The organism is Luteimonas vadosa (genome assembly GCF_039543545.1).
Lineage (GTDB): Bacteria > Pseudomonadota > Gammaproteobacteria > Xanthomonadales > Xanthomonadaceae > Luteimonas > Luteimonas vadosa.
Genome location: NZ_BAABJY010000001.1, coordinates 397,237 through 454,102 on the forward strand (window position 1 = coordinate 397,237; position 56,866 = coordinate 454,102).

Below are 56,866 nucleotides of genomic sequence, written 5' to 3' on the forward strand. Positions count from 1 at the left end.
CCGCCAGGTGCCGTGCGACTTCCAGGCCGTCGATGCCCGGCATCGCGATGTCCAGCAGCACCAGGTCGGGATCGTGTTCGGCGCAGGCGTGCAGCGCCTCGCGGCCGTCGCCGGCCTCGGCCACCAGTTCGACGCCGTCCTGCTCCGCAAGCAGCGCGCGCAGGCGCTCGCGTGCAAGCGGTTCGTCGTCGGCGATCACGATTCGCATGCCGGACTGCCCTCCCTCAAGGTCCCCGAAGCGCGGGCTCAATCCAGTGGCAGGCTGAGCTCGCAGTCATAGTAGCTTCCGTCCTGCCGGCAGGCCATGCGCGCCCGCGGGCCGTAGGCGTATTGCAGGCGATGGCCGATGCTGCGCTGCGCGTGGCCGCTGCCCTGCGACGCGCCATCGCCGATCGTGGTACGTGGCGGCGCCGGATTGCGGATGCGGATCGACAGGCGTTGCGGGCTGGCGGCCAGCGAAACCTCGATCAGCCCGCCTTCGGGCAGCCGCGAAATGCCGTGCAGCACCGCGTTCTCCAGCAGCGGCTGCAACACCAGCCGCGGCATCGCCAACGCCCAGGGCAGGGGCTCCTGCTTGTCCCACGCCACCTGCAGGCGTTCGCCGAGGCGCAATTGCTCGATCGCCAGGTATTGCTCGGCCAGCGAGACCTCGTCGGCGAGCGTCGAGGGCGCCGTGCCCGCGCCCAGCGCCGCGCGGAACAGGTCCGACAGGTCCAGCACCGCGCGCTCGGCGACCAGCGGGTCGCGCCGCACCAGGCTGGCGATCATGTTCATGCTGTTGAACAGGAAGTGCGGGCGGATGCGCGCCTGCAGCGCGTCGGCTTCGGCGCGCGCATGCGCCGACACCTGCGCCTGCCAGCGATCCACTGCATGGAAGTACCGCAGCGCCAGCGCGAAGATGAGCACGGTGATCGCCGTGGAGCCCCCGAGGAAACGCCAGAACGCCGGCCGGACGTCCGCCGGGAACAGGGTCGCGAGCACGGCATGGGCGATGGCCGACGCCGCGAGCGCCACCAGCGCCGACAGGACCAGGGCCAAGGCCATGCCCGCGGACATGGGCAGTCGCGACAACCGCGGCCGGGCCACGCACAGCAGCACCGAGACCGTCAGGGTCAGCCACAGCGCATACGCGCTGGCGGCCAGGAACTCGTCCACGCTCCAGGAGCGCAGGCCGTCCGGCGCCAGCGCGATGACGACCACCACCAGTTCGGCGAGCGCAAGCATCGTCGCCAGCCGTGGCAGGCGACACAGGTCCGGCAGCCACGTCGCCGGGGCGCCTGCCTGGCTCATGCCAGCCGCCCGCTCATCCGCGCAGCCGTGCCGACATCCAGTCGCCGAGGTCGCTGATTTCCTCGGCACACACGGCGTGCGGCATGGGATAGCGCCGCCAGTCGACGTCGAAACCGAGCTTGCGCAGCAGTGCGGCACTCTGCTCGCCGGCGGCGCAAGGCACCACCGGGTCCTGCGTCCCGTGCGCCATGAACACCGGCTGCGACGACGCGCCGGGCGCCAGCAGCGCTTTCGCGTTGTGCGCGGAGGGCAGGTAGGTGGACAAGGCGACCAGCCCGGCGAATGGCGCGCGGCTGCGCAATCCCGCCGCCAGCGTGATCGCCCCGCCCTGCGAGAATCCGGCCAGCAGCACCCGGTTGCGCGGCACGCCCCGATCGCCTTCCCGCGCCACGAGCGCCTCGACCTGCGCGATCGACTCGTCGACGCCCGCCTCGTCGGCCCGGTTGGCCAGGTCGAAATCGCGGATGTCGTACCAAGCGCGCATGCGCATGCCGTTATTGATGGTCACGGCGCGCATCGGCGCATGCGGGAACACGAAGCGGATCGAAGGCCAGCCAGGCCGCACCAGCTGCGGCACGATCGGCTCGAAATCGCCTCCATCGGCGCCAAGCCCGTGCAGCCAGACCACCGACCATCCCGGATCGGCCCCGGTCTGCAGTTCCAACGTGTCCAGAAGCTTCCCCGTGTCGTTCATGCGTCCCCTGCCGTGGTGGTGGGCCTGCCAGGACTCGAACCTGGAACCAAAGGATTATGAGTCCTCTGCTCTAACCATTGAGCTACAGGCCCGCCGCCGGATTATCGCCGCCGCGGCCGGAAACACGAAGCCCGCCATGTGGCGGGCTTCGTGGACGCTGTGCGGTCGGCTGCTCAGTCGATGTCGAGGAAGCTGCGAAGCTGTTCGGAGCGGCTCGGGTGCCGAAGCTTGCGCAGGGCCTTGGCCTCTATCTGGCGGATGCGCTCGCGGGTCACGTCGAACTGCTTGCCGACCTCTTCGAGGGTGTGGTCGGTGTTCATGTCGATGCCGAAGCGCATGCGCAGCACCTTGGCCTCGCGAGGGGTGAGGCCCGCAAGCACCTCGTGGACGGTTTCCGACAGGTTGATGTTGGTGGTGGTGTCCACCGGGGACTCGACGTTGAGGTCCTCGATGAAATCGCCCAGGTGCGAGTCCTCGTCGTCGCCGATCGGGGTCTCCATCGAGATCGGCTCCTTCGCGATCTTCATCACCTTGCGGATCTTGTCCTCGGGCATCTCCATTTCCTTGGCCAGCTCCTCCGGCGTGGCCTCGCGGCCGAACTGCTGGAGCATCTGGCGGGAAATGCGGTTGAGCTTGTTGATCGTCTCGATCATGTGCACCGGGATGCGGATGGTGCGCGCCTGGTCGGCGATCGATCGGGTAATCGCCTGGCGGATCCACCACGTGGCGTAGGTCGAGAACTTGTAGCCGCGGCGGTACTCGAACTTGTCGACCGCCTTCATCAGGCCGATGTTGCCCTCCTGGATCAGGTCCAGGAACTGCAGGCCGCGGTTGGTGTACTTCTTGGCGATCGAGATCACCAGGCGAAGGTTGGCCTCGACCATTTCCTTCTTGGCCTTGCGCGCCTTGGCTTCGCCATAGGCCATCGCGCGGCTGATTTCCTTGAGGTCGTTCAAGGTCACCATCATCGCCTTCTCGATGGCCAGGGTGGCCTCCTGCTCGGCGATGATCTGGTCCTTGACCTCGCGCAGCCCGGACGACCACTTCTGCTTGCGCTTCAGCACGTCGTCGACCCAGCCGGTGTTGGTCTGGTTGCCTTCCCAGCTGCGGATGAATTCCTTCCGGGGCATCCGCGCCACGCGCGTGGCCAGGTGCAGGATCCGGCGCTCGTGGCCCTTGATCTCGGCGACCACGTCGCGCAACTTCTTGACCAGGGTATCGGTCAGCGGCAGCGGCAGCTTGAAGTCCACGAAGATGGCGGCCATCTCCTCGCGCAGCTTCACCACCGGCTTGGCGGTGGGGCCGTTCTTGGCGACGGATTTCAGGAACTTGGCGTACAGCGCCGACAGCGCCTCGAAGCGGCGCGTGATCTCCGCCGGATCCGGGCCGGCCGGGCCGGTGTCCTCTTCCTCTTCCTCGTCCTCGTCGTCGTCGTCCTTGGCCTTCTTGGCGTTCTTGGCATCCTTGCCATTGGTGTTGGCCGGCGGCGGCGGATCGTCGTCGAGCAGGTCGAGGAAGCCCACGATCAGCTCGGCCTGGCGCTTCTTGCCGGCCTTGTGCAGCTCGTAGTCCGCCAGGATCATCTCGATGGTCCACGGGAAGGTGGCCAGAGACGCCTGCATCTGGTTGAGGCCTTCCTCGATGCGCTTGGCGATGGCGATCTCGCCTTCGCGGGTGAGCAGTTCGACCGTGCCCATCTCGCGCATGTACATGCGCACCGGGTCGGTGGTGCGACCGCCTTCGGCGTCGAGCGCGGTCAGCGTCGCCGCGGCTTCCTCGGCGGCGGTGTCGTCGACGTCGCGGTTGCCGGTGGAGTCGCCGGTGATCAGCAGCGTGTCGGCATCCGGCGCGCTTTCGTGCACCTCGATGCCCATGCCGTTGATCATGCTGATGATGTCCTCGATCTTCTCCGGGTCGACGAGGTCGTCCGGGAGGTGGTCGTTGACTTCGGCGTAGGTCAGGTAGCCCTGTTCCAGCCCCTTGCTGATCAGGAGCTTGATGTCGGACTGCTGGGCGGGGCGTGCGTTCGCCATCAGGGCGCTTACCGTGGACAAGTGAACCCGTAATTATACCAGTCGTGCCGGCGGGAAGGCCCTGAACGGGGGATTCAGGCCGCGCCGGCCCCGCGCCCGCCGGGCGGAAGCGGGGCGAGGGCGGTGCGTTTGGCCGGATTGCCCGGCTGCCATCGATATGGGTCCGGAACGGCGGGTTTCCACCCTCGGCCGGGCTCGCCCGCGACGTCTCGTTCCCGGCACCCGCGCCTGCCTGCCCAGGCGCGGCGCAGGAACCTCTCCAGGGGGGCGTCGACCCTGCCAGGGGGCAACGGGCCGGCGCCGTTCCTGGGAGCGCCACCGCAAGCGGTCACCGCCAACGCACCGGCTCATGCCCTGAGCAGGAAGGTCACCGGGCCGTCGTTGACGAGGGCCACCGCCATGCTGGCGCCAAAGCGACCGGTTTCCACGGGCCCCGCATGCCGTTCCCGGCACCGGGCGACCAAACTTGCAAACACCGGTCCGGCTGTCTCCGGGGCTGCGGCGGTGGAGAACCCGGGCCGCATGCCCGACGACGTGTCGGCGGCCAGGGTGAACTGACTGACCAGCAGCAGGCCGCCGCCGGTGTCGGACAGGGCGCGGTTCATGCGTCCCTGGGCATCGGCGAATACCCGGTATCCGAGCAGCCGGTCGGCCATCCGCGCGACCTGGGCGTCGCCGTCGCCCGGCTCGACGCCGACCAGCGCCAGCAGGCCCCCGTCGATGGCGCCGACACGCTCGCCGTCCACGTCGACATGCGCATGGGTGACGCGCTGGATCAGGGCAAGCATGGCGACGGGACTCCCACGGACGGACGGCACCCGCGGGAAACTAGCAGGTTGCAGGCCCCGTTAGACTCCCTCGATGGCCGATGCCGCCGCCCGCCTGCTGCTCCTGCTCGCCGCGATCGTGGGCCGCCTGCCGTGGCCGTTGCTGCGCGCCCTCGGCGACGGCATCGCCTGGCTGTGGCTGCGGCTGGACGCGCGGGAGAGCCGGGTGGTGCGGCGCAACCTCGAGCTGGCCTACCCGGAGTTGCTGCCGCAGCAGCGCGCTGACCTGCATCGCGCCGTCCTGCGCACGACCGCCCGGCAGACGCTGGAAACCCTGCGTTTCTGGACCCGCCCGCATGCCGACAACCTTGCCCGGATCCGGACGTGCCACGGCACCGAACACCTCGATGCCGCCATCGCCGCCGGGAAGGGCGTCATCGTCGCCGCGCCCCACCACGGCAACTGGGAGCTGCTCAACCAGTGGCTGGCGGCCCGCACGCCGCTGGCCATCCTGTACCGCCCCCCGGAGTCGGCCATCGGCGAGGCCTTCCTGCGCCGCGTGCGCCGCGACGCCGGGGCGCGCGTCACACAGGTACGGGCGGAGGGGCCGGGGATCCGGCAACTGTTCAAGCGACTGCGCGACGGCGGGGTGGTCGGCATCCTCCCGGACCAGCAGCCCAAGGCCGGCGATGGCGCGTTCGCGCCGTTCTTCGGCGTGCCGGCATTGACCATGACCCTGGTCGGCCGCCTGGCGTCGCGCAGCGGCGCGCCGGTCCTGTTCGCCTGGTGCGAGCGCACCGGTCCCGGCCTGGAATTCGCCTTGCACGTCGAACCGGCCCCGGAGGGGATCGGCGATCCCGACCCCGGGGTATCCGTCGCGGCCCTCAATGCCGGCGTCGAACGCATCGCCCGTCGCGACCCGGCGCAGTACCAGTGGACCTACAAACGCTACACAATCCGGCCCTCGCGCCGAGGCGAGGACAACCCCTACCGGGACCTGGAGCATCGACAGTGACGGCACCCGAACCCCGCCCCGCCCCGCACGACACCCCGCCAGCGCGGGCCACGGTGTGGGATGGCACCGGCTGGCAACCCTTGCCCACTCGCGCGCGGACGCTGTTCGTCCTGGGAAACCTGGCCGGCTTCGGCCTCCCGGCCGTGCTGGCGCTGATCCCGATCGGACTGTTCGCGCCGTGGGACGCGCTGAAGCTGCCGCTTTCCGTGGCCAGCCTGCTGGTGCTGCCCACCCTTGGGGTCTGGCTGGCGCTCAAGCAGTACCGTTACACGGGCTGGCGCCTGGACGCGCAGGGCTTTTCATTGCGCCGCGGCCGGATGTGGCGACTGGAGACCCAAGTGCCGATCTCCCGGGTCCAGCACCTGGACCTCAAGCGCGGGCCGCTGGAGCGTTATTTCAGGCTGGCGACGCTGGTCATCCATACCGCGGGGACCCGGCACAGCGCGGTCAACGTCGCGGGACTGGATGTCGACGACGCCGAGCGGCTGCGCGACACCCTGGGCCGGCAGATCGACGACGACGACCACGCCGATGACTGAGCCATCGAGCGGGCCACCCTTGCTGGCCGCGGATCCCGGCCGGGCGGAGCGGCGCCTGCATCCGTGGTCCTGGTTGTTCGTCCTGGTCCAGCAGCTCAAGCAGTTCGTGGTGCCCCTGGTCGCCCTGCTCGTGCTCGGGCGCGGCGACCGCTACATGCTGTATCCGTTGATCGGCGTCGGCGTGCTGGCCCTGATCTCGGTGTGGCAGTACTTCACCTATCGCTACCGCATCGCCGACGACAGCCTGGTCGTGCGCAGCGGCGTGTTCGAGCGCAGCCTGCGGCAGATCCCCTTCGCGCGCATCCACAACGTCGCCTTGCACCAGTCCTTGCTGCACCGCCTGTTCGGCGTCGCCGAGGTCCGGCTCGAATCGGCGGGCGGCCAGAAGCCCGAGGCGCAGATGCGCGTGCTGCAGCTGGCCGATGCGCTGGCGCTGGAACGGCTGATCCGCCATCGCGGCGTGGTCGTGGCCGACGCGCAGGCGGCGCAGGCCAATCCCGAGGACGCGGCCGAAACCCTGCTTTCGCTGCCGACGGCCGAGGTCGTGCGGCTGGGCCTGGTGTCCAACCGGGGCATGGTCGTGGTCGCCGGCGCCTTCGCACTGTCCTGGCAGGTGTTTCCCGACGACGTCGTGGAAGACGGTTTCCGGCGCATCGGCCGGGACGTCTTCGGTTACGCCAGCCAGTACGCCGGCGAGTTGCAGCTGGGCTGGGCGGCGACGGGGGTCGCGGCGCTGGCCGTGGTCCTGCTCGCGGTGGTCGTGCTGCGCGCGTTCTCGGTGGCGATCGCCCTGGTGCAGTTCCACGGGTTCACCCTGCAGGCGCACGGACGCCGGCTGACTGTCGAGCGCGGCCTGCTCACGCGCCTGCGGACCAGCGCGTCGCGACGTCGGATCCAGGCCTGGACGCTGGAGGAGGGCCTGTTGCACCGCTTGCTGCGGCGCCGCGGCCTGCACGTGGACATCGCCGTGTCCGAGCAGCAGAACGAACGCCGCGCCCTGCGCGAACTGGCGCCCATCGCGACGCCCGGCGCCTGCGACGCGCTGGTGCAACGCCTCCTGCCCCGCGGCGCGGCATGGCCGCCACCGGCCTGGCGATCGCTGCACCCGCACGCCTGGCTGCGCCTGTGGCTGCCGGGCCTGTTGCTGTCGGGGCTGGCCACCGCCGGGCTGACATGGCGCTTCGGTGCGTTGGGCTTGTTGGCCCTGGCATGGATCCCGTGGGCCGCCTTCGCCGCGCGGCAGCACGCCCGGCGCGCCGGCTACGCGCGCGACGCGCACCTGGTCGCGGTGCGCGAAGGCTGGTGGTCGCGCCATTGGCGCTTCGCCGAGATCGACAAGTTGCAGGCACTGCAGTTCCGGCAATCGCCGCTGGACCGCCGCATGGGCATGGCGTCGGTCTGGCTGGACACCGCCGGCGCGGGCTCGATGGGCCCGCCGCTGCGCGTCCGGCTGCTGCCGGAAGCACAGGCGCGGGAGTTGTACGACAGCTTGTCGCGGATCGTCGCCGCGCGGCCCTTGCGCTGGTAGGCGGGGGGCGGCGCGGACGGATCAGCCGCCCGGCCCCCAGTAGCCTATCCGGCGCCGCAACCTGAGTTTGCGCCAGAAGTTGATGGGCTTCTTGCACCGGTTGCTCCCCCCGGCTGCAATGAATGCCTCGACGGCGTCGACCACGCGCTCGCTCGACCGGCCGTCGCGGTAAGGGTGGATCGCGTCCGCGTAGCCGCGGATCTCACGCATCAGCTCCGGAGGCCGGGACAACGCGCACGCGATCGCAGGCTCGAATTGCGCCGGGTCGTCGATGTCGATCAGCTGGGGTCCCGGCCGGCGGTTGCGGAAGGTCACCACGGGCTTGCCGGTGAGCAGGAATTCGTTGAGCGCCGACGAGGTGTCGGAGCACATCATGTCCACCCGCCCGAACAGGTCGAGGATGTTGTCGTCGTCGGCGACGCGCAGGTGCGCGTTTTCCAGCGCGCGGAACTTCGCCACCGTGCCGGGATTCATCTTTGGGTGGAATGTGACTATCCACTTCCAGCGCCCGTCCCGCGACAGGCGCCGCACCTCGTCATGCAGGGTCTCGGCCGCGCTCCAGGATGGCGAGAACGTCGAGTGGTACAGGATCACCGGCGGCTCGCGCACTGGTTCGACCGCGCCGAACTGCGCCGCGAACGGATCGAGCTTCGGCCAGCCGGTCTCGGCGACACTGAAGTGGCCGAGTTCGTCCGCCAGCGCCTGGAACTTCGCCGTGTCACGCGGGCCGGTGGTGCAGTAGAGATCGAAGAACCCGCGCACGTGGATGTGACGAGGCTTGCCGGCGTCGAAGCCGTGGAATACCTCAACCTTCACCCCGGGGAAGAAGTGCGGGAGGTGGTTGCCCGGCGTGATCACCGCCCGCGGGTTCCAGCGGCGCACGCCTTCGACGTCGAGCAGCGGTTCGTCGTCGGCGAGGTCCGCGGCGCCGGGCCCGTCGAAGAACCATGCGGTTTCGCCGCCGCGCGCGCGGATCGCGGCCTGCAACGGGCGCAGGATCGCCAGCGCGTAGCGCTCCGAGCCGTACATCAGGTAGCGCCGCCTGCCGTCGTTCCTGTCGTCGTCCGCGTCGTTCATCGGTCCAGTCCGTGCCGAACCAGGACCTCGCGCGCCTGCGCGATCGAATCCGGGTTGCGGTGCATCTCGAAGTAGCGAAGCCGCTTGTACATCGCGTAGCTGGCCGCCACGTGGGCGACGACGAAGCCGCGCCAGCCGTCGAGGATGGCAAGCCGCAGCAGCCAGTCCTTCAGGAACGCCGCCAGGTACACCAGCGGTGCCATCCACACCCGGGGCGGCCGCGCCTTCGCGTGCCAGTCGCGGCACTTGAGCTCGGCGTAGCGCAGCACCTTGAGCTGCTTGTGCGGCAGCGTTGGATTGTGCAGATGGTGGAACGGCGCGGCGAACGTCTCCGCGCGCCCCTCCCAGCGCAGCGACTCGTGCACGCGCGCATCGGTCCAGCGGGCGCGGTCGCGACGGTACAGCCGCGCGAGCTTCTCGCCGACCATCGGACGGTACCAGCGCATCGGCGCGCCCATGTACCAGGTGCTCCGGCGCAGGATGCCGACGGCGGCATCGCCTTCGAGCAGGGCCGGCAAGCGGCGCTCGAGTTCGGCCACCAGCGGCGGCTCGAGGAATTCGTCGGCGTCCAGCGCCAGGATCCAGTCGTGCGCGGCGTGGGCGGAGGCGGCGTTGCGTTGCTGTCCGAAGCCCAGCCAGTCCTGGTGGACGACGCGCGCGCCGTGCGCCCGTGCGATCGCCACGGTGTCGTCGGTGCTCCCGCTGTCGACGACTACCTTGTCGGCCGCGAACGGCACGCTGTCCAGGCAACGGGCAATGTTCGCGGCCTCGTCGTGGGTAATCACCACGAGGCTGATCGGCAGCGTCGGCATGGCAGCGATGGTAACCGGGCCCCCGGCCTCATGCACCCGAATGGAGGCCGAAGTCGAACTGGAACAGGCGCGGCGCATCACATTGCAGGCATACCTCATCCGGACGGCGCCACGCCAATGTTGGTGTCGATGCGTAGCCACCAGTAGGTCGCGCCGTGGATGCTGCGCCATCGGACACGGCGTGTCGCTGGACGTCGCGGCCAAGCCCCGAACGACGACCCTCGAGCCCCTGTCCCGGACGAAGGACCCGGCGGGACCGCGCAAGGTCGATGTGTCGTCGCGAATTGGCCGTGCGACCTACCGGCTTCGCGTGGGCACGGCATGGTCCGGGCATCCGCGCGGCAATGCCGCGGCCGGCACCAGCCACCAGTCGCGCCGGTTGGCGATGCCGACGTGGATCGCGCGCGTCCGGTCCACGCAGTCCTGGATCGAGTCGCCCAGGACGAAGAGCCAACGCCGCTCCGGCGCCTGCCGCAACCACGCCGCCCCGCGGTGCCACTGCACGTCCCACTCGGTGCCCCAGTGCTCCTCCTTGCCGAAGCCGAAGGTGGTCACCGGGCGGTCGGCTTCGTACATGTTCTGTTCGCGCCAGGCGACCATGCCCAGTTCGGCGTCCGGGCCGATGAGCCGCCCGGCCTCGGTCATCACCTCGGCCGCGGACGAGGACCGGTTGAGGATCGGGTAGCCGATCAACCCGAAGACCACCCACAGTCCGGCCAGGCCCGCCACCGCCGCGTGGGCGCCCCGACGCGCCCCGAACCACAACACCACGCCCGTGATCCAGCCGGCGATCGCCAGCAGGAACCAGCCCAGCTGCAAGGCCTCGTGGTGGTGCAGGCCGCGTTCGGCGACCAGTTTCCGCTCGAAGCCGAAATCCCCCAGCAGCAACGCCGCGCCAACCACCAGCGTCGCCAGCCCCAACCCGGCGATGAAGCCGAGCGCGAGCCGCGGCGGCCAGCGCTTGCGCAGCAGGCCCGGCACCAGCGGCGCGACGGCCAGGCAGGCCATCGGCAGCGCCGGCATGATGTACACGTCGCGCTTGCCATCGGGGATTGAGAAGAACACGACGACCAGCGCCCACCAGACCAGCGGCAGGAGGTAGCGGGCATCGCGGCGTCGCAGTCGCCTTCGCCACGCGGGAATCGCCCACGGGAAGGCCAGCGCCATCGGCAGCCACAGGGACGCCATCACGCCGAAGTGGTACCAGGCCGCCTTGTGGTGGTCCCAGGATTGGGTGTAGCGCTGCACCGTCTGCCGGAACAGGATGTCGTCGAGGTAGGCGCGGTACGCGGGGTCGGGATGCGTGAGCGCCGTGGACACCATGGGCCCCAGCCAGAGGCCGGCTGCGAGGACGAACGCCAGCGGCCCGAGCCAGAACCTGCCATCGCGCAGCAGCGCGCCGCGCGCTTGGGCACCGGCCGTGGGCAGCCATCCCCGCCACAGCGCGAACAGCGCCGGCAGCACCATCAGCAGCGCCAGGGCGCCGACGCCCTTGGTGATCGTGCCCAGGCCGGCGGCGAACCAGCCCAGCGTCCACATCCGCCAGTCCGGCCCCTTCAGGAAATGCCGCAGCAACCCGTAGTTGGCCAGCGTGATCCAGAACGTCACAAGCGGGTCGATCTGCGCCTTCTTGGCCTGGAAGGTGAACTGGAACGCGAACAGCAGCGCCCATGCCGCGTAGATCCCCACCCGCGGCGTCCACAGCCGGCGACCCAGGTCGTACACGCACCACAGCGTGCCCAGCGCCGCCAGCAGCGACGGCAGCAGGAAGGCGATGCGCCATTCGCGGACCAGCGTGTTGGCAGTCGCCTGCAGCCACATCAGCATCGGCGGCTTGTCGGAATACAGCTCGGTGCCGCGCTGCGGGAACAGCCATTGGCCGCTGTCGACCATCTGCTTGGCCACCAGCGCGAAGCGCGGCTCGTCGGCCGGCCAAGGGTCGCGCAACCCCATCCCGGCGCCTAGCACCAGGACGGCCACGACGGCGAGCAGCCAGACATCGCGGGAATGACGGGTCTCGAGCATGCGCGGATTCTAGGCGAAGCGCATGCCCGCACCGGCACGCCGGCCATCGCACGGTGCGCGAGGCAGCCCGGGTCGACCGGCTACGACCGTCGCTGCAACCGTGCGTAGAAGAAGCCGTCCATCCCGGCCTCGCCAGGCAGGCGCTGGTGGCCGGCGCCGGTGTCCGCACCGAAGCGCGGATCGAGCGGAACGAGGATCGCGTCCGGCGTGCGAGCCAGGAACGCCTCGACCTGGCGTTGGTTCTCGTCCCGGAGGACCGAGCACGTCGCGTACAGCAGGCTCCCCCCCGGCGCCAGCAGCGGCCAAAGCGCGTCGAGGAGGCGGCGCTGCGTGTCCAGCAGCCCATCGAGGTCGCTCCCGCGGCGGTGCAGCAGGATGTCCGGCTGGCGTCGGACGATGCCGGTGGCGGAACAGGGCGCATCGACGAGGATGGCGTCGAACGACTCGCCGTCCCACCAGGTGGCGGTGTCGGTGGCGTCGGCCGCCTTCAGCTCGGCCGCCGCGCCGACGCCTAGCCGTGCGAACGTCGCGCGGACCTTTTCCAGCCGCGCGGGGTCGATGTCGAGGGCGAGCAGGCGCAAGAAAGGATCGCGCTCCAGCAGGTGCGCGGACTTGCCGCCCGGCGCGGCACAGGCGTCGAGCACGCGTGCGCCCGGCGGCGGCGACAGCGCGTCGGCGACGGCCTGCGCGGCGGCATCCTGCACCGACACGTCGCCGTCGTCGAACCCGGGCAACCGCGTCACCGGCGTCGCGTCTTCCAGCCGCAGCGCATCGTCGAAGCCGGGCTGTTCCGTCGCCGGCAATCCTGCCTCGGCGAGGCGGTCGCAATAGGCCTGGCGGCCGCCGCGCCGGCGATTGACCCGCAGCCACATCGGTGCGCGCCCGGCACTGGCCGCGACGATGCCGTCGAACTCCGCGGGCCAGTCCGATCGCAGGCGTGCCTGCAGCCACTCCGGCCAGGCCGCTTCCGGCGCCACGTCGACCAGCCCCTCGCGCTGCGCGCGTCGCAGCAAGGCGTTCACCAGGCCCGCTTGGCGCGAACGGCCCAGTGCGCGCGCCGCCTCCACGGTCGCGCCGACGGCCGCATGCGGCGCCAGGCCCAGCGCGTCGAGCTGCGCGAACCCCACGTGCAGCAGGGCGCGCAACACGCCATCCCGGCGGGGCACCGGCTTGGCCATCCACGCCGCCAGGCTGGCCTCATGCCGCGCGTGCTGCCGCAGCGCGGCGAAGCAGATCGCCTCGACCAGGGCGCGATCGCGGGGATCGGGCAGGCGAGGCAATGCGCTCGCCAGTTCCCCCTTGAGCGAGCGGCCATCGTGCATGACCGCGTCGAGCACGCGCGCGGCCGCGACGCGTGACGCCGCCCCCGCGCTCACGCGTCCACCCTAGCCCGCACCCGCGGGCGGGGCCGGGACGGCGAGGTCGCGCCTCGCATTGAGGTAGTCCGCCGCGGTGATCGCCTTGCCGCCGGCCCGCTGCAAGGTGCGGATGCGCAGCGCGCCTTCGCCGCAGGCGACGTCGATGCCATCCCGGCCGCCGTGCAGCACGGTGCCCGGGGCGGCGCGGTGCGCCAGCGGCAGGGCAACCGCGGCATGCACGCGCACGCGCTCCCCCGCGATCTCGGCTTCGGCCATCGGCCAGGGATTGAACGCGCGCACCTTGTTCGCCAGCGCCGCCGCGGGTCGCGCCCAGTCCAGCGGCGCCTCGGACTTGTCCAGCTTGCGCGCATGGGTGGCGCCGCTATCCGGCTGCGGCCGGGCCACCGGCAGCATCGTGGCGCGCAACAGGCCGAGGCCATCGGCCAGCACCTGCGCACCCAGCGCCGCGAGGCGGTCGTGCAACTCGCCCGAGGTTTCCGACGCGCCGATCTCCAGCGACTGCGAGAGCAGGACCGGGCCGGTGTCGAGCCCCTTCTCCATCTGCATCAGGCACACGCCGGTCTGCGTGTCGCCGGCCTCGATCGCACGCTGGATTGGCGCTGCCCCGCGCCACCTGGGCAGGAGGGAGGCATGCACGTTCCAGCAGCCGTATGCGGGGATGTCGAGCACCGCCTGCGGCAGGATCAGGCCGTAGGCCACCACCACCATCAGGTCCGGTTCGAGCGCCCGCAGCGCGTCCTGGGACGCCTGCGACTTCAGCGTCTCCGGCTGCACGACCTCGAACCCGCGCTGCAGCGCCTCCAGCTTGACCGGGGACGGCTGCAGCGAACGGCCACGCCCGGCGCGACGATCCGGCTGGGTGTAGACCGCGACGATCTCGGCGCGGTTGGCCGCCGCGCGCAGCGAAGGCACGGCGAATCCGGGGGTGCCGGCGAACACGATCCTCACGCCGGCGCCGTCCACCGCGCGGCCAGGCGGCTCCCGCACCGACGCGTGGCGCGTCGCGCGACCCGCGGGCCGCGCGCTTCGCATCGGCGAGCGGTCATTGCTAGTCCCTGCCCTTCTGCAACTTCTCGTACTTCTTCAAGGCCCGGTCGCGCTTGAGCGGGGACAGGTGATCGATGAAGAGCTTGCCGTCGAGGTGGTCGACCTCGTGCTGGACGCAGGTCGCCAGCAGCCCGTCGACCTCCAGCACGAAGGGTTTGCCGTGGCGGTCCAGCGCCTCGACCTCGATGCCATCGGCGCGCGTCACGTCGGCGAAGATGCCGGGGATGGACAGGCATCCCTCCTGGTGAACGCGCAGCTGCTCGGTGCGGCGGCGAATGACCGGGTTGACGAAGACCAGCGGCGAATCGCGCTCCTCGCTCACGTCGATGATCATGAAGCGCTCGTGGGTGTCCACCTGGGTGGCGGCCAGCCCGATCCCGGGGGCCGCGTACATGGTCTCGAACATGTCGTCGAGCAGGCGCTGGAAGGCGGGTTCGGACGTCCGGTCGGGCGCCGTCGGCGCGGCGACCTTGCGCAGGCGGGGATTGGGGTGTTCCAGGATATGGATCAGGGGCATGGCTGGGCGGTCGGGCGGCGGCAAAGGGTGGCAGCGGTCACAACCGCGGCCGATCACGCCATTGTAGCCCCGGCGAGCTTGCCTTTGGCCGGTATTTCTGGGCTATAGTGCTGGCGCTGCAAGGGGAAATCTTCAAGGGGAGCAAGTAGATGGCCGTCATGCTTCAGCGCCTTTCTCAGGGGCTACGCACGGGTTTCGCGGTCGCGCTGCTGACGGTGGCGACCTACGCCGCTGCGCAGGGCGTGCGCGGCGACCACCCGGACACCTACGTGGTGCAGCGCGGCGACACGCTGTGGGACATCGCGGGTCGCTTCCTCAAGCGGCCCTGGCTGTGGCCGGAAATCTGGCAGGCCAACCCGCAGATCCACAACCCGCACCTGATCTATCCAGGCGACGTCATCAGCCTGGCCTACCTCAACCGGCTCGGCCTGGAGCCCGGTCCCCGCGACGGCGCGCCGATCACGGCCGTCCCGCTGTCGGAGATCGAACCATTCCTGAAGGACCTGCGGGTCGTCGACCGCTACGAGCACCTGCCCTACGTGGTCGGCCTTGAGGACGACCGCCTGCGCGCCTCGCGCGGACAGGTGGCCTACGTGCGCGGCCTGGCCAATGCCGTCCCCGGCACGCGCTACGCCGTGGTGCGCCCGACGGTGCAGTACACGCACCTCGAGCGTGCCGGCATGTGCTGCGACATCTTCCCGAAGAACGACCTCGACTACCGCGGCCGCCGCGAGCTGGACTTCCAGCAGTTCTGGACCAACGCCGTGTTTCCCGAGAAGGGCTCGGAGATCCTCGGCTACGAGCTGATGAAGCTCAACGTCGGCACCATCACCCGCGGCGAAGTCGGCGGCATCGAGGCCAGCACCCTGCTGCTGGACGAGGAAGGCCGCGAGGTCCGCATCGGCGACCGCCTGGTCGCAGTCGACCCCCAGCCCTACGACCTGCAGTTTTTCCCGCACCCGCCCAGGGCGCAGACCGAGTACGGTCGCGCACGCGTCATCGCCGTGGCCGACATGCTCACCTCCGGCGGCCCGCGCGACGTGGTCGCGCTCTCGGTCGGTGCGCGCGAAGGCATCGACAACGGCACCGTGTTCTCGATCTGGCGCGAAGGCAGCAACGTCGTCGACGAGGTCCGCTACGGCCGGGACCGCGAGCCGTTCACCGTGGACTTCGAGGACAAGGTGCGCCTGCCCGACGAGTTCGCCGGCCACGTGATGGTGTTCCGCACCTTCGAACGGGTCAGCTACGGCCTGGTCATGGACAGCATCAAGCCCAGCCGCGTCGGCTACCACCTCAAGCATCCCGACGCGCCTTACTGACGCCTGGGGGGGTCCGGGTAGGCGCATTCCTACCCGCCAGCACGACGGCGCCCGAGGGCGCCGTCGTCGTTTCCGCGCCAGGCTTCCGGGATGGACACCGAACGCACCCACGCCCTGTTGCGCCTCGTCGCCGCAGGGGGCCGCACCGCCCCGCGAAGACGACTGCTGGAGGACCATCCCGATCCCGCCACCGCCTGCGCGGCCGGGCCGGAGGCCTGGCGCCGAGCCGGCATGGATGCCGCCCAGGCGCAGGCCTTGCGCGACGGCGCGCCGGGCACGCTGGACCGGAGCGTCGCCTGGCTGGCCCAGCCGGACCACCACCTGATCGGTTGGTCCGACCCCGACTACCCGGCCCTGCTGCGTCGCATCCCCAGTCCTCCGCTGGCGCTGTTCGTCGCCGGCGACCCGGCCTTGCTGTGGCATCCGGCGGTCGCCATCGTCGGCAGCCGCTCGCCCAGCGCCGGGGGCCTGGACAATGCACACGGCTTCGCGCATGCCCTGTGCCGGGCAGGGTTCGCCGTTACCAGCGGCCTGGCGGCCGGCATCGACACCGCCGCCCACGCGGCCGCACTCGGCGCCGGCGGCGGAACGGTCGCGGTCCTGGGCACCGGCATCGACGTGCCTTACCCCAGGGGCAACGGCAGCCTGCACGCCCGGATCGCGGCCTCGGGCGCGGTGGTCAGCGAGCACCCGCCGGGCACCGGGGTGCGTCGCGAGCACTTCCCCAGCCGCAACCGGATCATTGCCGGGCTGTCGCTGGGCACCCTCGTGGTCGAGGCCGCGGCACGCTCGGGGGCGCTGATCACCGCACGCCTCGCGGCCGAGTCGGGGCGCGAGGTCTTCGCCATCCCGGGCTCGATCCACAATCCCAAGGCGCGCGGCTGCCATCGACTGATCCGCGACGGTGCCGCGCTGGTCGAGGACGCGGCTGAATTGATCGAGGCCATCGCCCCGCTCGCGGCGGAACTGGGGGAGGCCTTGCGCCATCGGCTTGGCGACCCCAACTCGTTATCCGGCGATGCCGGCCAGCCGGCACCGCAGGTCACCGCACCCGACGATCCCGACCACCAGCGCTTGTGGGAAGCCCTCGGGCACGACCCCACGGGTATGGATCGACTGGTGCTCCGCACCGGATTGACGGCCGCACGGCTGTCCTCCATGCTGCTGCTCATGGAGCTGGAGGGCCGTGTCGCGGTCGAACATGGCCGGTATTCGCGCAAGTCCTTTCACCAGGCGCCCTCGGGCGCAGGCCGGGGGTAAATGAAAGAGAGCATCCTGGACGTCCTGCTCTACCTGTTCGAACACTATTTCACCGAAGACGCGGACCTGGTCCGCGACCGCGACTCCCTCCAGAACGGCCTGCTCCAGGCCGGTTTCAGCCCCGCCGAGATCAGCAAGGCCTTCGACTGGCTCGACGCCCTCGCAGACCAGCGCCCGACGGCCGGCGTGCCCCGCGCCAACGGTCCCACCCGTGTCTACTTCGGTGCCGAACTCGACAAGCTCGACGTCGAATGCCGCGGCTTCCTGCTGTTCCTGGAACAGCACGGCATCCTCGACGCCGACCAGCGTGAGCTGGTGCTGGACCGTGCCATGGCCCTGGACCAGGACGACCTGGACCTGGACGACCTCAAGTGGGTGGTGCTCATGGTGCTGTTCAACCAGCCCGGCGCCGAAGCCGCCTACGCGTGGATGGAAACGCAGATGTTCGTCGACGAGCCCGAACCCGTGCACTAGCCCCGGACGGTCCGATCGGGCGCGGCTGTGCTTGACAGCGCGTGCCATGGCGTGATTCCACTATAAATAGAGCGAACCTGAACGCCCGAGGCCGCCGGCCCCGGGCGTCGTCTTCTCCAGCCCCACGCACAGGCAAGGCCGGCGGCCCTGCCCGGAACCCCCAACCCCATGGCCAAGAACCTCCTCATCGTCGAGTCGCCCGCAAAGGCCAAGACGATCAACAAGTACCTGGGCAAGGATTTCCAGGTCCTTGCCTCCTATGGCCACGTCCGCGACCTGGTGCCGAAGGAAGGGGCGGTCGATCCCGACAACCACTTCGCGATGCGCTACGAGACGATCGAGAAGAACGAAAAGCACGTCACCGCCATCGCCAAGGCCGCCAAGGCCGCCGACAGCATCTACCTGGCGACCGACCCGGACCGCGAGGGCGAGGCGATCAGCTGGCACATCGCGGAGATCCTGAAGGAGCGCGGGCTGCTCGAGGACAAGACCTTGGAGCGGGTGGTGTTCACCGAGATCACGCCGCGTGCGATCAAGGACGCGATGGCACGTCCGCGCACGATCGCCGTCGACCTGGTCGACGCCTACCAGGTCCGGCGCGCGCTGGATTACCTCGTCGGCTTCAACCTGTCGCCGGTGTTGTGGCGCAAGGTGCAGCGGGGGCTGTCGGCCGGTCGCGTGCAATCGCCCGCGCTGCGCATGATCGTGGAGCGGGAGGAGGAGATCGAGGCCTTCGTGGCGCGCGAGTACTGGTCGGTCGAGGCCGAGTGCGCGCATCCCTCCCAGGCCTTCACCGCGCGGCTCACCCGGCTGGACGGCAAGAAGTTCGAGCAGTTCACGATCACCGACGGCGACACCGCCGAGGCCGCGCGCCGGCGCATCGTCGACGCCGCCAAGGGCGCGCTGCACGTCACCGACGTCGCCAGCAAGGAACGCAAGCGGCGGCCCTCGCCGCCGTTCACCACCTCGACGCTGCAACAGGAGGCCTCGCGCAAGCTGGGCTTCACCACCCGCCGCACGATGCAGGTGGCGCAGAAGCTGTACGAGGGCGTCAACATCGGCGAAGAGGGCACGGTCGGCCTGATCAGCTACATGCGTACCGACTCGGTCAGCCTGTCCAACGACGCCCTGGGCGAACTGCGCGACGTCATCGCCCGCGACTTCGGCACCAGTGCGTTGCCCGACAAGCCCAACGTCTACAAGACCAAGGCCAAGAACGCGCAGGAGGCGCACGAAGCCATCCGCCCGACCTCGGCCTTGCGCACCCCCGCGCAAATCGCGAAGTTCCTCGACGACGACGGCCGCCGCCTGTACGAGTTGATCTGGAAACGCGCGGTGGCGTGCCAGATGGTGCCGGCGACCCTCAACACGGTCAGCGTCGACCTCGCCGCCGGCGGCGACCATACCTTCCGGGCCACCGGCACCACGGTCATCGATCCCGGCTTCCTCGCGGTCTACGAGGAGGGCAAGGACAGCAAGGGCAAGGAAGACGAGGACGAGGGCCGCAAGCTGCCCGCCATGAAGCCCGGCGACCGCGTGCCGCTCGACCGCATCCACGCCGACCAGCACTTCACCGAACCGCCGCCGCGCTTCTCCGAGGCGAGCCTGGTCAAGGCGCTGGAGGAGTACGGCATCGGCCGCCCGTCCACCTACGCCTCGATCATCCAGACCCTGCAGTTCCGCAAGTACGCCGAACTCGAGAACCGCCGATTCCGCCCGACCGACGTCGGCCGCGCCGTGTCCAACTTCCTCAGCAACCACTTCGCCCGCTACGTCGACTACGACTTCACCGCCAAGCTCGAGGACGAGCTGGACGCGGTCTCGCGCGGCGAGCAGGACTGGGTGCCGCTGATGGAGACCTTCTGGGGCCCGTTCAAGGAGCTGGTGGACGAGAAGACCGAATCGGTCGACCGCTCCGAGGCCACGGGCGCGCGCGAACTGGGCACCGACCCCAAGAGCGGCAAGCCGGTCAGCGTCCGCCTGGGTCGCTACGGACCCTACGCCGCGCTGGGCAGCATCGCCGAGGACGAGACGGAGAAGCCCAAGTTCGCCTCGCTGCGCCCGGGCCAGAGCATGCACACGATCTCGCTGGAGGAGGCCATCGACCTGTTCCGCCTGCCGCGCATCCTCGGCACCGACAAGGACGAGGAGGTCAGCGTCGGCATCGGGCGTTTCGGCCCCTTCGCCAAGCGCGGCAGCGTGTACGCCTCGCTGAAGAAGGAGGACGATCCGTACACGATCGACCTGGCGCGCGCGGTGTTCCTGATCGAGGAGAAGGAGGAGATCGCGCGCAACCGCATCATCAAGGAATTCGAGGGCAGCGACATCCAGGTGCTCAACGGGCGCTACGGCCCGTACCTCTCGGACGGCAAGCTCAACGGCAAGATCCCCAAGGACCGCGAGCCCGCCTCGCTGACCCTGGCCGAAGCGCAGCAGCTGATGGAGGAGACGGGTAAGCCGATGCGCGGGCGCTTCGGCAGGAAGGCCGCTGCGAAGAAGGCGCCGGCCAAGAAGGCCGCCGCCAAGGCCGCGAAGAAAACCACCAAGAAGGCCACGAAGAAGACGGCCAAGAAGGCAGCGAAGAAAACCACCCGCAAGGCCGCGAAGAAACCGGCGGCGAAGGCCGCGAAAGCGAAGGCCGCGACGGCCCGCCCGGAGCAGGAACCGGCACAGTCCCTGCTCACGCCCGGCAAGTTCGTGCCCGGCAAGAAACGGGTGGTGAAGAAGGCGGACGACGACGCGCCTTTCTGAGGGAAACAGCCCCCTGCGGCGCTGCCGGGATCGTGGACCTAGGTCTGCAGCGCCGTCAGGACGAATTCGCAGTGCGGATCGCCGCGGTGCATGCAGCGCACGTGGCGCAGCTCCGGCGGATCGTCGTAGTGCCGCATGCTGGCGAGGATCAGCCCCTCCGCGAACGCGCACATCCGGCGCTGGGAGTGGTACGTCATCACCAGCTCGCCGGCCTCGTTGGCGTCGAAACCGAAGTCGGGCGCACTGGCCCCGGGGAAATCCCGGCGCACCTGCGGATGAATGATGTCGTTGAGCGTCAGCAGGAACGACCAGCTGTCCTGGTGCTGGTCGAACAGGTGCGGCGCCATCGCGTGGAAGTGGGCGACGGCCGACTCGCCGAACCAGCGCTGCGCGTCGTCGATGCCGATGCCGCGCTCCGTGGCGACGGCGGCCACCAGCGCATTGAACTCGGCGTCGGGATAAGTGCGCTGCTGGTCGAACGGTTCGGCCAGCCCGGCCTGGGCGATCGCGCGCTGCCAGGCCTGCTCGCCGAAGGCGTCGCGCGCGCAGCGGCCCAGCAATTCAAGCACGACTCCCTTCATCCCCGTCCCCGGTCCCGGCATCCACGCCGCCGGCACGTTACCATGCGGCCATGACCATGGGAGATGCGCCCGGAACCTGCAGCCTGGAAGCCGGGATCGCATGCCTCCGCCGCGGTGGGGTGGTCGCCTACCCGACCGAAGCGGTCTGGGGGCTCGGATGCGACCCCTTCGACGAGGCGGCCGTGCGGCGCCTGCTCGCGCTCAAGGATCGCGAGATCGACAAGGGGCTGATCCTGGTCGCGGCCGAACGCGCGCAACTGGACGGACTGGTGGACTGGGACGCCCTGGACGCCGCACGGCGGGAGGCGGTCCACGCGTCATGGCCTGGTCCGCACACGTGGATCGCACCGTGCACCGCGCGCGTGCCGCCCTGGATCACCGGGACGCACGCGGGCGTGGCGGTGCGCGTGAGCGCCCATCCGGTGGTGGTCGCGCTTTGCCGCGGGTTCGGCGGGCCCATCGTGTCGACCAGCGCCAATCCCGCGGGCCTCCCCCCGCCGCGCCGCCGCGAGGACATGGATACCCGCCTGGCCGGCGAGGTCGACGCCATCGTCGAAGGGGAAACCGGCGACCTTGGGCAACCCACCCCGATCCGCATCGCCACCGACGGCCGGGTCCTGCGCGGCTGACGATCGCCTTCACTTGCGGATAACACCACGCGCATAGCCTGAACGCACGGCCGAGGCGCCCGTGGGGACGGGCGCCGCCGGATCCACGGGAGACAGACCATGAAACGCAGCACGCCGTGCCTGCTGGCGCTGGCCCTTGCAGCGACGCTTCCGCTCGCCGCGCAAGAGCCCGCCACCGCGACAACCGAGTCCGCCGCCACTGCCGCGCCGGCCATGGACGCCGAGACCCAGGCGATGATGGAGGCCTGGATCAAGGCCGGCACCCCCGGCCCGCAGCACAAGCAGCTGGCGGAACACTTCGTCGGCGACTGGAATGCCAAGCAGTCGATGTGGATGGACCCCGCGGCGCCACCGAGCGTGCAGACCGCGAGCTCCAGCAGCCGGGCCGTCCTCGACGGCCGGCAGGTGCGGGGCGAATACGCCGGCACCTTCATGGGCCAGCCGTTCCAGGGCATCAGCTACACCGGCTACGACAACGTCACCGGCCGCTACACGACCACCTGGACCGACAGCATGTCCACGGCCACCATGCTGGCCTTCGGCGACTACGAGCCCGCCACGAAGACCTATACCTTCAAGTACGACATGCCCGACCCGATGCAGGCCACGCGGCTGATCCCGGTGCGCATGACGATCCGCATCGACGGTCCGGACCGCCATGTGTTCGAGATGCACGAAACGCACGATGGCAAGGAAGCGCGCACCATGCAGATCGAGTACACGCGCGCGGCGAAGAAGTAGCCGCGTGCGTCGGCAACCGGTGCCTGGCTGAACAGTCCTCCGCCCTCCGCTGCGTGCGGCGGAGGGCGTGCCGGCACTGCGGTGGCTCCGGCGCGCCCGTTCGCGCCGCGCGTCCGCATTCGTTGCTTGAATCGCACCCAACCACGCACCCGGCGAAACTTTCCATGCACGGCCCGGGCGCGCATCATGGGAGCATGACCCTGCATGCCCTGCTCGCAGCCCTGCTCGTGCCGCCCTTGCTGGCGGCAGGCGCGGCGGCACGCGGGGCCGACACCGGCAAGGTCACGATCTACCATTGCACCGACGCCAAGGGTCGGCTGACCCTCAGCGATGCGCCTTGCCCCAAGGGACAACGGCAGGAGGCGCGCAGCATGCTGCGGCCGCAGGATCCGCCGGCGCGGCCCGCGGTTCCCGCGCAGCCGGTGGCGCCCGCGCCCGCCGATCGGGCACCCACCCGCGTCGTCGTGCTCCAGCCGCCACGGCCGCTGTACGAATGCGTCACGCCGGACGGCGAGCGCTACACGAGCGACACCAACGACGGTCGCCCCCGCTACGTGCCGCTGTGGACCCTGGGCTATCCGGTCGCGCTTGGCTCCGCGACGCGACCGCGTCCTCCCGGCGGCGCACGCATCGACATCGACACAGGCGACGTGCGCGTTTCCGCGGCCACCCGGCCGCGGCGGCACCTGCTTCCGCACGGTCATGGCTACGGCTACGGCTACGGAGCAGCAACCACCCTGGTGCGCGACGATTGCCACGCCCTGCCGCAGGCCGAAGTCTGCGCGCGCCTCGTCGACCGTCGCGACGCGATCCGTACCCGCTTCTTCAACGCCCAGCAGAGCGAGCGCGACGAGCTGCGGATCGAGGAGCGCGGGATCAACCACCGCCTCGCCAACGACTGCGGGGTCGGCTGATGCGGCCTTTCCGCTGGACCGCGCTGCTACTCGCCGCGGCAGCCATCTCCCAGGCACAGGCGCAAGTCGTCATCTACCGCTGCACGGACGCCAGCGGCGCCCTGACCGTGCAGAACGACGAGCCCTGCCCGAAAGGCACGAAGCAGGAACGCAGCGTCGTCGAACCGCCACCCCCGCTGCCAGCCTACGTGCCCAGCAGCTCGCCGCAACCGGCCGCGTCCATCACCGCCGCACCGGAGCCGGCAGCGACCGAAGGTCGATCCGAACCATCGCGTCCGGACACACCGCCACCGGCCGTGCTCGCGGCCGCCGATCGCCTGCCCCCGCCGCCGATCTACCAATGCAACACCTGGGACAACGGCAGTTACCTCAGCGAAGACCCGGCGCCCAAGCCGCGTTGCGTGCGCCTGCAGACCACCGGCCTGGGTGGCAACCCCGAGAACGGCGCCGGCGCCGCCTGCGAGATGAAATACGACCAGTGCCAGCGCGTCCCCGACGGCGCCGCCTGCGACGGCTGGGTCAAGCGCCAGCGCGAAATCGAATCCGGCTGGCGCTTCGCACGCGGCGAGGACAAGGCCACGCTGCAGGAAGAGTTCGCCCGCGTGGCGAGGATCCTCAGCGACACGACCTGCGGGACATAGCACCGGCAACACGTAGCGGGGTTCGCATCGACGCGTTGCCCCACGCCTCGACCCGGGACCGGCGCCGCGTGCACTTCCGGCCGAACGGGACGCGGACGCTTCGCCAGTGGGCAACCCTTTTGCGCGCCAGGCCGCACGCCTGCCCGTGGGACCACGACTGGAGCGACTGCACGTCGCGCCAAGGTCGTTCGCGCCAGACTGAGGGCCCATCCTCCTGCCGGTTCGGGTGGGGTTTTCCTGACTCGTCGCCAGCAACCATCCGGAGACCGCGATGTCCGTTCCGCGTTATCCCAACGAAAGCGAAGACTACCGCCGCGCCAGGAATGCCCTGCTCGATGCGGAACAACGCCTGGTCGACCAGGTGAAGGCGGTCGCCGCCCTGCGCCGCCGGCTGCCGCCCGGCGGTGAGCTGAAAGAGGATTACACCTTCGCCAGTGCCAACCGGGACACCCTGGGCGAGCCGATCCGGTTTTCCGAACTGTTCGGCGACAAGGACACGCTGCTGCTCTACAGCTACATGTTCGGCAAGGCGTGGGACAAGCCGTGCCCGTCGTGCACGTCGTTGATCGACGGTTTCGACCGCGCGACGATCTCGGTACGCCGGGACGCCGCCTTCGTGGTCGTGGCCAGGGCACCGGCCGAGCGGCTCCGCGCCTGGGCCGACACCCGGGGCTGGAACGACATCGATCTGGTCTCTGCCGAGTCGAACACGTACCTGGCCGACTACAAATGCCAGGACGGCGACGGCGATGACGGGTTGCAGCCGATCATGCACGTGTTCACCCGCAGCGACGGCATGATCCGCCATTTCTGGGGCACCGAACTGCGGCAGAACCATGTCGACACCGTGTGGCCCTACTGGAACCTGATGGACATGACCCCCGAAGGCCGCCCGGACGTGCCGACACCCCCGCAGGATTTCCGCTCCCGGTTCCTGGAGCAGCACTACCTGGACGGCGACGGCTAGCGCCCCGGCCCGCTTCGCTCCGCCGCGGATCCGCGGGAGACGCGTTACTCCTGATCGGACGAACGCCGTGTTCCCACGGTCACCTCATCCGCGATCGTCAACGTCATCAGGTCTTCGCCGACCAACAGGGGACCGTCGTAGGTGGCGCGCGTCTCCCCGACCAGGTCTTCCGCCCGCATGCCGCCCGCCAGCACGAGGTGGGAGTAGACCGCGAGCTTGGGTGCCACGGCGGTGAACACTCGGCCGGCATCGGCCGGTTGCGTGTGATGCACCAGGCGGGGGAGGTCCGGGTGCGCCTGCTTGAACGCTGCGGGCGCATCCGCGACTTCGTGCACCAGGAGATCGACGCCCTTGGCGCGCCTGATGAGCGATTCGGAATAACGGGTATCGCCCGACAAGGCGACCGATCGCTCGCCCGAGTCGACCCTGAATCCGAATGCGGGGGCCACCGGAGCGTGGTCGACGTCGAAGGCCAGCACCTCGACGCCGTCCGCATGCCAGCGATAGCCACCTGAGATTTCGGTCACCTCGATCGCCACGCCCTGCGCGCTGCGTCCGGCTTCTGCGGTGCGAATGGCGATGTCGTACTCGAACGCCTTGGCCAGATGTTCGGCAAGGGCGCTGGTTCCCACCGGACCGTACACCCGCAGTGGCGTCGTGCGCCCATCGACCACCCATCCGGTCAGCCAGACGTCGACCAGCCCCACGACGTGGTCCGAGTGCAGGTGCGTCAGGAAGATGCCGTCGAGCTCGCCCGTGCTGACGCCCACTTGCCGCAAGCGCTGCATGGTTCCGCGCCCGGCGTCGAACAGCAGCGTCTGTCCGGCAGCCTCGACCAGCGTGCCCGGGCCGAAACGCTCCAGGCTCGGCGTCGGATCACCGGTGCCGAGCAGGGTGACCCTGATGTCCTGCGACAGGGCCTGGCTCGAACAGGCGAGCAGCAACGCGAACACGCCCCCGCAGACGCGGTCGAGGATCGTCGTTCCCGCGATCCTGCCCACGGCATGCCGCGGGCTAGAAGCCATAACGCGTGAACCCGCCATCCACCGCAATGCACTCGCCGGTGATGTAACCCGACGCCGGCAGGCACAGGAACGCCACGGCGGCGGCGACTTCCTCCGGCTCGCCCACGCGCCCCATCGGCGTGCGCAGCAGGACCTCGTCGAGGTAATCGGGGTCCGAGAGCTTGGCCGAGGTGCGGCGGGTGCGGATGTACCACGGCGCCACGGCGTTGACGCGGATACCGTCCTCGGCCCATTCGACGGCGAGGTTGCGGGTCATCTGGTGCAACGCGGCCTTGGCCATGCCGTAGGGCGCGCCGCTGCGCACGTGCGTACTGCCGGAGACGCTGCCGATGTTGACGATGCTCGAGGCCGCGTGCTGGGTGAGCAGCGGGAAGGCGTAACGGCACAACTCGAACGCCGAGAACAGGTTCACCTCGAAGATCTCGCGCCACTCGTCCTCGGTGTAGTCGACCGCCGGCCTGCTGAGGTTGCCGCCGGCGTTGTTGACCAGGACGTTGAGCCCCTCGCCCTGGTCCTCGACCCAGTCCAGCAGTTCGCGGCGCTGCTCGTCGTCGGCGACGTCGGCGATGAAGGCGCGCACCTCGCCGCCCGGGCACTCCTCCAGCAGTTCCTCGCGCGCGGCCTCCAGCGCGTCGCCGCTGCGCGCGACGATCAGCACGCGTGCGCCGAACCCCAGCAGCTCACGCGCGATGGCGCGCCCGATGCCGGCGCTCGCGCCCGTGACCAGGGCCAGTTGTCCGTCGAGGCGCCAGCGATGCGGGTCCATGGGCGTTCCGGGTTGCGGATGGGCGTTGGGCGTAGGATAACGCCGGGCCCATCGAGGACAGCACCATGAACGTACGCACCATGCTCGCCGCCACCGTGCTCGTGCTGTCGGCAGCCGCCTGCACGCGGCCACCCGAGCCGCCGACGGACGATCCGCCGGAACCGCAGGCCCGCGGATCGGATGCGACGGAATCGCATGACGCGATCCAGGCGCCGATCCAGAAGGCCGAGGCGGTGGAGGGCGCCGTGCTCGACGCCGCGGCGAAGCAGCGCGCCGATATCGAAGCGCAAACCGGGGGTTAGCGCCCGGGCGCGCCGCCTGCGTGGGGGCTTCCACGGCCGCGTCCGTGGAGGGCTGGCGCAAGACGCACGATGCGTGCGCATGCGTGTTCTCGCTCCCACGTGACGCCCGCAAGACACCGCCGCGCTGGGTCCGTAACCGGCACTTCCGCGCGGCTTTTCAGCCGCAGCGCGAAAACCGGTGGACGCGGCATGCGTCGCGTCGCATCAGCGGTTTTCTTTCGGGTTCCGGGGATTGGATGCGCGATGCATGCGCGAGCGTGCGGGCGTGCACCCGTACGCTCGGCGCTAGCGAAATGGGTCAGAAATCGCAGAAGCAGTGCGCCACGGCCTTGACCGGCGAACCACCCCGCTCCCTCGCACGCTCCAGGAAGCGCAGGTCCTGCTCGGCGTCGGGCAGCAGGCGTGCCAACAGGCCGCGGGCCATCCCCGATTGCTGCAGCAGGTGCGCGCCCATGCGCCCTTCGGCGAAGCTGGTGAACCAGCGCTCGAACGGCGTCGCCGGTTTCTCCACGTAGCGCAGGCGCCAGGTGTCGGGCTTGCCGAGTCCCGCGCGCCTGGCGGCATCGTCGACCGCGGCCTGCAAGCCACCGAACTGGTCGACGAGGCCGCGCTGCCTGGCCTGCGCGCCGCTCCATACCCGGCCACGGGCGACGGTGTCGATCTGCTCGACGCTGCGCTCGCGCGCCTTGGCGACCTTGCCGGTGAATTCGCGGTAGCCCCGCTCGATCACGGCCTGAATCACCGTACCGACTTCCGGCTGCAGCGGACGGGTGATGTCGAAGGCGCCGGCGAAGCGGGTAGTGCCGACGCCGTCGGTGTGCACGCCGATGCGATCGAGGGTGCGCGGGATCGTCGGGATCAGGCCGAAGATGCCGATCGAACCGGTGATGGTCGAGGGGTCGGCGAAGATGCGATCGGCATTCATGCTGATCCAGTAGCCACCCGAGGCGGCCAGGTCGCCCATCGAGACCACGACCGGTTTTCCGGCTTCCTTCAATGCCACGACCTCGCGGCGGATCTGCTCGGAGGCGAAGACTTCGCCGCCCGGCGAATCCACCCGCAGCACGACGGCGCGGACATCGTCGTCGTCGCGCGCGTCGCGCAGCAACGCCGCCGTGGACTCGCCGCCGATGGTGCCCGGCGGCTGCTTCCCGCCCGTGATCTCGCCTTCTGCGACCACCACGGCGACCTGGGGGCGCGGGTCCACGCCCGGCACCACGCTGTCGACGTGCTTGAGGTAACCCTCCAGCGAGATCTGGCGGAAGCCGCCTTCGGCGTCCTCGTCGATCTCGCCCCGCTCGGCCAGCAGGTCCTCGACCTGCTCGCGCGTCTTCAGGCCGTCGACAAGCTTCTGCTCCACGGCATAGCGGCCAAGGTCGCCGCCGACCGCCACGATGCCCTCGGGCATGGTGCGGATGCCCGCGGCGATCCGCGCCGGACTGAGCTTGCGCGCCTTGCCGACATCGGCCAGGTAGCGTTGCCAGATGTCGTTCATCCAGAACAGGTCGGCCTCCTTGGCCTCCGGCGACGCCCCGTCTAGCACGTAGGGTTCGACCGCGGACTTGTACTCGCCGACCTTGAACACGTGGACGTCGACGTCGAGCTTGTCCTGCAGGCCCTCGCGGTAGTACTGCCGGTACCGCCCCAGGCCCTCGAGCAGCAGCCCGCCCTCGGGATCCATGTAGACCTCGTCGGCCTCCGCCGCCAGCAGGTACTGCGCCTGCTCGAAGTAGTCGCCATAGGCCACGACCTGCTTGCCCGCGGCCTTCACCCGGGCGATCGCGTCCGCGAGCTCGCGGATCGAAGCGTAACCGGAGAAGCTCATGCGGTCGGTGCGCAACAGGACCCGCTCGATGCGCGCGTCTTCAGCGGCGGCGTCCAGCGCGCGCAACAGGTCCCGGAGCTGTACTTCGCCAGCGTCCTGGCCCAGGCTCTTGCCAAGCGCGCGGCTGACCGGATCGGAGCTGTACTGCTCCACCAGCGCGCCCTGGGGCGCGACCACCAGCGTGGTGCCGTCCAGCAACGACTTGATGCGGTCGCCGGCGGCCAGCACCACGAGCAGCAAGACCAGCAGCAGCAGGAACAGCAGGTTGAACACCAGCCGTCGGGTGAAATTCAGGGCATCCCAGAAACCGACCAGGACGCGGGCAATGGGGCCGCGACGGCGCGGTGTGTTCATGTCGACTCCGAAAAAAGACGCGATCTGCAGCCAGTATCGGCGAGCATCGCCGGCGCGTCATCCGCCATCGGTCATCCCGCCATCAGTCGCGGATCGCGCGAGGAACGCAGGAAACGCGCGCCCATCAGCAGCGCCGCCACGCCCAGGCCGGCGATCAGGCCGATCCACATGCCGCGCGTGCCCCAGCCCAGGCCCAGGCCCAGCCCCGCACCCAGCGGCATGCCCACGCCCCAGTAGGCGAACGCGGCCAGGAACATCGGCACCCGCGTGTCCTTGAGTCCGCGCAACGCGCCGGCGGAGAGGACCTGAATGCCGTCCGGGAACTGGAACGCCGCCGCGTACAACAGCAGGACGGCCGCCAGGCCCGATACAGCCAGGTCGCGGGTGTAGATGCCGACGATGGCCTCGTGCCCCAGCAGCAGCACCAAGCCCGACAGCGCCTGCGTCGCCAGCACCAGCACCAGTCCGGCGAAGGCCGCGCGACGCACACCGACGCTGCCGCGCGCACTGCCCACGGCATGCCCCACTCGCACCGTGGTCGCCTCGGCCACGCCGAAGGGGATCATGAAGCACAGGCTGGCCACGTTGATCGCGATCTGGTGCGCGGCCGCGGGGATTTCGCCCAGGCGGCCGATCAGCAAGGCCGTCACGATGAACAGGCTTCCCTCCATCATCACCGTCACCCCGATCGGCAGGCCCGTGCGCAGCAGGCCTGCGATCGTGGTCCATGACGGCGGATCGAACCGGGCGAACAAGGCGAGGTCGGCGAAGCGGGGCGCGCGCCGCAGGTAAACGAAGAAGGCGATCGCCTGGCACCAGATCATGATCGCCGAGGCGTACCCCAACCCGCCCGCGCCCAGTTCCGGAAGACCGAAGGCACCGAAGGCCAGCACGTAGCCCAGCGGCACCAGCAGCAGCAGGCCGCCGAAGCCCAGCACCATGGTCGGCAACGTCCAGTGCAAGCCATCGCTGAGGTAGCGCATCGCGTAGTACAGGGTCAGCGCCGGCACCCCCCAGCGGATGCCGTGCAGGAATGCGGTGGCGCCGGGCCGGATTTCCGGCGCGATGCCCATCGGCGCCAGTGCATGCACGGCCAGCGTGAGGAACGCGAACAGCAACACGCCCAGTCCCGCGGCCAGCCACAGCGACTGCCGGAACACCGCGCCGATCTCCGCACGCCGGCCGGCGCCGTCGAGCTGCGACACCGAAGGCGGCAGCGCCATCAGCGTCCCCATCGGGATCATCATCGGCAGCCAGAACAGCGCCGTCCCCACGGCGACCGCGGCCAGGGTGGTGGTCCCGTGGTGGCCCGCGATCACGCTGTCGACGAAGCCGATCAATCCGGTCGACAGGTGGCCGAGCACCAGTGGCGCGGCCAGCACGGCGGTGGTGCGCACTTCGCGACGAAAGGGCGCGGCGGTGGACGAGGGATGGGACACGGGAAGCCAGGGCGATTGCGGCCGCGCATCCGATCGGCTGTCGGGCGCTGGCGCCGGGTCGCGGCAGGCGACTAGTCTAACGTCCACCTGCGGGCGCTCACGATGCCGCCATCGCCGGGTAGGCGCCGAGGTAGATCAGGGTCAGCCCGACGGTGTCGTAGACGCCGTGGACGAGGATCGGCAGCCACAGGTTCCTGCCACCGGCGAGGTAGAGCAGGCCCAGCCCCAGCCCGACGTAGCCGGTGGCGAGGATGCCGGACAGGCCCTGGTAGCCATGCGCCACGCCGAAGACCACGGAAGTCACCAGCAAGGCCGCGGCCCAGGCCATCCGCCCCGACCCGAAGACGTCGACGAGCCGGTTGAGCAGGTACCCCCGGTAAGCCAGCTCCTCGCCGATGGCGACCAGGCCCCAGACCACGAGCAGCATGAGCAGGTAATTGCCCGTATTGCCGACGAGCCCGGAGAAACGCGACAGGTCGACCGGCGTGCCGGTGACCGATTGCAACCAGGGTTCGACGACATGGGCATCGAACATCACCCAGGCACTCCCCACGACCAGGGCCGCCAGCAGCACCGGGAGCATCCGCCGGGGACGCCGCAGACCGACATCGGCCCAGCGCAACCGCCTCAGTCGCAACGACAGCCAGCCTGCCAGCACCACCACGTAGGTGTCCACGCCCGCCAGCACGCCGCTGGCCAACAGCCCGATGGCGGCCACGAGTTCCACGACGGCGATGGGCCTCGATCCGGAATCGTTTCCCGGCTGTCCTGTCTCGAATGACGGGCTCTCGTCCATCGACTTTCCCTGGTTTGCCCCGCCCCAACTCTAGCCGACGCCCCACGGAACGCGTCTCCGGAGGGCCCTTGGCCACTTCGCACGAGTTGCGCGCACCCCTGCGCAGCGACACGATGGCGCGGCACGATCCCCAACCACGGTCCCGGACATGAGCGACACCGCCCAGCTCGACCCTGCCTCGCCCCTGCAGGAGGACGCAACCGGTGCCTGCGAGAACTGCGGCACGCCGCTGCAGGGCACCTACTGCTATGCGTGCGGGCAATCGCGGCACAACCCGACGCGGCACCTCGGGCATGCGATCGAGGACGTGTTCGAATCCATCTGGCACCTGGACGGCCGCATCTTCCGCACGCTGCGCGACCTGCTGGTGCCCGGCCGCGTGGCCATCGACTACCTGGCCGGCCATCGCGCGCGCTACGTGGCGCCCTTCCGCCTGTTCGTGATCCTCAGCCTGCTGACGTTCTTCATCGCCAGCCTCAGCACCGACATCGACCCGGACACGGCGATCCGCCTCGATGGCGACAGCGACATCTCGCAAGCCGAAACGGTCGCCGAAGTCGAGCGCCGGCGCGACGAGGCGATCGCCGCGCTCGAATCGCGGCGTGGCGAGCTTGCGGAACAGGCGCCGGTCGCCGCCGCCGCGATCGACACGGCGGTGTCGGCCGCGCGCAGCCAGGCCGATGCGCGCATCGCCGAGCTGCGCGAGGCATCGCCCGCAACCGATGACACGCCCGGTGCGGAGGTCCCGGCGACGCGAGGGAAGAAGCCGGGCCGCGACGAGGAAGCGGGCGCCTGGGATGCCAAGGCCAATCCGATCGCCATCGCCTGGCTGCCCGGCTTCGCCAACGACTGGCTCAACACGCAGTCCGACCGCGCCAGCCACAACGTGCTGCGCATCCGCGACGACCCGGAGCGCTTCGTCGGCGACCTCATCGGCGCGATCCCGACCACACTGATCTTCCTCGTGCCGCTGTTCGCGCTGCTGCTCAAGCTGGCCTACCTGTTCACCGGGCGGCTGTACCTGGAGCACCTGGTGGTGGCGCTCTACAGCCATGCCTACCTGCTGCTGTCCTTGCTGCTGATCTTCGTGGCGTCGGCGATCCGCGGCGCTCTGCCCGCCGGAGCCTCGGGGCTGGGTGTCGTGTTCGGCCTGGTCGAGGCGGGACTGTGGGCGTGGATGCCGGTCTACCTGCTGTTGATGCAGAGGCGGGTCTACCGGCAGGGGTGGCCGATGACGCTGCTCAAGTACACGGTCATGGGCGTGCTGTACTTCATGCTGCTCGGCTTCGGCGCGGCGTTCCTGTTCACCTACGTGCTGGTGAAGATGTAGGCGCTCCCGGGAACTCACGTTCGCAGATCAGGGATCGACGCGCCGGCGCAGCCAGGCTTCGCGCTGGGAGGCGTCGGTGGAAAGCAGCTCGCGGCGCAGCGCGTCGCGCTCCTGCGGCGGCGTGCGTTGCGCCAGCACGGCCAGGTCGGCGTGCTCGCCCGCGCCCATCGATCGCAGCGTCGCCAAGAGCTTGTCGCGTTCGTCCTGCGGCACCTGGGCAAGCAACGGATACAGCTGGGGATAGACCGCGCCGAGCGTAGGGCCAAGCGCCCAGCCGCGGCGCTCGATCGCATCCAGCGCCGCATAGCGCTCGCGCCAAGCCCGCTGCTCGGCCGCCGGCAAGGCGGCATACCGGTTCGCGGCTGCCCGCAACAGGGCTTGTTCCAGCGTGGGCAAGGCCCGCCAGGACAGCCAGGCGTCGCGGCGTGCGCGCTGCTGCTCGCGGTCCAACGCGTCCCATTCCGAAAGGCGCCGCCGCACGCGCAGCCGTTCCGCCGCCGGGAGCGCATCCAGCCGTGCCTGGCGCGCCAGGACCTGCTGCCGTTGCGCCGGCGGCATCGCGTCGACGCTGTCGCGCAGCGACGGGGGCAGGCCCTGGGACCAAGCCACGGCGCAGGCAAGCAACGCAGCCGCGGCGAGGATCACGGGCAGTGGATGGCTAGCGCGGCGCATCGTCGACCTCGGTCGGGCCGGCGTCCGTGCCGGGAAGGTCCGCGAGCGGTTCGTCCGCATCGCCGAGCGGCAAGGGTTCGGCATCGTCGCCGGCGCGCGAGCGTTCCACCTGCACCGCGTACCAGGCGTAGAAGCCCGGGTCCCCAGACGCCGGCGTCCCGGTGTCGGCCAGCAGCATGTCGAAATCGCGATGGGTCAGCAGGCGGGCATCGTCGTGGTACATGGCCTTGGGGGGCTGCGGTGGCGGCAAGGGTTCGACCCGGATGCCATCGGGCGCGGACTCGCGCAGGAAGTCGGGCCACAACCAGGTCACCGCCAGCGCCAGCCCCGTCGCCGCCACGACGGCCAACCGGGCCAGTCGCCAGGACCGGTCCCCCCCGTGCGCGACGCGCCGCGGGCGCGGCGCCGGTGGCGGCTTCAGGCCATGGACGGCGGCTTCGCGATGGCGTGCGATCTCGGCCAACCGGTCCGCCGGCAGCTGGCGGATCGCCGCCTGGGCCGCCTCGGCAAGCGATTTCCACCGCTCCGCGTCGGGGGCCCCGTCCTCGCGGTGCGGCAAGGCCCGGAGCAGGGCGAGACGGTACGTGGGCCGGGCGACACCGAGCACTGCGGCCGCATCGGCGTCGGCGAGCCCGGCGACCAGGCGCAGCAGCAGCGCCGCGCGCGGACCACGGCCCAGTCCGGGCAGGACGGCGAAAGCCGGCGGCCATGCGGGATCCCAGGGGGACGTCCGGAGCCTGGGCGAGGCCAGGAGCAGCGACCAGAAGCGACGCGGCCAGTCGGTGAACGGGGTGTCGCCGACCAGCGCGCGAAAGGCCCGCAGCGTGGCCACCAGCGCCTCGTCGCCGGCGGCGGCCGACCCCGTCAGCAGCTGCGCGAAGACCGCGCCGCGGCGCTCGACGCCACGCAGGAACGCGGTCAGGGCCGCGGGCGCGGCAGCGGTCTCGTCCAAGGTGCGCGCGGTCATCGATTCAGCATCATCCTTGGCGCCATCATAGCGACGGCCCCGCCCCGGCCCGCACTTGACCGGGCGCACGTTTCCTGATCGCGGGACCAGGCGGCCGTCCCCATGCCCCCGCAGGTTGTGCACAGCGGGCCCGGAACGGCCATGTCAACCCCAGCGGCCAGTCCCGGCCCCTTCGCTGTCCATATGTTTCACGCGCATGTCGCTGATTGCAAAGGACTTCTTGGGATTGGTGATTTTTTCGCCAAACCCGGTGTGAAGCCGTTTTTCACGGGATTTAAGCACATGCATTGCGGTCCATGCACAGACTTATCCACAATTCGTGTGGATAAGAAAAAACCGCTTGGACATCCGCAACTTGCGGTCTATTCATGGAGCGAACGCGAAGAGTCCCGTGCAAGTCCACCCGGGCCGCCGCGCACCACCGGTCCCCGGCGCGCGACGCCTCCGGACACCGCTACACTCCGGCGCAACCTTTCCGCACGCAGAACGACTCGCCCCGGTCGCCCGCCTCGCCATTCCAGGTCCAAACGCCAACCGCAAGCGACCCCCGGCATGACCGGCGCCCCACCCATCCTCAGGGTGGCGCTTCCGCTGCCCCTGCCGCAACTGTTCGACTACCGCGCGCCGGAGGCGGCCCCCGCCCGGCACGAGGATGCCGGACGCCGCATCCGGGTGCCGTTCGGGTCGCGCGAGTTGGTCGGGGTCGTCGCCGCGCTCGGCGCGCCCGATGCGCCCGGCACCGAGTTGCGCACCGCGCTCGGCTGGCTCGACGAGGCGCCGATGTTCCACGGCGAACTGCTCGCGTCACTGGAATGGCTGGCGCGCTACGTTCATGCACCGCTGGGTGAAGTGCTGGCGACCGCGTTGCCGGCCGCGCTGCGACGTGGCGAGCCCCTCCCGGCGACCCACGCCTGGGCCTGGCGGCTGACCGAAGCCGGCGCGACCGCGCTGTCAGGCCTGCGCAAGGGCGGACGCCCCCGCAGGTTCGCCGACCTGCTAGCGGCGGCACCGCGCGACGAAGGCGCACTCGACGACGCCATGGAAGCGTGGCGTGCCGCGGCACGCGCGCTGGACAAGCGCGGATTGGTCGAACGCTTCGCGATCCCGGCTTCGCAGGTCGCGCCGGCACCGCAACCCGGTCCCGACCTCAACCCCGAGCAGCAGGCCGCTGTCGACGCGCTGCGTTCGGCGCAAGGGTTCACGCCGCACCTGCTCGAAGGCGTGACCGGCAGCGGCAAGACCGAGGTCTACCTGCACGCCATCGCCGACTGCCTGGCGCGCGGCCGGCAGGCGCTGGTGCTGGTGCCCGAGATCGGACTCACGCCGCAGATGCTGGGCCGGTTCCGCGCCCGCCTCGGCGTGCCGGTGCACGCGCTGCATTCGGGGCTCAACGACACCGAGCGCGCGCGCGCCTGGGCCGCGGCCTGGCGTGGAGAGGCCCGGGTCCTCGTCGGCACGCGCTCGGCGGTGTTCGTGCCTTTGCCGCACGCCGGGCTGATCGTCGTGGACGAGGAACACGACGGCAGCTACAAGCAGCAGGACGGCATCCGCTACCACGCGCGTGACTTCGCCCTGGTCCGGGGCAAGGCGCTCGACGTGCCCGTGGTGCTGGGGAGCGCGACGCCATCGCTGGAATCGCTGCACAACGCACGCACCGGCCGCTACCGCCACCTGTCGCTCACCCGGCGCGCGGGCGAGGCCCTGCCGCCACGCGTGCACGTGCTGGACGTGCGCAAGCGCCCCCTCGACGCCGGCCTTGCGCCGGAACTGCTCCAGGCGATGCGCGACGCCGTCGATGCCGGCGGCCAGGTGCTGGTGTTCAAGAACCGCCGCGGCTACGCGCCGGTGCTGGTGTGCCACGACTGCGGCTGGAGCGCGCAGTGCCGTCGCTGCAGCACGACGACCAAGGGCGCGCCGATGACCGTGCACGGCGGCGGCCGCCGCCTGCAGTGCCACCATTGCGGCGCGCGGCGACCGGTGCCGCAGGCCTGCCCGGACTGCGCCAGTCTCGCGCTGCAACCGCAGGGCACCGGCACCGAGCGGCTGGAGGAACTGCTGGTCCAGCGCTTCCGCGACGTGCCCGTCGTGCGCATCGATCGCGGCAGCACGCGGCGCAAGGACGCGCTGCAACGCCGGTTCGATGCGCTTGGCCGGCAGCCTGGCGTGCTGGTCGGCACCCAGATGCTGGCCAAGGGCCACGACCTGCCGAACCTCACCCTGGTGGCCGTGGTCGGCATCGACGAAGGCCTGTTTTCCGCGGACTTCCGCGCCAGCGAAAAGCTGGCGCAACTGCTGGTGCAGGTCTCCGGTCGCGCCGGTCGTTCGGACAAGCCCGGCGAGGTCGTGCTGCAGACCCACCACCCGGACCACCCGCTGCTGCAGACGCTGATCCATGGCGGTTACCGCGCCTTCGCCGACGAGGAACTCCGCCAGCGCGAGGCGGCCGGGTTCCCGCCGTTCGCGCACGTCGCCCTGCTGCGCGCCGAGGCCAAGGCGGCGGCCGCGCCCGTGGATTTCCTGCAGGCGGCGCGCGATGCATTGCAAGCCGCGGCCGGCGCGCGCGACGGCGAGCTGTTGCTGCACGGCCCCGTGCCCGCGCCGATGCCTCGGCGCGCGGGCATGCATCGTGCACAGCTGATGATCGAATCGGTCGACCGGCGCCGGCTGCACGCCGTGCTCGATGGCGCGATGCCGGAGCTGTATGCCGTGCCTGCCGCGCGCAGGGTGCGTTGGTCGCTGGACGTGGATCCGGTCGACTTCTATTGACGCAGGCCCATTCGCCCCACGGTCCCGGCCATGCCCGGCCCCGGTCCGGCGCGCGGGCCGGCAGGCATCGCTCGGTCGTCCCCGGGATTCCGCCAGCCCGTCCTCGGGTCGAGCGCGTGCGGGACCCTAGGTCGCCGTCTTCTTCCGGCCCCTGCGCGCGCGCGGCCGGCTCGCCGGCTGGGGCAGTTCGCGGATTTCCACCACCTGCCCCTGGCGCCTGATCTCGAAGAGATCGGTCGCCTCGAACAGGCTGCTGAGGTTGCGATAGCCGTAGTTGCGCTCGTCGAACGATCCCTGGTTGCGCAGGTGGCTGCCGACCGCGCCCAGGTGGGTCCAGCCATCGTCGTCCGCGGAGGCGGACACCGCGCTGCGCAGCAGGTGCACCAGCGCGGCGTCCTGGCGCAGGTCGGCGCTGCGCTTGGGCTTGACCTGCGCCGCCTGCCCGGGCTCGTCCTCGACGCCGAGCTTCTCAAGGTACAGGAAGGTCGAGCACGCCTTGACGAACGGCTCCGGCGTCTTCTCCTCGCCGAACCCGTAGACACGCATGCTGTCGGCGCGCAGGCGCATCACCAGCGGCGTGAAGTCGGCGTCGCTGGAGACGATGGCGAAGCCGTCGAGGTTGCGCGCATACAGCAGGTCCATGGCATCGATCACCATCGCCATGTCCGAGGCGTTCTTGCCGGTGCTGTAGGCGAACTGCTGGATCGGCTGGATCGCGTACTTGTGCAGCGCGTCCTCCCAGCCCTTGAGCCGGTGGCTCTTCCAGTTGCCGTAGGCGCGGCGCACGTTGGCCACGCCGTGGCGCGCGAGTTCGGTGAGGATCGGGTCGATCTTGCCCGAAGGCGCGTTGTCGGCATCGATGAGCAGGGCGATGCGTTTTCCGTCGTCTGCCATGGTGGTGTCTGCTGGAAGCGGGAAGGAGGCCGCCAGCGGGGGCGCAGGCACGGCGGGCATCGCGCACAATACCCCAACGCCACGACGAAGGCAGTGCGCTTGGAGCAGGAACCAACGAGCCGGGCACGCGCCCACGCCGCCGGGACCATGACGCCCGCGCGGCGGCTTCGCAGCATCTTCAGCGGGTCGGTCGGCAACCTGGTCGAGTGGTACGACTGGTACGTGTACGCGGCGTTCTCGATCTACTTCGCGCGCGCATTCTTCCCGGAGGGCGACCTCACCTCGCAACTGCTCAATACCGCGGCCATCTTCGCCATCGGCTTCCTGATGCGGCCGCTGGGCGGCTGGCTGCTGGGCCGGTACGCCGACCGCCACGGCCGCAAGCGGGCCCTGGTGCTGTCGGTGCTGATGATGTGCACCGGTTCGCTGATCATCACCTTCACCCCCGGGCATGCCTCGATCGGCATCGCCGCCCCGGTGCTGCTGGTGCTGGCGCGGCTGTTGCAGGGCCTGAGCGTTGGCGGCGAGTACGGCACCTCGGCGACCTACCTCAGCGAGATGGCCACCCGCGAGCACCGGGGCTTCTGGTCCAGCTTCCAGTACGTGACGCTGGTGATGGGCCACCTGCTGGCGCTGCTGGTGCTGATCGCCTTGCAACAGTGGCTGCTGACCGACGACCAGCTGCGCGAATGGGGATGGCGGATCCCGTTCGCCATCGGCGCGCTGGCCGCGGTCACCGCGATGTGGCTGCGCGGCAACATGGAGGAAACCGAGTCGTTCGCGCGCAGCGAGGCCGACGCCTCGGCGGCGCACCAGGACAGCCAGGGCACGCTGCGCCTACTGCTGCGGCATCCGCGCGCGCTGCTGACCGTGGTCGGCCTGACCATGGGCGGCACGCTGGCCTTCTATACCTACACCACGTACATGCACAAGTTCCTGGTCAACAGCGCCGGCATGGACAACCACGACGCGTCGCTGCTCAATGCCGGCACCCTGTTCGTGTACATGCTGCTCCAGCCCGCGGTCGGCGCGCTGTCGGACCGCATCGGGCGGCGCCCGATCCTGATCGCCTTCGGCGTGCTCGGCACCTTGCTGACCGTCCCGATCCTGAGCCACCTGCAGTCGGTGCAGAGCGTCGTGGAAGCCTTCTGGCTGATCATGCTCGCGCTGACCATCCTCAGCGGCTACACCGCGATCAATGCGGTGGTGAAGGCGGAGCTGTTCCCGGTCGAGGTCCGCGCGCTGGGCGTCGGCCTGCCGTATGCGCTGACCGTGGCGACGTTCGGCGGAACCGCGGAGTACGTCGCGCTGTGGTTCAAGGGCGCGGGCATGGAGAGCGGCTTCTACTGGTATGTGACCGCCTGCATCGCCTGTTCGCTGGTGGTGTACGTACTGATGCCGGACACCAAGCGCACCTCGCGCATCGACCGCGACACGTAGCCCGGCGTTGCCCCCGGCATCCCGGGCGTCCGCGAGGGCGTCCCCGACGATGGCGACACGCTCCGCTCACTTGACCTGGTCGCATCCATGCCAACGGTGCGGCAGCATCGCCACGGCGTTGGCATCGGCTACGATGAGGGCAGGCCGGCGCGGGGACCGGCCCCTTCCTGCCCGCCGGGCTCCCGGCACGCCGATCGATCGCCCTGCGCGGGCGCAAGGACATGCACCACGATGGTCGAGATTTCCACCGCCAACCTTTTGATTGCGCTCGCGGTGACCACCGCTGCCGGCCTGTGCACCGGGCTGGGCAGCCTCCTGGTGTTCGGGTCGAAGGCGCCCAATGCGCGCCTGCTGGCCTTCGGCCTGGCGTTCGCGGGCGGCGCGATGGTGTTCGTGTCGCTGTCGGAGATCCTCAACAAGTCGGTCCTGGCGTTCTCGACCAGCTATGGCGACAAGGTCGGCTTCACCTACGGCACCTTCGCTTTCCTCGCGGGCGTGCTGATGATCGTGCTGATCGACCGGCTGGTGCCCAACCCGCACGAGCGCCTCGAGGTCGACGATCCGTTCTTCAAGCAGCACAACACCGAATACATCAAGCGCGTCGGCCTGCTCACCGCGTTCGCGATCACCGCGCACAACTTCCCGGAAGGGCTGGCGACCTTCTTCGCGACCCTTGAGAACCCGGCCGTGGGCATGCCACTGGCGTTCGCCATCGCGATCCACAACATCCCCGAGGGCATCGCGATCGCGGTGCCCGTGTACTACGCCACCAGCAACAAGACCTACGCCTTCGTCGCCTGCCTGCTGTCGGGACTGGCCGAACCGGTCGGCGCGATCATCGGCTACGTGCTGCTGCGGCCGTACCTGTCCGACGCGGTGTTCGGCACGGTGTTCGGCGTCATCGCCGGCGTGATGGTGTTCCTGGCGCTGGACGAACTGCTGCCGGCGGCCAAGCGCTACGCCAAGGGCCATGAAACCGTGTACGGCCTGGTGTCCGGCATGGGCGTGCTGGCGGTCAGCCTGGTGTTGTTCAAGTGGTGAGCACCCCGTCGCCCATCGGGACGCGCGGGGCATCGACGCGGATCCCGACCCGATAGCCGGATTCCCTGCCGTCAGGCGCGGTCGATCCGGCAGGCGTAGCAGCCGCGCCGCGCGTTGTGGACGTGCAGGAAGTCGACGGCCGCTTCGCTGAAGTAGCGATCGACCAGCGGCGCAAGTTCCACGCCTTCGACGACCTCGGCGTCCCGCATCCACCCGCCGGCATCGTAGGCACGGACCGACAGCAACCTGCCGCGCTGCTGCTCGGGGACCTCGTTGCGCCAGACGCCCGTCTCCTTCGCGGACTCGTTGACGAAGATCGGACCGTCGGCGCGGTACGGCGTCTCGACGTCCAGGTGCTGCCACGACAGCAGGAGAACCCGGTCCCCGGGCTCGGCGTCCACGAGGGTCACGCGGCACGGGAACCCTGGCCTGGCGTCGACCTACATTCGTCGGATGCCGCGCGCCTGCAGGGCGTCGTCGTCCAGCGCGAACAACGGCTGGAACGGCTGCAGCGGCAATCCGGTGACCACGTAGCCCATGGCACTCGCTCCCGATGGTTCGGGCACAGCCTAGGACGCGGACGCCGGAAGCGATATCCGCATCGTGCACAAGCAAACGGCCCGGTTTCCCGGGCCGTCGTCCAGTCGCCGCGCTGCCCGGCTCAGGCCACGAACAGCGCCTTCATCTTCTTCAGCGCGTTGGCCTCGACCTGCCGGATGCGTTCGGCCGACACGCCGTATTCGTCGGCGAGTTCCTGCAAGGTCACCTTGTTGCTGGCATCCAGCCAGCGGCGGGCGACGATGTCCCGGGAGCGTTCGTCCAATTTCGCCAGCCCCTCGTGCAGCAACTGCAGCTGGCTGTCCTCGTGGTCGATGCGCTCGTAGCTTTCCGACGGATCCTCGTCGTGCGTCATCAGGTAGGCGGCCGGCGCGGGCGGCGCGCGGTCGTTGTCGTCGTCGTCGGCGGTCAGGTCGAAGCCGATGTCGCGACCGGACAGGCGCGACTCCATCTCCAGCACCTCGCGCTCGGGCACGTTGAGGTCGGCCGCGACCGCGCTCACCTCGTCCGCGCTCAGCCAACCCAGGCGCTTCTTGCTCTTGCGCAGGTTGAAGAACAGCTTGCGCTGCGCCTTGGTGGTGGCGACCTTGACGATGCGCCAGTTCTTGATGATGTACTCGTGCATCTCGGCACGGATCCAGTGGACCGCGAAGCTGACCAGGCGCACCCCGACCGCGGGGTCGAACCGCTTGACGGCCTTCATCAGGCCGATGTTGCCTTCCTGGATCAGGTCGCCCAGCGGCAGGCCATAACCGTTGTAGCCGCGGGCGACGTGGACGACGAAACGCAGGTGCGAATGCACCAGTTCGCGCGCGGCCTCCAGGTCCTCCTGGTCGCGGTAGCGGTGGGCGAGCGCCTGCTCCTCCTCGACCGACAGGACGGGGATCTGGTGGACCGCGCCGATGTAGGCGTCCAGCGATCCGAGCGCACTGGGGACGGGCAGGTTGTGGGCGACGAGGGCGTTGCTGGTCATCGTGGTCATGGCGGCCATTTTAGCAGTGGCCATGTGTGACTGCTAAGTCAATGGGAAGTTTCCAGTGTTCTGTTCATGGAACAATCAGGTGGGAGCAGGCGTCACTGGCGACTTAGCACAGGCTCATGGCTGGCCGGGAGGATCCGGGGCCAATGGCGGCAGGGACCAGTCGATCGGCGCGCCCCCCTGGCGAACCAGGTACTGGTTGGCCGCGGAAAAGTGCCCGCACCCGAGGAAGCCGCGGTGCGCCGACAACGGCGACGGATGGGTGGTACGCAGGATGCGGTGGCGGCGCGCATCCACCATCCGCCCCTTGGCCTGCGCATAGCTGCCCCACAGCAGGAATACCAGCCCCTCGCGCTCGCGCGCGAGCGTCTCGACCACGTGGTCGGTGAAACCCTCCCAGCCCTTGCCCTGGTGGCTGCCCGGCCGGCCCGCCTCCACGGTCAGCACGGCGTTGAGCAGCAGCACCCCACGCCGCGCCCACGCCACCAGGTGGCCGTGGTCGGGGCGGGGGATGCCGAGGTCGCGCTCGATTTCCTTGTAGATGTTCTGCAGCGAGGGCGGCACCGGCACGCCCGGCTGTACCGAGAAGCACAGGCCGTGGGCCTGGCCTTCTCCGTGGTACGGATCCTGCCCCAGGACCACCACCTTCACTGCGTCGAACGGCGTGGCGTCGAATGCAGCGAAGATCCGGGGGCCCGGCGGGTAGATGCGGGCGCCCGCGGCCTTGCGCTCGCGCAGGAACCGCGACAGCTGGCGCATGTCGTCGCGCTGCAGCCAGTCGCCGACGCGCGCCTTCCAGGAGGGTTCGAGCCGGATGCGGTCCTCGCCCATGGCCCTAGCGCATCCGCACGGCGGCCGGTGCCGCGGCCAAGGGGGGGTTGCCGCGCGCGGTCACGGCGCGATGTCGGGCATCTCGGGCAGGCGCGACATCCGCAACTGGAACAGCACCTTGGTCACCAGCAGGCGTTCCTCGATCGGCTTGAGCACCAGGTCGTTGGCACCGTCGCGCAGCAAGGCCATCTGGTTGACGCGGTTGAAGTCGCCGGTCATCACCAGCACCGGCAGGCGGCGCTTGCCGTAGCCGAATTCCTCGCGCACCGCCTGCACCAGCTCGCGGCCGCTCAGCTCGCCCTTGAGGTACACGTCGGTCAGCAGCAGGTCGGCGCCGGGCGGGTCGTCGTCGCGCTTCGCGCGCAGGTAGTCCAGCGCTTCCTCGGCGCTGATCATGTGCGTGACCTGCAACTGCTGCGCCTGGAGCATGCGCATGGTCGCCAGCGCCACCGTGCGGCTGTCCTCGATGTAGAGCACGTGCGCGCCGGGGATGGTCTCGGGCTGGACGTAGCCGCGGATGAACGCCGCGAGCGCCTGGTGGCCGTTGGCCTTGTCGAAATAGTCGGTGACGTCCTCGGTGAAGCGCCGCGTCTCCAGGTGCGCCTGCACGTCGCCGGACACCACGATCACCGGCACGTAGCGCTGCCCGGCCGCCTCGCGCACCGCGCGGGCGAGCTGGAGGCCGTCGGCGTCGGGCAGCACCAGCGAGGTCGTGACCAGGTCGACGGGCGCCTGCTCGAGGGCGCTGCGGGCCTCGGACAGGTCCGCGCAACCCACGACCTCGACGTCGGGCAATTCCTGGCGGAGGACGTCGCCGATCAGCTTGCGCACCAGGCGCGAGCCGTCGACCACCATGATCCGCGGCGTATCGCTGGCCAGGTGGCGCATGTCGTGGAGCGTGGTCATCGCCTAGGTCTCGGTCGGGCGCGTCTGGCGCAGGAAGTGCCCGGTCACCACGCGGGCGCCGAGCCAGCCGAGTACCGTCGCACCGGCGAAGACCCAGGCGGCGTGCACCGGGATGAACCCCTGCAGCCCGAAACTGCTGCCGTAGCTGGCGGCCAGGTCGGACACCGCAGGCCGCAGCGCCATCCCGGCCAGGGCGAGCAGGCCCAGCGCCAGCGCACCGGCGGCCAGACCGTACCACGCCCCCAGGTACAGGAACGGCCGGCGGATGAAGCCGTCCGTGGCGCCCAGCAACTGCAGCACGCCGATTTCCTCGCGACGCGACTGGATATCCAGGCGCACCGTGTTGCCCACCACCAGCAACCCGCCCAGGCCGAACAGCGCCGCCAGCACCCAGGCGGTGCGGCCACCGAAGCGCAGCCACCCGTCCAGGCGCTGGCGCCACTGCGCGTCGTGCTGGACCAGCTCGGCCTCCGGCAGCTGGCGCAGGGAATCGGCCACCAGCGCTTCGTCGCCTGCCGGGGTCACGACCAGCACGTGCGGCAGCGGGTTGTCGCCCAGCGCGTCGATCGCCTCGCCGAGGCCGCTGTGGGCGCGCAGCGCCTCCAGGCCCTGGTCGGGCGTCCGGTGCTCCACGCCGCCGACGTTGCCGCGCGCCCGCAATTCGTCTGCCAGCGCGACGACGCGCGCCGCGTCCGTGTCCGGGGCAAGGAACACGCTGATCTCGCGCGACTGCTGCACCGTGCCGGCGAAGCGTTCGACATTGTCCAGCGCGAGCCACAGTCCCAGCGGCAAGGCCAGCGCGATCGCCAGGACACCGACGGTCAGCAGGGTCGCGAACGGCCGGCGGAACAGCCGACCGAAGCTGGCAACCACGCTGTACAAGTGGTGGTCGAGCCAGGTCCCGACCCCGGCGGACGTGCGCGACGGACGCGCCGACGGGCCCTGCAGCGGACGCTCAGGCATCGGCCAGGTCCTCCGGGGCGATGTCGTCGACCAGCCGGCCCTGGTCGAGCACCAGCACCCGCTTGCGCATGCGCTTGACCAGCCCGAGGTCGTGGCTGGCGACCAGCACGCTGGTGCCGTGCTCGGGCAGCGCGGAGAAAAGGGCGAGGATCTCGGCCGACAAGGTCGGGTCGAGGTTGCCGGTCGGTTCGTCGGCGACCAGCAAGCGCGGTTCCGACACGACGGCGCGGGCGATGCCGACGCGCTGCTGTTCGCCCGCGGACAGCTGGGTGGGCAAGGCGCGTTCGCGATCGCCCAATCCCAGCCGTTCGAGCACGCTGCGCACGCGCTTGCCGATCTCGCCGCGACGCATGCCGCGCAGGATCAGCGGCAGGGCGATGTTCTCGAACACGCTGCGGTCGGTCAGCAGGCGGTGGTCCTGGAAGACCACGCCGACTTCGCGCCGGTGCATGGCCACCCGGCGGCCGCGCACCTTGAGCAGGTTGCGCTCGCCGAACAGCACCGCGCCGCGGCTGGGGCGCTCGGAGAGGTGGATCAACTTCAGCAGGGTGCTCTTTCCCGCTCCGGAGTGCCCGGTGACGAACAGCATTTCGCCCGCGCCGACATCGAAGCTCACGTCCTCGAGCGCCACCCGCCCGCCCGGGTACTGCTTGCTGACGGAATCGAAACGCAGGACGGTCATGGCGGTCCGGGGCTGGATGTCGGGATCGGGTGCATCGCCCGATGGCGTCGATTATGACCGCCTCGGTGCAGGCAATCATCCCGGCGCCCGGCGCGGCGCGGGCAACGACGCTCGCGTTGCCGCGCGGGACCGCCGCGTCGTGGCGAGCGCGCCTAGTGCTGGGACCGCGGCGCGCGCTTGACCAGTTTCCTGAGGCCCTGGCCGATGCGCGAGAACAGCGACGGCCCGGACTCGGCCTTCGGCGCAGCGCCGGTCTTGGCGGCCACCTGGCGCGGGCGGGCGGGCTTGGCGTCGGCGCGGCCGGCGCGCTCCCCGGGCTTGTCGGCGCGCTTGTTCGCCGGCCGGTCCGGCCGTGGCTTGCGTGGCGCGGGCGTGGACTCGGCGGCTGCTGGGCTGGCGCCCTCGGCGTCCTTCAGGCGACGTCCACCACGCCGCCGGCGGCGCTTGCGGGGCGGGCGTTCGCCGTCCGCCCCTGCGGCGGGCGCGGGCGCGGGTGCGGCCGCGGGCTTGGGGGCGTCTGGCTTTGGCGCGTCGGCCTGGACCACGGACTCGTCCTTCGCCGCCGCCTCGCGGGGCGGACGCGGCTTGCGTTCGCGCGGCGGGGCACCGGGGGCACCGGTACCGCGGCCACGGCCGGCGCTGCGACCACCGCCCCGGCGGGCGTCTTCGGCGGCCCGCTGCTCGCGCGCCTCCTTGAAGATCTCGCCGATGCTCTCCTCGTCGCCCTCGGCATCGGCACGCGGCTTGCGCGGCAAGGCCGTCAACAGTTCCTGCGTGACCGGCTCGACCGGGATCTTCTGCTCGATGTAGGCCTCTATGTCCGGGAGCGACATCGCGTAGCGTTCGCAGGCGAAGCTGATGGCATCACCCTCGGCGCCAAGGCGCGCGGTGCGGCCGATGCGGTGCACGTAGTCCTCGGCGTCGAACGGCAGGTCGTAGTTGTAGACGTGCGACACGCCGTCGATATGCAGGCCGCGCGCGGCCACGTCGGTGGCGACCAGCAGCTCGAGCTTGCCGGCCTGGAATTTCTTCAGCAGGGTCTCGCGCTTCTTCTGCGGCACGTCGCCCGACAGCACGCCGACGCGGTAGCCGGCCCGCTCCAGCGCGCGCGCGACCCGCTCGACGAAGACCTTGGTGTTGACGAACACCATCGTCCGCGCGCCCTCGCTGCGCGACAGCAGGCCCAGCAGCAACTTCAGCTTCTCGTCGTCGGCCGGGAAGTACATCGCCTGCCGCACCTTGGCGTTGGTGATGAACTCGGTCTCCACCACGATCTTCTCGGGCTCGTTCATGTGCTCGTAGGCCAGCTCCAGCACGCGATGGCTGAGCGTTGCCGAGAACAGCAGGGTCTGCCGCTCGGTGCGCACCGGCATGCGGCGCAGCAGGAAGCGGATGTCCTTGATGAAGCCCAAGTCGAACATGCGGTCGGCCTCGTCGAGCACGCAGGCCTCGCAGGCGTGCAGGGACACGACCTTGTGCTGCTTGACGTAGTCGATGAGGCGGCCGGGCGTGGCGATGATGACGTCGACGCCTTCCTGCAGCAGCGCCCGCTGCTTGTCGTAGTCGACGCCGCCGTAGACGAGGGCGAAGCGCAGGCCGAGGTCGGACGCGAACTTCACCGCGTCCTTGTGGATCTGGATCGCCAGTTCGCGGGTCGGGGCCAGGATCAGCGCACGCGGATCGCCCGGCTGGCGCTCTGCCAGCGCGGGCCGCGTGAGCAGGCGGTTGATGACCGCGATCAGGAAGGCCAGCGTCTTGCCGGTGCCGGTCTGGGCCTGCCCGGCGACATCGCGCCCGGAGAGCGCGAGCGGCAGGGTCAACGCCTGGATCGGCGTGCAACGCGTGAATCCGGCGGCCTCGAGTCCGGCCAGCAGGCTCGGGTGCAGGTCGAAGGAGGAGAAGGTGACGTCGGTAAGGGGTTTTTCGCTCATGCGGGAATTCTTGGGGCTCCGCGCGACAGGCGCGCTTGCGTGGAAGGCGGCAGCCAAGCAGACTGCGCGGGCGATGGTCGGGAAGTCAGTGGCCCGGGGAACGTCCCCGGTTCGCCCATGGGCCAGCCCTTGATCGGATCCGGATCGATGCGCCCACCGGCTTGCGGCGAGCGTGCTTGAATCGCACCGGGAATCGCCCCAGTTTATCAGTTACTTGCCGGCACGATGCCCGTGGCCGTCGCCCAGCCCAAGGAGAACCCCGTGAGCGAACACCTGATCCATGCCTCCGATGCCGATTTCGACCAGACCGTCCTGGCGTCGGACGAACCGGTCCTGGTGGACTTCTGGGCCCCGTGGTGCGGGCCGTGCAAGATGATCGCCCCCGCCCTGGACGAATTGGCCGACACGTATGCCGGCCGGGCGAAAGTGGTCAAGATCGACATCGACCAGAACCGCGCGACCGCGATGAAGTACCACGTGCGCTCGATCCCGATGCTGCTGCTGTTCAAGGGCGGCCAGGTCGAGGCGACGCAGATCGGCGCCGTCGGCAAGGCGCAGCTGGCGCAGATGATCGACAAGGCGCTCTGAGGGCTGCCAGCCGTTGCGCGAACGACTGATGGCATCTTCCCGCCGACGCCCGGCGGGACGCCCGTCCACCCCTCCCGGACGGGCTCCCACGCTGAACGATCTTGCCGGCGCGCTTGCCGGCAGCCCTGCGCGGTGCTAGTTTCGCCCTGCACCGGCGCGATCCAGGCGCCGCACCCCGTCTGAAAGCTCCCCATTCCCAGCTCCCGCCCGTCTCCGGGCGCTCGCAGCAAGCGAGGATTTTCCACTTTGTCCGACAACACCTCCGATTCCGGCGACACCGCCGAGAAGCGCGTGCGCAAGCCGCGCGTCGTCAAGAAACCCAAGGCCGACAAGGCCGACGCCCCCGCGGCGGCCGAAGCCGCCCCGACCCCCAAGCCCGAATCGTCGCAAGACAAGTCGTCCGGCGACGGCGGGCAGAAGGATGCTTCCGGTGGCCAGCCCCAGGGCGGCGACCAGCACAACCAGTCCAAGCAGCATGACGGCGGCCACCGCCAGGGCAACCGCCGGGACCGCCACCGCAATCGCCGCAACCGCCCCGGCGGGCGCGATGACGGTTTGCCGCGCGACGACAACAACGACCAAGGCCAGCGCCTGCCGCCGCCGAACATCCCGGAGGGCTTTCCGCAGTACTCGCTGAGCGACCTCAAGCGGATGCCGGCGCAGAAGCTGATGGACATCGCCGAGCAGCTGGACATCCACGAGGGCGTGGCGCGCTCGCGCAAGCAGGAAGTGATCTTCGCCCTGCTCAAGGTGCTGACCCGGCACGGCGAGGGCGTGGTCGCCGACGGCGTGCTCGAGCTGCTGCCCGATGGCTTCGGCTTCCTGCGCGCGGCCGAGGCCAGCTACCTGGCCGGCCCCGACGACGTCTACATCAGCCCCAGCCAGATCCGCCGCTTCAACCTGCGCACCGGCGACCACCTCTCCGGCCGCATCCGCTGGCCCAAGGACGGCGAACGCTATTTCGCGCTGTCGGTGCTCGACACCATCAACGGCGAGCCGCTGGAAGCCAGCAAGGGCAAGGTGCTGTTCGAGAACCTGACGCCGCTATTCCCGCGCCAGCGCTTCAAGCTCGAGCGCGGCGACGGCTCCAGCGAGGACATCGCCGGGCGCGTGCTCGACCTGATGGCCCCGCAAGGCAAGGGCCAGCGCGCGCTGATCGTGTCGCCGCCCAAGGCCGGCAAGACGATCATGATGCAGCAGATCGCCACCGCCATCACCACCAACCATCCCGACACGCACCTGATCGTGCTGCTGATCGACGAGCGGCCCGAGGAAGTGACCGAGATGCAGCGCACCGTGCGCGGCGAGGTGATCTCCTCGACCTTCGACGAGCCCGCCGCGCGCCACGTGCAGGTCGCCGAGATGGTGATCGAACGCGCCAAGCGCCTGGTCGAGCACAAGAAGGACGTGGTGATCCTGCTCGACTCGATCACCCGCCTGGCCCGCGCCTACAACAACGTGGTGCCGAGCTCCGGCAAGGTGCTGACCGGTGGCGTCGACGCCAACGCGCTGCACCGTCCGAAGCGCTTCTTCGGCGCCGCGCGCAACGTCGAGGAGGGCGGCTCGCTGACGATCATCGCCACCGCGCTGGTCGACACCGGCAGCGCCATGGACAAGGTGATCTACGAGGAGTTCAAGGGCACCGGCAACTCCGAGGTGCACCTGGACCGCCGCATCACCGAGAAGCGCGTCTACCCGGCGATCAACGTCAACCAGTCCGGCACGCGCCGCGAGGACTTGCTGATCGAGCCGGACCTGCTGCAGAAGATCTGGATCCTGCGCAAGCTGCTGCACCCGATGGACGAGATCGCCGCGATGGAGTTCCTGCTCGACAAGATGAAGACCACCAAGTCGAACGAGGAATTCTTCTCGTCGATGAAACGCTGAGCGATCCCGCCAGCGTGCCCGGAGCGCCCCGCCATGCGGGGCGTTTCCGTTCCTGCTCCCTGGTGGACCGTTGCCGCTACGAGAGCGCGGCGTCCTCCGGCGCGGGTGCCTTCCCGCTCGGCGCTGCTTTCACGGGGCGTTGCTCCCCCGGACCGGCGATGCACACGCGGTTGCGGCCTTCGCGCTTGGCCCGGTACATGGCGGCATCCGCCCGGCCCAACCAGCTCTGCCAGTCGTCGTCGGGTTCGCGGATCGTCGCGCCGATGGACACGGTGACGGGTGGATGTTCTGACGAGAACTCCTGTTCAACGGCACTGCGAACGTTCTCGGCGACCCGCTGCAACGCGCCGGCATCGACCCCCGGCACCAGCAGGACGAACTCCTCGCCGCCATAGCGGAACAGGGAGTCGCCACGCCGGATCCGGCTCATCACGATCGCCACGAAGCGCGACAACACCCGGTCCCCGGCCTCGTGGCCGTGGCGGTCGTTGATCCGCTTGAAATGGTCCAGGTCCAGGATCGCCAGGCCGCAGGGCTCGTCCACCTCGCGCCTGCCCGCCACCGCGCCACGCAAGGCCGCCTCCATCGCCAGCCGGTTCTTGGCGCCGGTCAGGGTGTCGTGCGCGGCCAGGGCTTCCAGGCGGATCCGCTGCGATTCGGTGCGGCTGGCGAAAACCGCGGCGAACAGGATCGTCACCGAGGCCGTGGCCGCGAACATCCAGGCCTCGAGTGCGCTGGCGAACGCGGATCCCTCGATCAGGATGATCGCGATCGCCGCGACGGCGATCGCCAACGCCCAGCGTCGCTGCACCAGCAGGAAGTTCGCGAGCAGGATCGGGCCCATCCAGAACAAACCCGCCAGCCCGAACATCTTCGCGACCACCAGTCCCCCGGTGGTGCTGGTCAGCATCACCGCCAGTCCGGCGTAAGCGACGTTGCCGCCGCGCCAAGCGTACAGGACGCCGCCGATGATGCAGGCCAGGATGCCCATGTCGACGACCGCCGCCAGCAGGTCGCCGGACATCACCCGGTAGACCGCGAATGGCACGATCGCCAGGACCGCGATCAGGCCGAACAGCAGGATGACGACCAGCTGGAAATTATCTCTTGTAGGTGAAGCCGCCAAGGCGCTCCCCGCCGGTGGCGCAAAGCCCCCGTATGCGCGGATTGGACCCCGCGCGCGGCTTGAGCGCAAGCTGCGCTGCCGTATGGTGCCCGCCTCCGGCCCCGGCGCCCGCCTTCGCGGCGCCGCGGGCGACATGCCATCCGATGCCCTGCACGGCACCGCGCGCCACGTGCGGATCGCCGAGATGATGGTCCAACGCGCCAAGCGCCTGGTGGAGCACGAAAGGGGGCTGGTGATCTAGGAGTCGTTCAAGGGCACCGCCAACTCCGAGGTGCGCCTGGACCGCCGCATCACTGCGATGCGGGGCTTCTTGCTTGTTGCTGGCCGCCAGCCTAGCCATCGCCCAGTGGCGTCAAGAGTCGCAACCCTTCGCCGACGGGATGGACGCCATTGGCCGCATAGCTGTCCGGGCTGTCGCTGGCGTTCAACTCCTCCAGGAGCCACGGCGCGGTCTGACGAGGCCCCGGAACGTACGTGTCCCACTGCCCGTACTTGCCCCGCCTCGAACCAACACTATCGGCGAGTGTGAACTCGACCGGCACGCGCACCGACCAGAACTCCGCATCGGCTTCACTCCCGACACGGGGCGGAACGAACCGCCAACGCCGGGCGGCCTTCATCGCCGCACCCGCCAGCGCCTCGCGGCCGCTCCGCATCTGTTTGTCCGTGCCGACCACGGTGAGATTGACCTGTTCGGCGAACGAATCCTCGACCTTGCCGTCCCGGCCAATGCGAAGGACCAGGTACACCGTGCCCTGCACGCCCGCCCAGTAAGCGGCAGGCGGGTATTCAGGCGGACGCATCTGGGCGGACGTGACCTGCTGTTCGCGCGCGACCGTGCCATCGCCACCGAACACGCCGCTGCGAATCCGCAACTGGAAAGCATCGTCCGCCAGTTTCGTTGCGACCAGTCGCAAACTCATCTTCGCGCGCGCCTTGACTGGCTTACCGTCGACCGCCACCGGCTCGAAACGCCAGCCTGGCGCATGCCTGTCGACCAGTTCGACCACGGCAGGCGGCAAGGCCTCGGGCTTGTCCAGCGCATGGCGCTCCACGCGGCCCTCCGCGTCGATATCGACGGTGCCGGTCACGAGCATCGAAGACTCGGCCTGCTTTCTCGCTTCATCCTTGCCTGCAGCAAACGCCCCCGCAGCGCAGGCCCACAGGACCATTGCCAGCCATGCCCCTCGCTTCATTGCCATCCTCCGTGCCAGCGTCGTGGAGAGCATATCGGCTGTCCGGGCGGCGGGCGAGGTACGCCGTTCGCGAGATCCGCCGGCGCGCTCGGCAAAGGCTTCCGCGCATAATCGCTGCAGGAGGTGCCCATGCACGGCAGCGGCCTGCAACTCGCGTTGGTGTTCCTGCTCGCGGCGGTGATCGCGGTGCCGCTGTTCAAGCGCTTCGGGCTGGGCGCCGTGCTGGGGTACCTGGCCGCGGGGCTGGCGCTGGGTCCGGACGGGGCGGCGGTGGTGCGCGATGCCGAGCCGGTGCTGGCGGCCAGCGAGATCGGCGTGGTGATAATGCTGTTCGTCATCGGCCTGGAGTTGTCGCTGCCGCGGCTGAAGCTGATGCGCAAGCCGGTGTTTGGCGCCGGCGGCCTGCAGGTGGCGCTCTGCGCGCTGGCGCTGGGCGCGTTCGCGCTGATGGACGGGATGCGCTGGCAGGCGGCGCTGGTGGTCGGCCTAGGCCTGGCTTTGTCGTCGACGGCGGTGAGCCTGCAGCTGCTGTCGGAACGCCGTGCGCTGGGCACCGGGCATGGCCGGCTGGCCTTCGCGATCCTGCTTTTCCAGGACATCGCCGCCATCCCGCTGATCGCCGCCGTGCCGTTGCTGGGCCAGGCCAGCGCCACCGACGGCCAGCCGGTGTGGATGAACCTGCTGCAGGCGGTCGCCGCGATCGCGGTGGTGGTGCTCGGCGGCCGGCTGCTGCTGCGCCAGCTGTTCCGGGTGGCGGTGCGCATCGGCGTGCCGGAAATGATGACCGCCAGCGCCTTGCTCGCCGTGCTGGGCGCGGCCTGGGTGATGCAGCTGGCGGGCCTGAGCATGGGCCTGGGCGCGTTCCTGGCCGGCGTGCTGCTGGCCGATTCGGAGTTCCGCCACGAGATCGAATCGCAGATCGCGCCCTTCAAGGGCCTGCTGCTCGGCCTGTTCTTCATGGCCGTGGGCATGAGCATCGACCTGGACCGCGTCGCCGCCGAACCCGCGGCCATCCTGGCCGGGCTGGCGGTGCTGATGGTGGTCAAGTTCTCGATCCTGTTCGCGATCGGGCTGCGGCCCGGCGGCCTGTCGCGGCCGGAGGCCTTGCGGCTCGGCGGCGTGCTCGCGCTCGGCGGCGAATTCGCCTTCGTGGTGTTCACCGAGGCCAGCCGCACGGGATTGCTGGACGCGGCCACGCACGACCGCCTGCTGGCGATCGTCGGGCTCTCGATGGCGATCACGCCCTTGCTGGTGATCGCGATCGGATGGTTGCTGCGCGCCAGCGAGCGCGGCGACGAGCCCGCCGCCAAGCGCGACTACGATCCGATGCCCGAGTCCGCGCACCCGCAGGTCATCGTCGCCGGCTTCGGCCGGTTCGGCCAGATCGTGGCGCGCCTGCTGGCGGCGCAGAAGATCCCGTTCGTCGCCCTGGAAGCCGATCCCGACACCGTGGACTTCGTGCGCCGCTTCGGCAATCGCATCCACTACGGCGACCCCGCCCGCCAGGAGCTGCTGCGCGCGGCGGGTGCCGCCGAGGCCCGCGTGTTCATCAACGCCATCGAGGACATCGACCACGGACTGGAGGTGACGCGCACCGTGCGTCGCCTGTATCCGCACCTGCGCGTGTTCGCCCGGGCCCACGACCGGCGCCACGCCTGGCAGCTGATGGACGAGGGCGTGGAGGTGTTCCGCGAAACTTTCGCCTCGGCGCTGGAGATGGGCCGCGACGTGCTGGTATCGCTGGACGTCGACCGCGCCGTGGCCGAGGCACGCACGCAACGCTTCCGCGAGCACGACGAGGCCATGCTGGCCAGCCAGCACGCGATCTACGAGGACGAGGACGCCCTGGTGGCGAGCGCGCAGGCGGGGCGCCGGGAACTGGAGCGCCTGTTCGAGGCCGACCGTGGCGGCGACGACACCGCGCGGGGTGAGGATGGCGCCGGCACGCCAGGATCGTAGTGCCGCCACCGCGCCGGGGCTGCGTGCGGAGCGCACCTCGCGACCACACGCGGTTCCGCGATCCCCAGGCATCAACGCGAGTGCGGTGGGTGCAAGCGTTGCCGTTCCTGCTGCAAGTCGCCGTGCGCCCGGCTCGCGCAAGAGACGCCTTGCCGCTGCCTGCGTGTCGCCGATAACGCGGCTCGCGCAGGGCACGCTCCCTGCTTCTTGCGTGTCGCCGCTAGCGCGGCTCGCGCAGGACACGCTCCCCTGCTTCCTGCGTGTCGCCGCTAGCGCGGCTCGCGCAGGAAGCGCGCCATCGACACGCCGCCCTGCAGGGGGGCGAATTCGGCGGCGACATCGACGAAGCCGCGCATCACCGCGATCTCGCGGGGCGTCCGGTTGAGGGCATCGCGCAGGTCCGGATCGCAACCGGCGCGCAGCAGGGCCTTGGTGGTGCGCAGCAGCCCGTGCAGGGCGGCCAGGTGCAGCGGGCCGAATCCGCGGGGATCCTGCGCGTCCAGCGCCACCTCCTCGTCCAGCAAGCGGGCCATCGCCGACAGCACCACGTCCTCGTCGCAGGCCGTGCCGGGTTCGGCGCGCGCGCCCAGCAGCAGCAGCAAGGGGGTGACGCCACCGGCGGCCTGGGCATCGGGCTCGGCGCCGGCCAGCAGCAGGGTGTCGAACAGGGCCAGCAGCCGCGGGCGTTCGCGCGATGTGAACCCGTAAAGCGCGGCGCAATGCAGGGGCGAGAGTCCCTGCGCATCGGCGGCCTGCACGTTGGCGCCGGCGGCGAGCAGGCGCCCGCACACTTCGGGCAAGCCGAGCGCGGCGGCCAGCATCAGGACCGTGACATCCCCGGGCAGGCGTTGCTCGAGCGTCGCACCGGCGGCGAGCAGGCGATCGACGATCTCGCCCTGGCGCACGCTCACCGCCGCCGACAGCGGCGTGGCGCCGGTATGCGCCGCCAACTGCGGATCCGCGCCGCGTTCCAGCAACAGGTCCAGTGTCTTGAGGTGCCCGCCCCCGGCAGCGCGCAGCAGCGCGGTGCAACCCTGTGCGTCCGGCGTGTCGACGGCCATGCCCAGGGCGAGCAACCGACGTACCGCATCGGTATCGCCCACGGTCGCGGCGGCCGGGAGGTCCTCGGCCTTCAGCGCCCGCCCGGGCAACGGCCAGGTGCGCCAGTCCAGCCAGTCGGCGAGGTCGCGTCGCCCGCCCGACAAGGCCACGCCCAGCGGCGTCTGGCCATCGGCGGCGCGCACGTCGGGGGACGCGCCGTGCCGGACCAGCAGTTTGAGCGCCGCTTCGCGGCCCAGCGCCGCGCACAGGTGCAGGGCGGTCATGCCGTGGCTGTCGCGGGCATCCAGCGCGACCCCTGCCACGACCAGTCGCTCCATCAGGTGCAGCCAACCCAGCCGCACCGCAAGCGACAGCGGCGGATCGCCCGAAGGCCCCGCCGCAAGCGGGTCGGCGCCATGCTCGAGGAGTTGGAGTGCGAACTGCTCGAGGCCGCGCCCCGCCTGCTCGTCGCGCGCGCAGGCTTCCAGGAAGCGTGCCAGTGCGCCCTCGCCCGAGATCTCCACGCCATGCGCCAGCAGTGCCTGCAGCGCCGGGACCGCTCGCGGGCCCTGCGACAGCAACGCGGACACCGGGGTCGGCCCGCCGTCGGCGTGCACGCCGGCGTCGGCGCCGTGCTCGAGCAGCCAATCGATCCGCGCCGCTGACGGCGGCGCATCCGGGTCGACCAGCAGGCCGCCGAGTTCCTGCGGCGAGAGCAGGGAGAGCAGGCCCTCCAGTCCCTCGTATTGCCCCTGGGCCAGTTGCTCGCGCAGGAGATCCAGCGGCGCGCGATCCTCCGGTGGCGGTCCATCGGCATCGTCCGGGTCGACGGCGACGCTGGCCGGCAGGGCGTAACCCGGGTCCAGCGCCGAGACGAACGCCCAGCGACCGGCGGCCACCGCATGGTCGATCGCGCGCTTGCCGCCGGAGTCGACGCCGTCGGGTGCGACGTCGAGCGCCAGGAGGCGGCGCAGCAGCGCCGGCGATGCGCTTTCCGACAGGCAGGCATGGAAGATCGCGTTGCGGCCGTCCCGGTCGCGGGCGGCCACGTCGGCCCCGGCCGCGAGCAGCAGTTCGAACGCCGCCACGTGGCTCCCGCGCACCGCGTCGAGCAGCGGCGTGCGTTCCTCGGCATCGCGCGCCTGCACGTCGGCATGCGCTTCCAGCAAGGCCGCCAGGATCTCGGTATGCCCGGCCAGCGCCGCCTCGTGCAGGGCGCTGCGGCCATGGCCGTCGCGTGCATCGACCCTGGCCTTGTGCTTGAGCAGCAGCTGCACCCCGGCGGCATCATCCTCGTCGCCGCCGGCCGCGGCCAGCAGTGCCGGCGTGCCGTCGGCCGGTTCGGGCCTGGCGCCGCGCTCGAGCAGGAACCGCGCGAGTCGCCAGTTGCCGGCGGCGCAGGCGATGCCCAGCGGGGTCACGCCCTCGTGGTTGCGCGCGTCCAGTTCGGCGGCGGCATCGCGCAGCAGGGCCGCGACGCCAGGGTCGGAACTGCGCGCGGCATGGTGCAGCGGCGTATTGCCCTCGCGGTCGGTGGCGCGCGGATCGGCACCATTGGCGAGCAGGGTCATGACGGCCTCGGGCCGACCGTGCCAGCTGTCG

Annotated in this window: 48 protein-coding genes, 1 tRNA gene and 2 pseudogenes (2 of these 51 running past the window's edge); 20 read left to right on the plus strand and 31 right to left on the minus strand. The window is 70.3% G+C overall.

What is annotated here, in order from left to right:
* From ABD970_RS01835 to dtd, 6 genes are all read right to left on the minus strand, one after another.
* On the minus strand, positions 1-208 hold the beginning of the coding sequence (locus tag ABD970_RS01835) for a LytR/AlgR family response regulator transcription factor (protein WP_345293794.1). The gene continues 515 nt to the left of window position 1, outside the view; the window shows 208 of its 723 coding nt (coding positions 1-208); the start codon lies at positions 206-208; the stop codon falls past the left edge of the window.
* 38 nt (positions 209-246) lie between these two features.
* Complete coding sequence (locus tag ABD970_RS01840) at positions 247-1,290, minus strand: sensor histidine kinase (protein WP_345293795.1); 1,044 nt, start codon at positions 1,288-1,290, stop codon at positions 247-249.
* A 13-nt stretch (positions 1,291-1,303) separates the two neighbouring features.
* The gene (locus ABD970_RS01845) at positions 1,304-1,984 is read right to left on the minus strand and encodes an alpha/beta hydrolase (protein ID WP_345293796.1); all 681 of its coding nucleotides are present in this window, start codon (positions 1,982-1,984) and stop codon (positions 1,304-1,306) included.
* Between the two features lie 16 nt (positions 1,985-2,000).
* A tRNA-Ile gene (locus tag ABD970_RS01850) sits at positions 2,001-2,076 on the minus strand.
* A gap of 81 nt (positions 2,077-2,157) precedes the next feature.
* The gene (gene rpoD, locus ABD970_RS01855; protein ID WP_345294537.1) at positions 2,158-4,017 is read right to left on the minus strand and encodes an RNA polymerase sigma factor RpoD; all 1,860 of its coding nucleotides are present in this window, start codon (positions 4,015-4,017) and stop codon (positions 2,158-2,160) included.
* Between the two features lie 347 nt (positions 4,018-4,364).
* A complete protein-coding gene (gene dtd / locus ABD970_RS01860) occupies positions 4,365-4,805 on the minus strand; it encodes a D-aminoacyl-tRNA deacylase (RefSeq protein WP_345293797.1) in 441 nt (146 codons plus the stop codon).
* 73 nt (positions 4,806-4,878) lie between these two features.
* Here dtd and ABD970_RS01865 point away from each other — a divergent pair, with 73 nt between their 5' ends.
* Genes ABD970_RS01865 through ABD970_RS01875 form a run of 3 tightly spaced genes read left to right on the plus strand, consistent with a single transcriptional unit; the run spans position 4,879 to position 7,866 of the window.
* Positions 4,879-5,799, plus strand: a complete 921-nt coding sequence (locus ABD970_RS01865; protein WP_345293798.1) for a lauroyl acyltransferase — start codon at positions 4,879-4,881, stop codon at positions 5,797-5,799.
* Positions 5,796-6,338 (plus strand): PH domain-containing protein, encoded by a 543-nt coding sequence (locus tag ABD970_RS01870; RefSeq protein ID WP_345293799.1) that lies wholly within the window; start codon positions 5,796-5,798, stop codon positions 6,336-6,338. Before ABD970_RS01865 ends, ABD970_RS01870 begins: the two co-directional genes overlap by 4 nt.
* Positions 6,331-7,866 (plus strand): PH domain-containing protein, encoded by a 1,536-nt coding sequence (locus tag ABD970_RS01875; protein ID WP_345293800.1) that lies wholly within the window; start codon positions 6,331-6,333, stop codon positions 7,864-7,866. Before ABD970_RS01870 ends, ABD970_RS01875 begins: the two co-directional genes overlap by 8 nt.
* A 21-nt stretch (positions 7,867-7,887) precedes the next feature.
* Here the strand turns inward: ABD970_RS01875 and ABD970_RS01880 are convergent, their stop codons facing one another.
* The 6 genes from ABD970_RS01880 to def all read right to left on the minus strand — a co-directional run bounded on the left by ABD970_RS01880 (position 7,888) and on the right by def (position 14,723).
* Positions 7,888-8,943, minus strand: coding sequence for a CDP-glycerol glycerophosphotransferase family protein (locus ABD970_RS01880; protein WP_345293801.1), 1,056 nt, complete (start codon positions 8,941-8,943; stop codon positions 7,888-7,890).
* The gene (locus ABD970_RS01885) at positions 8,940-9,755 is read right to left on the minus strand and encodes a glycosyltransferase family 2 protein (RefSeq protein WP_345293802.1); all 816 of its coding nucleotides are present in this window, start codon (positions 9,753-9,755) and stop codon (positions 8,940-8,942) included. The genes ABD970_RS01880 and ABD970_RS01885 overlap by 4 nt, the downstream gene beginning before the upstream one ends.
* 297 nt (positions 9,756-10,052) lie before the next feature.
* Positions 10,053-11,780 carry a glycosyltransferase family 39 protein gene (locus tag ABD970_RS01890; protein ID WP_345293803.1) on the minus strand — a complete coding sequence of 576 codons (1,728 nt, stop codon included), beginning with the start codon at positions 11,778-11,780 and terminating at the stop codon, positions 10,053-10,055.
* A gap of 80 nt (positions 11,781-11,860) precedes the next feature.
* Positions 11,861-13,102 (minus strand): 16S rRNA (cytosine(967)-C(5))-methyltransferase RsmB, encoded by a 1,242-nt coding sequence (gene rsmB / locus ABD970_RS01895; protein WP_425563051.1) that lies wholly within the window; start codon positions 13,100-13,102, stop codon positions 11,861-11,863.
* A 63-nt stretch (positions 13,103-13,165) separates the two neighbouring features.
* The gene (gene fmt, locus ABD970_RS01900; protein ID WP_345293805.1) at positions 13,166-14,107 is read right to left on the minus strand and encodes a methionyl-tRNA formyltransferase; all 942 of its coding nucleotides are present in this window, start codon (positions 14,105-14,107) and stop codon (positions 13,166-13,168) included.
* 100 nt (positions 14,108-14,207) lie between these two features.
* On the minus strand, positions 14,208-14,723 hold the full coding sequence (gene def, locus ABD970_RS01905) for a peptide deformylase (RefSeq protein WP_345293806.1): 516 nt from the start codon (positions 14,721-14,723) through the stop codon (positions 14,208-14,210).
* 158 nt (positions 14,724-14,881) lie between these two features.
* Between def and ABD970_RS01910 the strand changes: the two genes are divergently transcribed.
* The 4 genes and pseudogenes from ABD970_RS01910 to ABD970_RS01925 form a co-directional block, all read left to right on the plus strand.
* Positions 14,882-16,042 (plus strand): LysM peptidoglycan-binding domain-containing protein, encoded by a 1,161-nt coding sequence (locus ABD970_RS01910; protein WP_345294538.1) that lies wholly within the window; start codon positions 14,882-14,884, stop codon positions 16,040-16,042.
* Between the two features lie 90 nt (positions 16,043-16,132).
* On the plus strand, positions 16,133-17,302 hold the full coding sequence (gene dprA, locus ABD970_RS01915; protein WP_345293807.1) for a DNA-processing protein DprA: 1,170 nt from the start codon (positions 16,133-16,135) through the stop codon (positions 17,300-17,302).
* The gene (locus tag ABD970_RS01920) at positions 17,303-17,776 is read left to right on the plus strand and encodes a DUF494 family protein (protein ID WP_345293808.1); all 474 of its coding nucleotides are present in this window, start codon (positions 17,303-17,305) and stop codon (positions 17,774-17,776) included.
* A gap of 168 nt (positions 17,777-17,944) precedes the next feature.
* Positions 17,945-20,428 (plus strand): annotated as a pseudogene (locus ABD970_RS01925) (DNA topoisomerase I); the annotation flags it as partial.
* Positions 20,429-20,565: 137 nt separating this feature from the next.
* Here the strand turns inward: ABD970_RS01925 and ABD970_RS01930 are convergent.
* Positions 20,566-21,108 (minus strand): heme NO-binding domain-containing protein, encoded by a 543-nt coding sequence (locus ABD970_RS01930; protein ID WP_345293809.1) that lies wholly within the window; start codon positions 21,106-21,108, stop codon positions 20,566-20,568.
* Between the two features lie 50 nt (positions 21,109-21,158).
* On the opposite strand from ABD970_RS01930, the gene tsaC reads away from it, so the two are divergent.
* From tsaC to ABD970_RS01955, 5 genes are all read left to right on the plus strand, one after another.
* Positions 21,159-21,737, plus strand: a complete 579-nt coding sequence (tsaC, locus tag ABD970_RS01935; RefSeq protein ID WP_345293810.1) for an L-threonylcarbamoyladenylate synthase type 1 TsaC — start codon at positions 21,159-21,161, stop codon at positions 21,735-21,737.
* Positions 21,738-21,836: 99 nt separating this feature from the next.
* The gene (locus ABD970_RS01940; RefSeq protein ID WP_345293811.1) at positions 21,837-22,478 is read left to right on the plus strand and encodes a DUF1579 domain-containing protein; all 642 of its coding nucleotides are present in this window, start codon (positions 21,837-21,839) and stop codon (positions 22,476-22,478) included.
* Between the two features lie 194 nt (positions 22,479-22,672).
* Positions 22,673-23,392, plus strand: a complete 720-nt coding sequence (locus ABD970_RS01945) for a DUF4124 domain-containing protein (protein WP_345293812.1) — start codon at positions 22,673-22,675, stop codon at positions 23,390-23,392.
* Positions 23,392-24,033 carry a DUF4124 domain-containing protein gene (locus ABD970_RS01950; RefSeq protein WP_345293813.1) on the plus strand — a complete coding sequence of 214 codons (642 nt, stop codon included), beginning with the start codon at positions 23,392-23,394 and terminating at the stop codon, positions 24,031-24,033. The genes ABD970_RS01945 and ABD970_RS01950 overlap by 1 nt, the downstream gene beginning before the upstream one ends.
* Before the next feature lie 271 nt (positions 24,034-24,304).
* The gene (locus tag ABD970_RS01955; protein WP_345293814.1) at positions 24,305-25,000 is read left to right on the plus strand and encodes a DUF899 family protein; all 696 of its coding nucleotides are present in this window, start codon (positions 24,305-24,307) and stop codon (positions 24,998-25,000) included.
* Positions 25,001-25,044: 44 nt separating this feature from the next.
* On the opposite strand, the gene ABD970_RS01960 is transcribed toward ABD970_RS01955, so the two are convergent.
* Together ABD970_RS01960 and ABD970_RS01965 are read right to left on the minus strand one after the other, a co-directional pair.
* Positions 25,045-26,025, minus strand: a complete 981-nt coding sequence (locus ABD970_RS01960) for an MBL fold metallo-hydrolase (protein ID WP_345293815.1) — start codon at positions 26,023-26,025, stop codon at positions 25,045-25,047.
* Complete coding sequence (locus ABD970_RS01965) at positions 26,015-26,791, minus strand: SDR family oxidoreductase (protein WP_345293816.1); 777 nt, start codon at positions 26,789-26,791, stop codon at positions 26,015-26,017. The genes ABD970_RS01960 and ABD970_RS01965 overlap by 11 nt, the downstream gene beginning before the upstream one ends.
* Positions 26,792-26,856: 65 nt before the next feature.
* Here ABD970_RS01965 and ABD970_RS01970 point away from each other — a divergent pair, with 65 nt between their 5' ends.
* Positions 26,857-27,093: a hypothetical protein gene (locus tag ABD970_RS01970; RefSeq protein ID WP_345293817.1), complete on the plus strand. Its 237-nt coding sequence runs from the start codon at positions 26,857-26,859 to the stop codon at positions 27,091-27,093.
* Positions 27,094-27,391: 298 nt separating this feature from the next.
* On the opposite strand, the gene sppA is transcribed toward ABD970_RS01970, so the two are convergent.
* From sppA to ABD970_RS01985, 3 genes are all read right to left on the minus strand, one after another.
* Positions 27,392-29,272 carry a signal peptide peptidase SppA gene (sppA, locus tag ABD970_RS01975; RefSeq protein WP_345293818.1) on the minus strand — a complete coding sequence of 627 codons (1,881 nt, stop codon included), beginning with the start codon at positions 29,270-29,272 and terminating at the stop codon, positions 27,392-27,394.
* Between the two features lie 71 nt (positions 29,273-29,343).
* Complete coding sequence (locus tag ABD970_RS01980; RefSeq protein WP_345293819.1) at positions 29,344-30,711, minus strand: MATE family efflux transporter; 1,368 nt, start codon at positions 30,709-30,711, stop codon at positions 29,344-29,346.
* Positions 30,712-30,808: 97 nt separating this feature from the next.
* Positions 30,809-31,507 carry a CPBP family intramembrane glutamic endopeptidase gene (locus ABD970_RS01985; protein WP_345293820.1) on the minus strand — a complete coding sequence of 233 codons (699 nt, stop codon included), beginning with the start codon at positions 31,505-31,507 and terminating at the stop codon, positions 30,809-30,811.
* A gap of 148 nt (positions 31,508-31,655) precedes the next feature.
* On the opposite strand from ABD970_RS01985, the gene ABD970_RS01990 reads away from it, so the two are divergent.
* Positions 31,656-32,837 carry a DUF3667 domain-containing protein gene (locus ABD970_RS01990; protein ID WP_345293821.1) on the plus strand — a complete coding sequence of 394 codons (1,182 nt, stop codon included), beginning with the start codon at positions 31,656-31,658 and terminating at the stop codon, positions 32,835-32,837.
* Positions 32,838-32,864: 27 nt separating this feature from the next.
* On the opposite strand, the gene ABD970_RS01995 is transcribed toward ABD970_RS01990, so the two are convergent.
* Both ABD970_RS01995 and ABD970_RS02000 read right to left on the minus strand, forming a co-directional pair.
* Positions 32,865-33,509, minus strand: coding sequence for a DUF3106 domain-containing protein (locus ABD970_RS01995; protein ID WP_345293822.1), 645 nt, complete (start codon positions 33,507-33,509; stop codon positions 32,865-32,867).
* Entirely contained in the window at positions 33,496-34,476 is a 981-nt protein-coding gene (locus tag ABD970_RS02000; protein WP_345293823.1) for a hypothetical protein, read from the minus strand. The genes ABD970_RS01995 and ABD970_RS02000 overlap by 14 nt, the downstream gene beginning before the upstream one ends.
* A gap of 552 nt (positions 34,477-35,028) precedes the next feature.
* Here ABD970_RS02000 and ABD970_RS02005 point away from each other — a divergent pair.
* Positions 35,029-37,242, plus strand: coding sequence for a primosomal protein N' (locus ABD970_RS02005; RefSeq protein WP_345293824.1), 2,214 nt, complete (start codon positions 35,029-35,031; stop codon positions 37,240-37,242).
* 126 nt (positions 37,243-37,368) lie between these two features.
* Here the strand turns inward: ABD970_RS02005 and ABD970_RS02010 are convergent, their stop codons facing one another.
* Positions 37,369-38,136 carry an NYN domain-containing protein gene (locus ABD970_RS02010; RefSeq protein WP_345293825.1) on the minus strand — a complete coding sequence of 256 codons (768 nt, stop codon included), beginning with the start codon at positions 38,134-38,136 and terminating at the stop codon, positions 37,369-37,371.
* A 147-nt stretch (positions 38,137-38,283) separates the two neighbouring features.
* Between ABD970_RS02010 and ABD970_RS02015 the strand changes: the two genes are divergently transcribed.
* A complete protein-coding gene (locus ABD970_RS02015; protein ID WP_345293826.1) occupies positions 38,284-39,576 on the plus strand; it encodes an MFS transporter in 1,293 nt (430 codons plus the stop codon).
* A gap of 231 nt (positions 39,577-39,807) precedes the next feature.
* Positions 39,808-40,617 carry a zinc transporter ZupT gene (gene zupT, locus ABD970_RS02020; RefSeq protein WP_345293827.1) on the plus strand — a complete coding sequence of 270 codons (810 nt, stop codon included), beginning with the start codon at positions 39,808-39,810 and terminating at the stop codon, positions 40,615-40,617.
* A gap of 71 nt (positions 40,618-40,688) precedes the next feature.
* On the opposite strand, the pseudogene ABD970_RS02025 reads toward zupT, so the two are convergent.
* From ABD970_RS02025 to rhlB, 7 genes and pseudogenes are all read right to left on the minus strand, one after another.
* A pseudogene (locus ABD970_RS02025) lies at positions 40,689-41,030 on the minus strand (DUF1203 domain-containing protein); the annotation flags it as partial.
* 248 nt (positions 41,031-41,278) lie between these two features.
* Positions 41,279-42,157 carry an RNA polymerase sigma factor RpoH gene (gene rpoH / locus ABD970_RS02030; protein WP_345293828.1) on the minus strand — a complete coding sequence of 293 codons (879 nt, stop codon included), beginning with the start codon at positions 42,155-42,157 and terminating at the stop codon, positions 41,279-41,281.
* Positions 42,158-42,271: 114 nt separating this feature from the next.
* The gene (gene ung, locus ABD970_RS02035; RefSeq protein WP_345293829.1) at positions 42,272-42,985 is read right to left on the minus strand and encodes a uracil-DNA glycosylase; all 714 of its coding nucleotides are present in this window, start codon (positions 42,983-42,985) and stop codon (positions 42,272-42,274) included.
* Between the two features lie 60 nt (positions 42,986-43,045).
* Positions 43,046-43,891 carry a response regulator gene (locus ABD970_RS02040; RefSeq protein ID WP_345293830.1) on the minus strand — a complete coding sequence of 282 codons (846 nt, stop codon included), beginning with the start codon at positions 43,889-43,891 and terminating at the stop codon, positions 43,046-43,048.
* 3 nt (positions 43,892-43,894) lie between these two features.
* Positions 43,895-44,854 (minus strand): permease-like cell division protein FtsX, encoded by a 960-nt coding sequence (gene ftsX / locus ABD970_RS02045; RefSeq protein WP_345293831.1) that lies wholly within the window; start codon positions 44,852-44,854, stop codon positions 43,895-43,897.
* On the minus strand, positions 44,847-45,536 hold the full coding sequence (ftsE, locus tag ABD970_RS02050; protein WP_345293832.1) for a cell division ATP-binding protein FtsE: 690 nt from the start codon (positions 45,534-45,536) through the stop codon (positions 44,847-44,849). The genes ftsX and ftsE overlap by 8 nt, the downstream gene beginning before the upstream one ends.
* 152 nt (positions 45,537-45,688) lie before the next feature.
* Positions 45,689-47,467, minus strand: a complete 1,779-nt coding sequence (gene rhlB / locus ABD970_RS02055) for an ATP-dependent RNA helicase RhlB (RefSeq protein ID WP_345293833.1) — start codon at positions 47,465-47,467, stop codon at positions 45,689-45,691.
* A 261-nt stretch (positions 47,468-47,728) separates the two neighbouring features.
* Between rhlB and trxA the strand changes: the two genes are divergently transcribed.
* Entirely contained in the window at positions 47,729-48,055 is a 327-nt protein-coding gene (gene trxA / locus ABD970_RS02060; RefSeq protein WP_345293834.1) for a thioredoxin TrxA, read from the plus strand.
* 246 nt (positions 48,056-48,301) lie between these two features.
* Positions 48,302-49,942 carry a transcription termination factor Rho gene (rho, locus tag ABD970_RS02065; RefSeq protein ID WP_425563026.1) on the plus strand — a complete coding sequence of 547 codons (1,641 nt, stop codon included), beginning with the start codon at positions 48,302-48,304 and terminating at the stop codon, positions 49,940-49,942.
* A 76-nt stretch (positions 49,943-50,018) separates the two neighbouring features.
* Here rho and ABD970_RS02070 read toward each other — a convergent pair whose 3' ends face one another.
* Both ABD970_RS02070 and ABD970_RS02075 read right to left on the minus strand, forming a co-directional pair.
* Positions 50,019-51,068, minus strand: a complete 1,050-nt coding sequence (locus ABD970_RS02070; protein ID WP_345293835.1) for a GGDEF domain-containing protein — start codon at positions 51,066-51,068, stop codon at positions 50,019-50,021.
* Between the two features lie 332 nt (positions 51,069-51,400).
* Positions 51,401-52,414 (minus strand): energy transducer TonB, encoded by a 1,014-nt coding sequence (locus tag ABD970_RS02075; RefSeq protein ID WP_345293836.1) that lies wholly within the window; start codon positions 52,412-52,414, stop codon positions 51,401-51,403.
* Here ABD970_RS02075 and ABD970_RS02080 point away from each other — a divergent pair.
* Positions 52,394-54,223 (plus strand): monovalent cation:proton antiporter-2 (CPA2) family protein, encoded by a 1,830-nt coding sequence (locus tag ABD970_RS02080; RefSeq protein WP_345293837.1) that lies wholly within the window; start codon positions 52,394-52,396, stop codon positions 54,221-54,223. The genes ABD970_RS02075 and ABD970_RS02080 overlap by 21 nt on opposite strands.
* Positions 54,224-54,492: 269 nt before the next feature.
* Here ABD970_RS02080 and ABD970_RS02085 read toward each other — a convergent pair whose 3' ends face one another.
* A protein-coding gene (locus ABD970_RS02085) for an ankyrin repeat domain-containing protein (RefSeq protein ID WP_345293838.1) crosses the window boundary here: on the minus strand, positions 54,493-56,866 show its 3' portion. It continues 917 nt past the right edge of the window; 2,374 of the gene's 3,291 nt are visible here — the last part of the coding sequence; the start codon falls outside the window, past its right edge; its stop codon occupies positions 54,493-54,495.

Excerpts from the sequence above, each read along its gene's own strand:
- ABD970_RS01965 (WP_345293816.1), bottom strand. The coding sequence starts at position 26,791 with ATGGACCCGCATCGCTGGCGCCTCGACGGACAACTGGCCCTGGTCACG.
- ftsE (WP_345293832.1), bottom strand. The coding sequence starts at position 45,536 with ATGACCGTCCTGCGTTTCGATTCCGTCAGCAAGCAGTACCCGGGCGGG.
- ABD970_RS01920 (WP_345293808.1), top strand. The coding sequence starts at position 17,303 with ATGAAAGAGAGCATCCTGGACGTCCTGCTCTACCTGTTCGAACACTAT.
- tsaC (WP_345293810.1), top strand. The coding sequence starts at position 21,159 with ATGACCATGGGAGATGCGCCCGGAACCTGCAGCCTGGAAGCCGGGATC.
- sppA (WP_345293818.1), bottom strand. The coding sequence starts at position 29,272 with ATGAACACACCGCGCCGTCGCGGCCCCATTGCCCGCGTCCTGGTCGGT.
- ABD970_RS02010 (WP_345293825.1), bottom strand. The coding sequence starts at position 38,136 with ATGGCAGACGACGGAAAACGCATCGCCCTGCTCATCGATGCCGACAAC.
- ABD970_RS01940 (WP_345293811.1), top strand. The coding sequence starts at position 21,837 with ATGAAACGCAGCACGCCGTGCCTGCTGGCGCTGGCCCTTGCAGCGACG.
- ABD970_RS01985 (WP_345293820.1), bottom strand. The coding sequence starts at position 31,507 with ATGGACGAGAGCCCGTCATTCGAGACAGGACAGCCGGGAAACGATTCC.
- def (WP_345293806.1), bottom strand. The coding sequence starts at position 14,723 with ATGCCCCTGATCCATATCCTGGAACACCCCAATCCCCGCCTGCGCAAG.
- rhlB (WP_345293833.1), bottom strand. The coding sequence starts at position 47,467 with ATGAGCGAAAAACCCCTTACCGACGTCACCTTCTCCTCCTTCGACCTG.
- rpoH (WP_345293828.1), bottom strand. The coding sequence starts at position 42,157 with ATGACCACGATGACCAGCAACGCCCTCGTCGCCCACAACCTGCCCGTC.
- ABD970_RS02080 (WP_345293837.1), top strand. The coding sequence starts at position 52,394 with ATGCACGGCAGCGGCCTGCAACTCGCGTTGGTGTTCCTGCTCGCGGCG.
- ABD970_RS01880 (WP_345293801.1), bottom strand. The coding sequence starts at position 8,943 with ATGAACGACGCGGACGACGACAGGAACGACGGCAGGCGGCGCTACCTG.
- ABD970_RS01910 (WP_345294538.1), top strand. The coding sequence starts at position 14,882 with ATGCTTCAGCGCCTTTCTCAGGGGCTACGCACGGGTTTCGCGGTCGCG.
- ABD970_RS01875 (WP_345293800.1), top strand. The coding sequence starts at position 6,331 with ATGACTGAGCCATCGAGCGGGCCACCCTTGCTGGCCGCGGATCCCGGC.
- dtd (WP_345293797.1), bottom strand. The coding sequence starts at position 4,805 with ATGCTTGCCCTGATCCAGCGCGTCACCCATGCGCATGTCGACGTGGAC.
- rpoD (WP_345294537.1), bottom strand. The coding sequence starts at position 4,017 with ATGGCGAACGCACGCCCCGCCCAGCAGTCCGACATCAAGCTCCTGATC.
- ABD970_RS01930 (WP_345293809.1), bottom strand. The coding sequence starts at position 21,108 with ATGAAGGGAGTCGTGCTTGAATTGCTGGGCCGCTGCGCGCGCGACGCC.
- zupT (WP_345293827.1), top strand. The coding sequence starts at position 39,808 with ATGGTCGAGATTTCCACCGCCAACCTTTTGATTGCGCTCGCGGTGACC.
- rsmB (WP_425563051.1), bottom strand. The coding sequence starts at position 13,102 with ATGCACGATGGCCGCTCGCTCAAGGGGGAACTGGCGAGCGCATTGCCT.
- ABD970_RS01885 (WP_345293802.1), bottom strand. The coding sequence starts at position 9,755 with ATGCCGACGCTGCCGATCAGCCTCGTGGTGATTACCCACGACGAGGCC.
- ABD970_RS01970 (WP_345293817.1), top strand. The coding sequence starts at position 26,857 with ATGAACGTACGCACCATGCTCGCCGCCACCGTGCTCGTGCTGTCGGCA.
- ftsX (WP_345293831.1), bottom strand. The coding sequence starts at position 44,854 with ATGCCTGAGCGTCCGCTGCAGGGCCCGTCGGCGCGTCCGTCGCGCACG.
- ABD970_RS01845 (WP_345293796.1), bottom strand. The coding sequence starts at position 1,984 with ATGAACGACACGGGGAAGCTTCTGGACACGTTGGAACTGCAGACCGGG.
- ung (WP_345293829.1), bottom strand. The coding sequence starts at position 42,985 with ATGGGCGAGGACCGCATCCGGCTCGAACCCTCCTGGAAGGCGCGCGTC.
- dprA (WP_345293807.1), top strand. The coding sequence starts at position 16,133 with ATGGACACCGAACGCACCCACGCCCTGTTGCGCCTCGTCGCCGCAGGG.
- ABD970_RS02015 (WP_345293826.1), top strand. The coding sequence starts at position 38,284 with ATGACGCCCGCGCGGCGGCTTCGCAGCATCTTCAGCGGGTCGGTCGGC.
- ABD970_RS01955 (WP_345293814.1), top strand. The coding sequence starts at position 24,305 with ATGTCCGTTCCGCGTTATCCCAACGAAAGCGAAGACTACCGCCGCGCC.
- ABD970_RS01950 (WP_345293813.1), top strand. The coding sequence starts at position 23,392 with ATGCGGCCTTTCCGCTGGACCGCGCTGCTACTCGCCGCGGCAGCCATC.
- ABD970_RS02000 (WP_345293823.1), bottom strand. The coding sequence starts at position 34,476 with ATGACCGCGCGCACCTTGGACGAGACCGCTGCCGCGCCCGCGGCCCTG.
- ABD970_RS02040 (WP_345293830.1), bottom strand. The coding sequence starts at position 43,891 with ATGACCACGCTCCACGACATGCGCCACCTGGCCAGCGATACGCCGCGG.
- ABD970_RS01945 (WP_345293812.1), top strand. The coding sequence starts at position 22,673 with ATGACCCTGCATGCCCTGCTCGCAGCCCTGCTCGTGCCGCCCTTGCTG.
- ABD970_RS01840 (WP_345293795.1), bottom strand. The coding sequence starts at position 1,290 with ATGAGCCAGGCAGGCGCCCCGGCGACGTGGCTGCCGGACCTGTGTCGC.
- ABD970_RS02005 (WP_345293824.1), top strand. The coding sequence starts at position 35,029 with ATGACCGGCGCCCCACCCATCCTCAGGGTGGCGCTTCCGCTGCCCCTG.
- ABD970_RS01960 (WP_345293815.1), bottom strand. The coding sequence starts at position 26,025 with ATGGCTTCTAGCCCGCGGCATGCCGTGGGCAGGATCGCGGGAACGACG.
- ABD970_RS01890 (WP_345293803.1), bottom strand. The coding sequence starts at position 11,780 with ATGCTCGAGACCCGTCATTCCCGCGATGTCTGGCTGCTCGCCGTCGTG.
- ABD970_RS01990 (WP_345293821.1), top strand. The coding sequence starts at position 31,656 with ATGAGCGACACCGCCCAGCTCGACCCTGCCTCGCCCCTGCAGGAGGAC.
- ABD970_RS01995 (WP_345293822.1), bottom strand. The coding sequence starts at position 33,509 with ATGCGCCGCGCTAGCCATCCACTGCCCGTGATCCTCGCCGCGGCTGCG.
- ABD970_RS01865 (WP_345293798.1), top strand. The coding sequence starts at position 4,879 with ATGGCCGATGCCGCCGCCCGCCTGCTGCTCCTGCTCGCCGCGATCGTG.